The organism is Variovorax sp. RCC_210 (genome assembly GCF_041355175.1).
Classification (GTDB): Bacteria; Pseudomonadota; Gammaproteobacteria; order Burkholderiales; family Burkholderiaceae_C; genus Variovorax.
On the sequence record NZ_JBFUPJ010000005.1, the window covers coordinates 281,922 to 338,580 of the forward strand.

Annotated in this window: 47 protein-coding genes and 1 tRNA gene (2 of these 48 only partly in view); 30 read left to right on the forward strand and 18 right to left on the reverse strand. The window is 69.7% G+C overall.

The genetic code is table 11. The annotated features are described in order from the left end of the window. The 4 genes from AB6807_RS17875 to AB6807_RS17890 form a co-directional block, all read left to right on the forward strand. Positions 1–435, forward strand: the 3' portion of a protein-coding gene (locus AB6807_RS17875) for a cytochrome c1 (protein WP_371085580.1). Its footprint begins 339 nt before the window's first position; 435 of the gene's 774 nt are visible here — the last part of the coding sequence; its start codon lies off the left edge, out of view; the stop codon is at positions 433–435. A 99-nt stretch (positions 436–534) separates the two neighbouring features. Next, complete coding sequence (locus AB6807_RS17880) at positions 535–1,146, forward strand: glutathione S-transferase N-terminal domain-containing protein (RefSeq protein WP_116908513.1); 612 nt, start codon at positions 535–537, stop codon at positions 1,144–1,146. 42 nt (positions 1,147–1,188) lie between these two features. Further along, positions 1,189–1,767 carry a ClpXP protease specificity-enhancing factor gene (locus AB6807_RS17885; protein ID WP_116908512.1) on the forward strand — a complete coding sequence of 193 codons (579 nt, stop codon included), beginning with the start codon at positions 1,189–1,191 and terminating at the stop codon, positions 1,765–1,767. 62 nt (positions 1,768–1,829) lie between these two features. Next, positions 1,830–1,905: transfer RNA gene (locus tag AB6807_RS17890), tRNA-Thr, on the forward strand. Between the two features lie 40 nt (positions 1,906–1,945). Here AB6807_RS17890 and AB6807_RS17895 read toward each other — a convergent pair. The 7 genes from AB6807_RS17895 to AB6807_RS17925 all read right to left on the reverse strand — a co-directional run bounded on the left by AB6807_RS17895 (position 1,946) and on the right by AB6807_RS17925 (position 16,078). Further along, positions 1,946–4,252 (reverse strand): SWIM zinc finger family protein, encoded by a 2,307-nt coding sequence (locus AB6807_RS17895; RefSeq protein ID WP_371085581.1) that lies wholly within the window; start codon positions 4,250–4,252, stop codon positions 1,946–1,948. Next, complete coding sequence (locus tag AB6807_RS17900) at positions 4,249–5,373, reverse strand: VWA domain-containing protein (RefSeq protein WP_371085582.1); 1,125 nt, start codon at positions 5,371–5,373, stop codon at positions 4,249–4,251. The genes AB6807_RS17895 and AB6807_RS17900 overlap by 4 nt, the downstream gene beginning before the upstream one ends. Continuing rightward, positions 5,370–7,874: a DUF5682 family protein gene (locus AB6807_RS17905; protein WP_371085583.1), complete on the reverse strand. Its 2,505-nt coding sequence runs from the start codon at positions 7,872–7,874 to the stop codon at positions 5,370–5,372. The genes AB6807_RS17900 and AB6807_RS17905 overlap by 4 nt, the downstream gene beginning before the upstream one ends. 8 nt (positions 7,875–7,882) lie before the next feature. Further along, the gene (locus AB6807_RS17910; RefSeq protein WP_371085584.1) at positions 7,883–9,034 is read right to left on the reverse strand and encodes an AAA family ATPase; all 1,152 of its coding nucleotides are present in this window, start codon (positions 9,032–9,034) and stop codon (positions 7,883–7,885) included. A 120-nt stretch (positions 9,035–9,154) separates the two neighbouring features. Next, the gene (locus tag AB6807_RS17915) at positions 9,155–13,375 is read right to left on the reverse strand and encodes a DUF4132 domain-containing protein (RefSeq protein ID WP_371085585.1); all 4,221 of its coding nucleotides are present in this window, start codon (positions 13,373–13,375) and stop codon (positions 9,155–9,157) included. A 345-nt stretch (positions 13,376–13,720) separates the two neighbouring features. After that, complete coding sequence (locus tag AB6807_RS17920; protein WP_371085586.1) at positions 13,721–14,887, reverse strand: diguanylate cyclase domain-containing protein; 1,167 nt, start codon at positions 14,885–14,887, stop codon at positions 13,721–13,723. A gap of 183 nt (positions 14,888–15,070) precedes the next feature. Then, on the reverse strand, positions 15,071–16,078 hold the full coding sequence (locus AB6807_RS17925) for an SDR family oxidoreductase (protein WP_371085587.1): 1,008 nt from the start codon (positions 16,076–16,078) through the stop codon (positions 15,071–15,073). A gap of 233 nt (positions 16,079–16,311) precedes the next feature. Here AB6807_RS17925 and AB6807_RS17930 point away from each other — a divergent pair, with 233 nt between their 5' ends. Beyond that, positions 16,312–16,845, forward strand: coding sequence for a DUF1003 domain-containing protein (locus AB6807_RS17930; RefSeq protein WP_371085588.1), 534 nt, complete (start codon positions 16,312–16,314; stop codon positions 16,843–16,845). Positions 16,846–16,887: 42 nt separating this feature from the next. Here the strand turns inward: AB6807_RS17930 and recJ are convergent, their stop codons facing one another. Next, a complete protein-coding gene (recJ, locus tag AB6807_RS17935; protein WP_371085589.1) occupies positions 16,888–18,627 on the reverse strand; it encodes a single-stranded-DNA-specific exonuclease RecJ in 1,740 nt (579 codons plus the stop codon). After that, positions 18,624–19,589, reverse strand: coding sequence for a hypothetical protein (locus AB6807_RS17940; protein ID WP_371085590.1), 966 nt, complete (start codon positions 19,587–19,589; stop codon positions 18,624–18,626). The genes recJ and AB6807_RS17940 overlap by 4 nt, the downstream gene beginning before the upstream one ends. A 143-nt stretch (positions 19,590–19,732) precedes the next feature. Between AB6807_RS17940 and AB6807_RS17945 the strand changes: the two genes are divergently transcribed. Then, positions 19,733–20,989, forward strand: a complete 1,257-nt coding sequence (locus AB6807_RS17945) for a lipoprotein-releasing ABC transporter permease subunit (RefSeq protein ID WP_116908496.1) — start codon at positions 19,733–19,735, stop codon at positions 20,987–20,989. After that, positions 20,982–21,743, forward strand: a complete 762-nt coding sequence (gene lolD, locus AB6807_RS17950) for a lipoprotein-releasing ABC transporter ATP-binding protein LolD (protein ID WP_371085591.1) — start codon at positions 20,982–20,984, stop codon at positions 21,741–21,743. The genes AB6807_RS17945 and lolD overlap by 8 nt, the downstream gene beginning before the upstream one ends. 131 nt (positions 21,744–21,874) lie before the next feature. On the opposite strand, the gene AB6807_RS17955 is transcribed toward lolD, so the two are convergent. After that, a complete protein-coding gene (locus AB6807_RS17955) occupies positions 21,875–22,654 on the reverse strand; it encodes a sigma-70 family RNA polymerase sigma factor (protein ID WP_371085592.1) in 780 nt (259 codons plus the stop codon). 110 nt (positions 22,655–22,764) lie between these two features. Here AB6807_RS17955 and AB6807_RS17960 point away from each other — a divergent pair, with 110 nt between their 5' ends. Beyond that, the gene (locus AB6807_RS17960; protein ID WP_116908584.1) at positions 22,765–23,361 is read left to right on the forward strand and encodes an ATP-dependent Clp protease proteolytic subunit; all 597 of its coding nucleotides are present in this window, start codon (positions 22,765–22,767) and stop codon (positions 23,359–23,361) included. Positions 23,362–23,388: 27 nt separating this feature from the next. Here AB6807_RS17960 and AB6807_RS17965 read toward each other — a convergent pair whose 3' ends face one another. Beyond that, positions 23,389–23,778 carry a RidA family protein gene (locus tag AB6807_RS17965; protein WP_116908494.1) on the reverse strand — a complete coding sequence of 130 codons (390 nt, stop codon included), beginning with the start codon at positions 23,776–23,778 and terminating at the stop codon, positions 23,389–23,391. 213 nt (positions 23,779–23,991) lie between these two features. Between AB6807_RS17965 and AB6807_RS17970 the strand changes: the two genes are divergently transcribed. The 12 genes from AB6807_RS17970 to AB6807_RS18025 all read left to right on the forward strand — a co-directional run bounded on the left by AB6807_RS17970 (position 23,992) and on the right by AB6807_RS18025 (position 37,997). Further along, the gene (locus tag AB6807_RS17970; protein ID WP_371085593.1) at positions 23,992–25,572 is read left to right on the forward strand and encodes an ABC transporter substrate-binding protein; all 1,581 of its coding nucleotides are present in this window, start codon (positions 23,992–23,994) and stop codon (positions 25,570–25,572) included. 19 nt (positions 25,573–25,591) lie between these two features. Further along, a complete protein-coding gene (locus tag AB6807_RS17975) occupies positions 25,592–26,860 on the forward strand; it encodes a lactonase family protein (RefSeq protein ID WP_371085594.1) in 1,269 nt (422 codons plus the stop codon). 11 nt (positions 26,861–26,871) lie between these two features. Next, positions 26,872–27,813 carry an ABC transporter permease gene (locus AB6807_RS17980; protein WP_371085654.1) on the forward strand — a complete coding sequence of 314 codons (942 nt, stop codon included), beginning with the start codon at positions 26,872–26,874 and terminating at the stop codon, positions 27,811–27,813. Between the two features lie 3 nt (positions 27,814–27,816). Then, complete coding sequence (locus AB6807_RS17985; RefSeq protein WP_116908492.1) at positions 27,817–28,656, forward strand: ABC transporter permease; 840 nt, start codon at positions 27,817–27,819, stop codon at positions 28,654–28,656. Continuing rightward, the gene (locus AB6807_RS17990) at positions 28,656–29,693 is read left to right on the forward strand and encodes an ABC transporter ATP-binding protein (RefSeq protein WP_116908491.1); all 1,038 of its coding nucleotides are present in this window, start codon (positions 28,656–28,658) and stop codon (positions 29,691–29,693) included. Before AB6807_RS17985 ends, AB6807_RS17990 begins: the two co-directional genes overlap by 1 nt. A 79-nt stretch (positions 29,694–29,772) precedes the next feature. Continuing rightward, positions 29,773–30,750 (forward strand): ABC transporter ATP-binding protein, encoded by a 978-nt coding sequence (locus tag AB6807_RS17995; RefSeq protein ID WP_371085595.1) that lies wholly within the window; start codon positions 29,773–29,775, stop codon positions 30,748–30,750. Positions 30,751–30,752: 2 nt separating this feature from the next. Further along, positions 30,753–32,090: an amino acid deaminase gene (locus AB6807_RS18000; protein WP_371085596.1), complete on the forward strand. Its 1,338-nt coding sequence runs from the start codon at positions 30,753–30,755 to the stop codon at positions 32,088–32,090. Positions 32,091–32,100: 10 nt separating this feature from the next. Continuing rightward, the gene (locus AB6807_RS18005) at positions 32,101–33,039 is read left to right on the forward strand and encodes a MurR/RpiR family transcriptional regulator (protein ID WP_116908489.1); all 939 of its coding nucleotides are present in this window, start codon (positions 32,101–32,103) and stop codon (positions 33,037–33,039) included. Continuing rightward, positions 33,036–34,511: an amidohydrolase family protein gene (locus AB6807_RS18010; RefSeq protein WP_371085597.1), complete on the forward strand. Its 1,476-nt coding sequence runs from the start codon at positions 33,036–33,038 to the stop codon at positions 34,509–34,511. Before AB6807_RS18005 ends, AB6807_RS18010 begins: the two co-directional genes overlap by 4 nt. Positions 34,512–34,666: 155 nt before the next feature. Continuing rightward, positions 34,667–34,849, forward strand: coding sequence for a hypothetical protein (locus AB6807_RS18015; RefSeq protein WP_116908487.1), 183 nt, complete (start codon positions 34,667–34,669; stop codon positions 34,847–34,849). A gap of 96 nt (positions 34,850–34,945) precedes the next feature. Continuing rightward, positions 34,946–35,563 carry a LexA family transcriptional regulator gene (locus AB6807_RS18020; protein ID WP_286513114.1) on the forward strand — a complete coding sequence of 206 codons (618 nt, stop codon included), beginning with the start codon at positions 34,946–34,948 and terminating at the stop codon, positions 35,561–35,563. Positions 35,564–35,777: 214 nt separating this feature from the next. Then, positions 35,778–37,997 carry a ParB/Srx family N-terminal domain-containing protein gene (locus AB6807_RS18025; protein WP_371085598.1) on the forward strand — a complete coding sequence of 740 codons (2,220 nt, stop codon included), beginning with the start codon at positions 35,778–35,780 and terminating at the stop codon, positions 37,995–37,997. A 57-nt stretch (positions 37,998–38,054) separates the two neighbouring features. Here AB6807_RS18025 and AB6807_RS18030 read toward each other — a convergent pair whose 3' ends face one another. Continuing rightward, a complete protein-coding gene (locus tag AB6807_RS18030; protein ID WP_371085599.1) occupies positions 38,055–39,050 on the reverse strand; it encodes a LysR family transcriptional regulator in 996 nt (331 codons plus the stop codon). Positions 39,051–39,257: 207 nt separating this feature from the next. Between AB6807_RS18030 and AB6807_RS18035 the strand changes: the two genes are divergently transcribed. The 6 genes from AB6807_RS18035 to AB6807_RS18060 all read left to right on the forward strand — a co-directional run bounded on the left by AB6807_RS18035 (position 39,258) and on the right by AB6807_RS18060 (position 46,226). Next, positions 39,258–40,160, forward strand: coding sequence for a transporter substrate-binding domain-containing protein (locus AB6807_RS18035; protein ID WP_371085600.1), 903 nt, complete (start codon positions 39,258–39,260; stop codon positions 40,158–40,160). 3 nt (positions 40,161–40,163) lie between these two features. After that, positions 40,164–41,471 (forward strand): aminotransferase class V-fold PLP-dependent enzyme, encoded by a 1,308-nt coding sequence (locus AB6807_RS18040; RefSeq protein ID WP_371085601.1) that lies wholly within the window; start codon positions 40,164–40,166, stop codon positions 41,469–41,471. Positions 41,472–41,553: 82 nt separating this feature from the next. Continuing rightward, positions 41,554–42,678, forward strand: coding sequence for a hypothetical protein (locus AB6807_RS18045; protein ID WP_371085602.1), 1,125 nt, complete (start codon positions 41,554–41,556; stop codon positions 42,676–42,678). A gap of 19 nt (positions 42,679–42,697) precedes the next feature. Next, a complete protein-coding gene (locus AB6807_RS18050; RefSeq protein WP_371085603.1) occupies positions 42,698–43,951 on the forward strand; it encodes a toxic anion resistance protein in 1,254 nt (417 codons plus the stop codon). A 152-nt stretch (positions 43,952–44,103) separates the two neighbouring features. Then, positions 44,104–45,597: a substrate-binding domain-containing protein gene (locus tag AB6807_RS18055; RefSeq protein ID WP_371085604.1), complete on the forward strand. Its 1,494-nt coding sequence runs from the start codon at positions 44,104–44,106 to the stop codon at positions 45,595–45,597. Beyond that, the gene (locus tag AB6807_RS18060; protein WP_371085605.1) at positions 45,597–46,226 is read left to right on the forward strand and encodes a hypothetical protein; all 630 of its coding nucleotides are present in this window, start codon (positions 45,597–45,599) and stop codon (positions 46,224–46,226) included. The genes AB6807_RS18055 and AB6807_RS18060 overlap by 1 nt, the downstream gene beginning before the upstream one ends. Positions 46,227–46,272: 46 nt before the next feature. Here the strand turns inward: AB6807_RS18060 and AB6807_RS18065 are convergent, their stop codons facing one another. Continuing rightward, positions 46,273–47,949, reverse strand: coding sequence for a SulP family inorganic anion transporter (locus AB6807_RS18065; protein WP_371085606.1), 1,677 nt, complete (start codon positions 47,947–47,949; stop codon positions 46,273–46,275). A 354-nt stretch (positions 47,950–48,303) separates the two neighbouring features. Here AB6807_RS18065 and AB6807_RS18070 point away from each other — a divergent pair, with 354 nt between their 5' ends. From AB6807_RS18070 to AB6807_RS18085, 4 genes are all read left to right on the forward strand, one after another. After that, entirely contained in the window at positions 48,304–49,029 is a 726-nt protein-coding gene (locus AB6807_RS18070; RefSeq protein ID WP_371085607.1) for a hypothetical protein, read from the forward strand. A 55-nt stretch (positions 49,030–49,084) separates the two neighbouring features. Beyond that, positions 49,085–49,558: a hypothetical protein gene (locus tag AB6807_RS18075; RefSeq protein WP_371085608.1), complete on the forward strand. Its 474-nt coding sequence runs from the start codon at positions 49,085–49,087 to the stop codon at positions 49,556–49,558. A 153-nt stretch (positions 49,559–49,711) separates the two neighbouring features. Further along, positions 49,712–51,271 (forward strand): transporter associated domain-containing protein, encoded by a 1,560-nt coding sequence (locus tag AB6807_RS18080; RefSeq protein ID WP_371085655.1) that lies wholly within the window; start codon positions 49,712–49,714, stop codon positions 51,269–51,271. A 16-nt stretch (positions 51,272–51,287) separates the two neighbouring features. Beyond that, positions 51,288–51,896: a flavin reductase family protein gene (locus AB6807_RS18085; RefSeq protein ID WP_371085609.1), complete on the forward strand. Its 609-nt coding sequence runs from the start codon at positions 51,288–51,290 to the stop codon at positions 51,894–51,896. A gap of 31 nt (positions 51,897–51,927) precedes the next feature. Here the strand turns inward: AB6807_RS18085 and AB6807_RS18090 are convergent, their stop codons facing one another. The 5 genes in view from AB6807_RS18090 to AB6807_RS18110 are tightly spaced (at most 42 nt apart) and all read right to left on the reverse strand, a layout consistent with a single transcriptional unit that may run on beyond the window. After that, on the reverse strand, positions 51,928–52,728 hold the full coding sequence (locus AB6807_RS18090) for a CPBP family intramembrane glutamic endopeptidase (protein ID WP_286513099.1): 801 nt from the start codon (positions 52,726–52,728) through the stop codon (positions 51,928–51,930). 42 nt (positions 52,729–52,770) lie between these two features. Beyond that, positions 52,771–53,691, reverse strand: coding sequence for a ChbG/HpnK family deacetylase (locus tag AB6807_RS18095; protein ID WP_371085611.1), 921 nt, complete (start codon positions 53,689–53,691; stop codon positions 52,771–52,773). Between the two features lie 10 nt (positions 53,692–53,701). Beyond that, entirely contained in the window at positions 53,702–55,330 is a 1,629-nt protein-coding gene (locus AB6807_RS18100; protein WP_371085612.1) for an ArnT family glycosyltransferase, read from the reverse strand. Then, entirely contained in the window at positions 55,327–56,439 is a 1,113-nt protein-coding gene (locus AB6807_RS18105; RefSeq protein ID WP_371085613.1) for a glycosyltransferase family 2 protein, read from the reverse strand. The genes AB6807_RS18100 and AB6807_RS18105 overlap by 4 nt, the downstream gene beginning before the upstream one ends. Then, positions 56,436–56,659 carry the 3' portion of a phosphatase PAP2 family protein gene (locus AB6807_RS18110; RefSeq protein WP_371085614.1) on the reverse strand. Its footprint extends 415 nt past the window's final position, so 224 of the gene's 639 nt are visible here — the last part of the coding sequence; the start codon falls outside the window, past its right edge — the gene reads right to left on this strand; its stop codon occupies positions 56,436–56,438. Before AB6807_RS18110 ends, AB6807_RS18105 begins: the two co-directional genes overlap by 4 nt.

The following is a 56,659-nucleotide window of genomic DNA, read 5'->3' on the forward strand; positions in this document are numbered from 1 at the left end:
CCCGACCTCACGCTGGTGGCGCGTTCGCGCGCCGGCCACGGCGGCACGGGTGCCGACTACCTGTACACCTACCTGCGCACGTACTATCGCGACGACACCAAAGCCACCGGCTGGAACAATCTCGTGTTCCCGAGCGTCGCCATGCCGAACCCCCTGTGGGAACTGCAAGGCGACCGCCGTCCGGTCTACACCAAGGTCGAACAGCACGGCCACGAAACCGAAGTGTTCAAGGGTTGGGAGCAAGTCACTCTCGGCACCCTGACATCCGTGCAATACGACAATGCCGTCGGCGACCTGGTGAGCTACCTGCAATGGATGGCCGAACCGGCACAGAACACCCGTATTCGCATCGGCGTCTGGGTGCTGCTGTTCCTGGCCATGTCGGTGGTTTTTGTGTGGCGACTGAACGCCTCGTACTGGAAAGACGTCAAGTAGTTCCGTCCACGCCGACCGGGCGCCCGCTGGGGGCAACCGGTCCCACAGAGTGGGTTGCCAACGCAACCCACTCTTTTTGATTTTTAGGAGTCTCTCGCCATGATGGTCTTGTATTCAGGAACGACCTGCCCCTTTTCCCACCGTTGCCGTTTCGTGTTGTTCGAAAAGGGCATGGACTTCGAGATTCGCGACGTCGATCTCTACAACAAGCCCGAAGACATCAGCGTGATGAATCCGTACGGCCAGGTGCCGATCCTGGTCGAGCGCGACCTGATCCTGTACGAGTCGAACATCATCAACGAGTACATCGACGAGCGCTTCCCGCATCCGCAGCTGATGCCCGGCGACCCGGTCGACCGCGCCCGCGTGCGCCTGTTCCTGCTCAACTTCGAAAAGGAACTGTTCGTGCACGTGGCCACGCTCGAGAACCGCACCACCAAGGGCAACGAGAAGGCCATTGAAAAGGCCCGCTCGCACATCCGCGACCGCCTCACGCAGCTGGCACCCGTGTTCCTCAAGAACAAGTACATGCTGGGCGACAACTTCTCGATGCTCGACGTGGCCATCGCGCCGCTGCTGTGGCGCCTGGACTACTACGGCATCGACCTGAGCAAGAACGCGGCACCGCTGCTGAAGTACGCAGAGCGCATCTTCTCGCGCCCGGCCTACATCGAAGCACTGACCCCGTCCGAAAAGGTCATGCGAAAGTAAGTAAGCTGCAATGCTTGCTTCCATCGTTTCTCGCAGTTTTTCATGATCAACGCGCTCGAGTCGTCCTCCACCCGCCCGTACCTCATTCGGGCGCTGTATGAATGGTGCACCGACAACGGGTTCACGCCCTATGTCGCGGTGCAGGTCGACGACACCGTCCAGGTGCCGCGCGAGTACGTGAAGAACGGCGAGATCGTGCTCAACATCAGCTTCGACGCGACCAGCTCGCTCAAGCTGGGCAACGATTTCATCGAGTTCAAGGCCCGTTTCGCGGGCACGGCGCGTGAAATCAGCGTGCCCGTGGGGCGCGTGATTGCGATCTATGCGCGCGAGAACGGGCAGGGCATGGCGTTTCCGGCGCCGGCCCCTTCCGTTCCCGCCGATCAACAGGGCGGCGACGCCCCGGCTGCCGCGCCGTCGCCCCAAGGCCCGGCGCGCATGCCCTTGCGTGACGCCTCGCGCGGCACCGAAGGCGATGCCGGCAAGATCGTGCACCTGGTGACGGGCGAAGACGGCGACGAAAGCGTCGTCGACGCCGGCGCGGGCAGCGACCCGGTCGACGAGCCGCCGCGCCCGCCGGTCGGCGGCGGCGCACGGCCTTCGCTCAAGCGGGTCAAGTAAGCGCGCGCAGGCACGGCCGGGCACCCCGGCCGACGCCACTAGAATCACGCCTTGGAATTTCCGCCGCTTTAGCTCAATTGGTAGAGCACCCGCCTTGTAAGCGGAAGGTCGTCAGTTCGATTCCGACAAGCGGCACCAAGCAAAGAGCCCCCAGGTCAGCAATGGCCTGGGGGTTTTTTCATGCCTGCGCGGGGTCCGGAGCGTGCGCTGAAGCCGCCTGCGCCACCCCCTGCATCAGCAACCCCAGCAACGCCAACTGCGCCACCAGCGCGGGCCGCTGCGCCGAGCGCAGGTTCTCCAGCACGGCACCCAGCAGCGCGGCGCCCCGCGCCAAGCCGGCCTGCTTCAACCGCAGCACCTGCGCCTCGGCCCGCGACAGCGCGCCCCCGCCCTGGTGCCGCAGCCCTTGGCGCAGCCATAGCGCCAGCAGCTCCAGCGTGTCACCGGCCAGCGCGTTCAGCGCGGGCACCTCGTCGACGTCGCTCTCCAGCCCCAGCGGTTGCGGCGCCACCGCTTCCACCTGCAGCACGACCGCGCGCTGTGCCGTGAGCAGGCTCAGCGGCTGCATGATCGCCACGCCGCCTTGCAGGTGCACCGTGCCCGCCACCGCGCGCAGCGGGCCGTGGTCGCCGGCCAGCGTGCGGGCCAGCGCATCGACCGCGCCCGGCGCCACCGCGCGGTGCGGCAGCGCCAGCCGCAGCCGTTCCGCGGGCGGCGGCGCCACGGTCTCGCCTGTGTCGTCCGCATCCGCCGCACCCACTGCATCCCCCGGCGCCTGCCCCAACTCCGCATGCAGCACCTGCGCTGCCGCGTCCCAGTGGCACGACATCACCTCCATGCGGTCGAACGCCACCACATGCAGCTGCCCCGACGTGCCCGCCGACGCGCCGCTCGCCGCCTGCCTGGGCCGAACGAAATCAGGCGGTGCCTCGCGCAGGTGAGCCACCAACGCGGCCACGCTGTCCTGTCGCAGCGGCGCGACGAGGTCGTTCCACGACGTGGGCGACAGCGGCAGCACACCTGTCTGCCGCGCGCCGGCCGTGATGTCGACCAGGCCGTTGGCGCGCCGCGTCGCGGTCTTGGTGATGACCTGGCCGCTCGCGAGCTGGCGCAGCGGAAAGCCCGCCACGCGCCGGTTCATCAGCGCCTGCGCCGCGCCGCCGGCCGCCGCATCGGCCGCGCGCGACCACTGGCGCTGCAGCACCGTCACGTTCTGCGTGTCGGGGTCGGCGAAGAGGATGCTCGCGCCTTCCGATCCACCCTCCGATCCACCGTCCACGCTGCCGTCCGCGGACAGGTCGGACCAGAGCTCCGCCCCCAGCGACACCAGCCGCAGGTGGTCGAGCGCCACTTCGCCCTTCACCCCCACGCCCAGGATCTGGCTCGCCAGCAGCGCGGGCCTCTGCGTTCGCGGCTGTTCCGCGTGCGCCGCGGCCTGCAGCCGCGCCCACAGCTCGGCCAGCACGCGCACCAGCCGCAGCGGCTCGAAGCGGCTGCTGCGCGCCTGTTGCGCCTGCAGCAGCTGCCAGAGCTCGTCGAGCGCGTCGTCGATCCAGTTCCAGCCCAGCGCGCGGGCCTGTTCGCGCACGGCCTCGAAGCGCGCCGCCAGCGCCATCAGCGGCTGGCTCGAACCGTCGAGCCAGAGCAACAGCAGCAGGGCGTCGACGTGCGCGCGCAGCGTGCGCGCCGCGTCGCCCTGCATCAGCGGCTGCCGCGCGCCGGCATCGTCCACCGCGCCTGCCTCCGGGCCTGAATGGGCGGCGGTGGGCGAGCGCACCTCGACCATCGCTTCCGCCGAGCCCGGCGCCAGCTCGCCGGCCTGGCGGAACGCCCACACCGCGATCACCACGTGCGCGCAGCCGCTGCCCTGCTTGCAGTCGCAGCGTGCATGCACGAGCGAGCTGCGCGAGAAGAAGCGCACGCTGCACATCGGCAGCCGCGCCACCGGCGGCGCGCTGGCGCTGCGCCACGCCTGCACGCCGACCACCGGCCGCGCCGCGGCGAGCTTGTTCGCCTGCTCGAGCACCGAGGGCGCGACGCTCGCGGCCAGCGCGGCGTCGTCGAACTGCGCGGGGCTCCAGGCGCCGTCGGCCTCACTCGGCTTCTCGCCCGGCTTCCCGGACGCTTCTCGCGCGGAAGCGGAAGCAGGCGCCTCCGCCTTCGACGACGCAGCCAGCGCCTGGTACGCCAGCACCAGCATCACCCGGTGCCTGCACATGCCGCTCGCGGGACAGCTGCACTGCGCGTCGCGCAGCGTGCGCCCCGGCGGCAGGCTGGTGCGCACGCCGTCGTCGAAGTGCGCCACCACCACGCCATCTGCGCCATCCACGTTATCTGCGCCACCCGCACCGTTTTCGAGCCTGGGCAGCAGGCCGGCCGCCACGTCCTTCTGCGCGCGCTTCACGAAGCCGGCGTTCGCAAGCGCCGTGAGCGCCTCGGGCGTCAGCTCCAGCAGGTCGGCGCGCCATGCGGTGCCGGTGCTCATGCCTGCACCTTCTCGGCCAGCCAGCCGGCGAGCTGCCCCGGCGTCATCGCGCCGATCTGCGCGCCCTCGCGCACCAGCCGTGCGGCCATCTCGCGGTCGTAGTTGGGTTCGGCGGTCGAGTCGAGCGCGGCCAGGCCCAGCACCTTGGCGCCCGACTCCACCAGCGCCTTCACGCGCCGCACCAGCTCGTGCGGGCTGCCGCCTTCGTAGAAGTCGCTCACCAGCACCACGATGCTCCGGGCCGGATTGGCGATGAGCGACTGCGCATAGCCCACCGCCTTGGCAATGTCGGTGCCGCCGCCCAGCTGCACCTTCATCAGCAGCTCGACGGGGTCGGACACATCGTCCGTCAGGTCGACCACCGCGGTGTCGAAGGCCACCAGCCGCGTTCGCATGCCGGGCAGCTGCCACAGGCAGGCGGCCATCACCGCGCTGTGGATCACCGAGTCGACCATCGAGCCGCTCTGGTCGATCAGCAGCACGATGTCCCACGGCTCGGCATGCCGCCGCGTGCGGCTGACGAACACCGGCCGCTCCACGTAGAGCTTGCGGCGCTCGGGGTCGTAGCGGTGCAGGTTGGCCGCCAGCGTCTGCTTGAAATCGAAGTTGCGCGCCACCTTCATGCGCGAGCGGCGGCGCCGGTCGCGGCTGCCGCTGAAGGCCTGGCGCACCTCGGTCGAGAGCTTTTCCATGATGCGGCGCACCACCTCGGCCACCAGCTTGCGCGCGGCCGCGAGCACCTCGGGGTTCATCAGGTGCTTGGTGTGCAGCACGGCGCGCAGCAGCGACTCCGAAGGCTCGATGCGCTCCAGCACCTCCAGGTTGGTCACCACCTCGTCGATGCCGTAGCGCTCGACCGCGTCCTGCTCCAGCCGCTCGATCACTTCCTTGGGAAAGAGCGTGTGGATGGTGTTGATCCAGTCGGGCGTGCTCAGCGCGGAAGGGCCCAGGCCCGCGCTGCGTTCGCCGCGGCTCGCGCGGTCGCTGTCGCGGCCGTAGAGCCAGTCGAGCGCGGCGTCGGCGGCCTTCGCCTCGGCGCTGAGGCTGCCGCAGGCCTTCTCGGCCGGATCGCCCAGCAGCAGGCGCCAGCGTTGCAGCGGATCGGGAATGTCGAGGCTCATGACGGGGCGGCTTCCTCTGTGTCTTGTCCCGGCAGCGTCAAGCCCCAGGCGGCGAGGCGTGCGAGCACCTCGTCTTCCACGCGGCGCGCCTCGGCCAGCTGCTCGGGCGCGGCATCGCCGGCCAGGGGCGCGGTGAGCGTACGGCGCGACAGGTGCGTGGCGTCGTGCAGCGCCAGCACCTGGTCGGCCAGCAGGCCGCGCTCCTGCGGCGGCAGCCAGGCGAAGGCAGCGCGCAGGCTGGGCATGGCGCGCACGAAGTCGGCGTTGTCCAGCGCCTGCACGGTGCGGTCCATGCCGGCGATGAAGGCGGGTTCGGCGGCCAGCGTTTCGCGCGCCAGCGCGAGCAGGCCGGTGAGCGCGTCGCCGAGCACGGGCGCGGGCAGCGAGTGCAGCAGCTGCATCGCCTCGCTCACGCCGTCGGCATGCGATGTCACCTGGGAGTGCACTTGTGACTGCACTTGCGTGCCGACCGCGCGACCGGCCAGGCTCAGCGTCGCGCCCAACGCAGCGCCCCGGCTCACGGGCGCTGCGGCCGTATCTGCGGCCTTGCGTTGCCACACGGCGAGCGCGCGTGCGGGCTCGATGTCGAGCAGCGATGCTGCGTTCGCGCTGTTCGCGTCATGCGCACGGTCCTGCGCATCGGCCAGCACGTCAGCGACGATCCGGCGCAGCGCGAGGTGGCCTTCCAGGTGCGGCTGCATGTCCGCCGGCGACACCTCGGCCGGCGGCTCCAGCAGCCACAGCGCGCGGTCGAAGCCCGCGGCGATCACCACGCGCAGCACCGGCGCGTCGGCCATGCCCAGCATCTGGCCGTGGCGCAGCAGCGTGTGCAGCACCGACAGGGCAGGTCCCAGCGCCTCGAAGCGCGCTTCGTTGGCGATGGCGCCCTGCAGCTCGCGCAGCAGCGAATCGCTGAGCGCCGACAGCCCCGCCCATGCGGCCTGGTTGAGGCCCTCGGCCAGCGGGCCGATCCGGCCTCGTGCCTGTCGCAGGTCGTCTTCGAGCCGGGCCCGCGCCGCGTCGTGCAGGCTCGCGCCCCAGGCGCCGGCCTCGATCAGCGCGGCCTGCTGTTCCAGCGGTTCGCCCAGCGACCAGAGCTCGGTGCGCTCGCCCGACATCGCCAGCTTCGGCCCCTGGGTGCGGCGCACGCCGGGCAGCCGAAGAATCGCCAGCCGGTGCAGCACGCGGCTCTTGGCGCGGTCGGCCTCGCCCAGCAGGTCGAGCTTGAGCTGACCGCGCAGCACGATGCCGTGCGCCGCCAGCTCGGCCTGCACCGCGGCCACCAGCGGCGGCTGCGGCGTGCCGGGCGCGAGGCGGCCGACGGTGTCGCCGGCCAGCACGTCCATCGCCTGCACCAGCACGGGGTCGGTGCCGGGGCGCATGGCGCCGCGGTAGGTCCAGGGCAGGGGGGCGTCGAGCGCGTCTTTCACCAGCGCGCCGGCCAGCGCGTCGAGCCAGTCGGAGCGCAGCGGCTTCTCGTGCCCGCGCAGCCGCGCGAGGCCCTGGGCGCGCAGGTGCATGGCCATCAGGTCGGCGGTGGAGGCGGGCAGCTTCTTCTCGCGCAGGCGCTGCATCACCTGCTGCAGCGCGCGGTGCGCGGCACCCTCGGGGCCCAGCTCCCACACCCACTGGTAGTAGGCCGGGGAGGGCATGCCCGAGGCATAGCCCGCGAAGGCGTCGAGGCGCTTGAACGTGTAGGGCACGAGGTAGGAGCCGAAGCGCAGCAGGGCGCCCGCAGGCGCCGCGGCCGTCGTTCGGGCCGCCATCTCAGGTGTGCTTTCGGCGGACGGTTCGACTGACGGCTGCGGCGTGACGGGCAGGTCCGCCGGCATGCCCTGCCACAGCCGCGCGAGCGCGGGTGCGTGGTAGCCGCCGCACACCACCAGCGCCTGCGCGTGGCCGGCTTGCACCGGCTGCGCCATGGCCCAGGCGATCCAGCGCGCCATCATGTCTTCGCGGGCCTGGTTGCCCTGCGAGCCGCGGTCTTCGCCGCGCAGGTGGTCGAAGTAGGTCGAAAGCCGCCGCGCCAGTTCGCCCGCGTCGCAGCCGTCTTCGAACAGGTGGTCCCACAGCGCGTCGCGGCCCTGCACCGAAAGCGTCTCGGTCAGCGCACGCTCGTAGGCCTCGGCGCGCTCCTCGTGCGCGTGGTCGGCCACGTCGGCGTAGCGGTTCTCCATGTGCGAGAAGGCCTTGTGCCACGCGGGCAGGTCGATGAAGCGCACCGCCGCGCCCACCTCGCGCGCCACCATCAGCGCCTGCCATTCCGGGGAATGCTCCGCGAAGGGCGACCACGAGCCGTGGTGCCGCTCGTCGCCCGACAGGTAGCTGTAGATCGCCACCGGCAGCCGGTGCGGCAGGTACAGCTCGTCGAGCCGCTCGTTGAAATCGGCGGGGCCTTCGATCAGCACGAACGCCGGGCGCAGCGTGCGGATTCGCTCGGCCACCAGCCGCGCGCAGGCGGGGCTGTGGTGGCGCACGCCGACGATGTGGGGTTGCGTCATCGGCAGAGTCAAGGCAGCCGATGGCGCGCTTCGTAGTACGCGCGCCAGTGCGCGCCGTTGCGCTTGGCCGCCTTCTGCTCGAAGTAGCGGCGCAGCTTGGCGCGGTCGTCGGCGTTGTCCTTCACCACCGTGCCGGCGATGCAGTCGACCAGGTCGGCCGGCGAGCCTTCGCGCTGCTCGAGGAACCACGCGCGCACGCCCACCGCGTGCGCCACGTTCACCGCCTCGGCGGTGGACATGACGGCGGTGAGCTTGTCCATCGCGCCGTCGTTGCCACCGCTGCCATTGCCGCTGCCTTTCTCGGCCTTGCCCGGCGCGCCGCGCAGGTCGCGAAAGGTCGACACCAGCAGCTCCAGCACGGGCGCGGGCACGGTCTTCGGGATGCCGCTCTGCGCCAGCAGCCGCGCGGACGACTCCTGCACCAGCGCCAGCTCGCGGTCGAAATCGAGAATGGGGAACACCGTCTCGAAGTCGAAGCGCCGCTTCAGCGCCGCGCTCATCTCGTTCACGCCGCGGTCGCGCGTGTTGGCGGTGGCGATGATGTTGAAGCCCTCTCGCGCGTAGAGCATGCCGTGCTCGCCCGCGAGCTCGGGCACCGACATCACACGGTCCGACAGCATGCCCAGCAAGCAGTCCTGCACCTCCAGCGGCGCGCGCGTGATTTCCTCGAAGCGCACCACCTGCCCGCGCTGCATGCCCAGGTACAGCGGCGCGGGCACCATGGCGCGCGGGCTCGGGCCTTCGTTGATGAGCAGCGCGTAGTTCCAGCCGTACTTGATCTGGTCTTCGGTGATCGACGCGCCGCCCTGGATGGTGAGTGTCGAGATACCCGAGATGGCCGTGGCCAGCAGCTCCGACAGCATCGACTTCGCCGTGCCCGGCTCGCCCACCAGCATCAGCCCGCGGCCGGTGGCCAGCGTGACGAGCATGCGCTCGATGCTGGCCACGGGCGCGACGATCTTCGGCGCGATGTCCAGCGCCGCGTCGCCGAGGATGAACGAGCGCGCGGCCTTCAGGCCCAGCGCCCAGCCGGGCGGGCGCGGGTCTTTGTCTTGAGCCTGCAGGCGCGCGAGCTGCGCGGCGTACTGGATTTCCGCCGGCGGGCGCTGCAGCTGTTGCGCCGCCGTGCCGGTGTCCTGGGTCTTGCGGGTGGTTGCCATCTTTGATTCGGTCAGGTCATTGTTCGGGAAACACCGCGGCACCGGCTTTGCCGGGCCGCAAGCGTTGCCCCCGGTAAGGGGGCGTAGCGACACGAAGTGCGCGAAGCCTGGGGGCGAGCCTCATGCTGCCCGAAGGCCTTCCATGTCGCGGATCAGTTCGCTGGCGGAAATCGCGTCGAGCTGGTGCAGCGCCTCCGCATCCTGCATGTCGCCCCAGCCCGACGGCTTGCCGACCTGCACCTGGCCCAGCGTCTGCTCGGGGTACTCGTCGACCATGCCGACGATGATGCCGGGGTCCAGGCTCAGCTCGATCACGCGGGCCGTGCCCAGCGGCTTGCTGAAGTACCAGATGCAGCCGGCGTCCTGCGCCTGGCCGCGGCGCCAGCCCTTGTTGGCCAGCCCCAGCACGCGGCCGGTGGGCACCTTCACGTCTTTCCAGCGTTCGAGCTTCAGGCTCTTCTTCTCGTCGTCGGTCAGCGTGTAGATGTCGCGGCCGATCTGCGCGAAGGGCTGCAGCAGCTCGTAGTCGGCGAACACCTGGCCGAAGGCGGCCGCGTCGGCGGCGGAGAGTTCCAGCGCATGCGGCACGCCGATGCGGATGTTCGCGCCATGGCCCGCTTCGGGCAGTTCGAACGGGTCGTCTTCGGCCGTGGTGTAGCTGCCGTCCTCGGCCACGCGGAAGCACGCCTTCAGCGCGCCGCCGTAGCTCGTTTCACCCTCCACTTCGTACACGCCCCAGATCAGCCGCTGCACGATGTGGCGCACCAGCGGGTGTTCGACCAGGAACATGCGGAACACCTCGGGCGTCCAGCGCCGGCGCGCGCACATGGCCACTTCCAGGCGCAGCAGCTGCTGGCTGGCGATGGTGCGCGCGTCTTTCTTCAGCAGCTTGAAGCGCTCGACGGCTTCCTTGCTCAGCTCGGCGTCGTCGGTCTTCTTGGGCTTGGGCAGGTCGGGCAGGCGCGCGCCGTCCACGCCGTCCACGCCGTCCGTGCCACTCGTCGTTTCGCGCACATAGGGCTTGAGCGTTTCGTCGAACCCCACCTTGAAGGCGCGCGGCCCGAAGTCCAGCCGCATCGTGCCTTGCTCGTCCAGCCCGAGGTCGGGCGCGAGCCGGTCTTCGAGCTCCTCGGTGCTCAGGCCGCGGGCCTCGGCAATGGCGGCGATCTTCTCGCGCGCCTTGTCCTGCAGGCCCTTGAACTTCACCTTCTGCGCAATGCCGTTGAGCAGCATGAGCGCGACGTCGCTGCCGATGGTGGCCAGCACGTCCAGCCCGGTGACGGCGCGCGCGTGCGCGGCCTCGCCGGGCCAGGCGCGAATGAAGGGCGTGAGCTTGCGCGCGGTGTCGTCGTTGCCGAACTGGCCCAGCATGGTGAGCGCCCAGCCTTCCTTGCTGGGGCCGCCGGCATCGAGCCAGGCGGTGAACGCGTCCCACGCGAACTCGGCGAGCGAGCCGGCGTCGCAGGCCTCTTTCACCACGGCGATGCCGCCGTAGATTTCCTCGTTGGTGGGGAAGGTCAGCATCTGCCCGAGGTGCTCCAGCGCCTCATCGGGCAGGGCCTTGCCATTCTTCAGCGTGGGCCGGCGCCAGCCGCGCGGCTGCCAGAACTCGGGCAGCTTCGCGCGCTTGGTGGGAAAGCGGTCGAGCGGGCTTTCGTCGAGCACCGCGCGCAGCGCCTCGACCACTTCGGGCTTGCCGTAGCGGCCGGCCACCTCGAACAGCACCGCCTCGTGGCCGTTGGCCTGCAGCAGGCGCAACGCGGCGCCCGCGCAGTCGCGCGCCTCGCCGGCCTTGCCCAGCGCGGGCGCGATCAGGCCGCAGGCGGTGTGCTCCGGGTACTTCAGCAGCCAGGCGCGGCCTTCGGCACGCAGCGTCTTCAGCTTGGCGAAGGCGCGCGCGGCCGGCATGGCGAGCTCGGCCGCGCCGTAGTTCTGCGCGTACGAGAGGTTCTCGGTCGGCTTGCTGCGCACCATGGCCACCAGCCCCGGCAGCACGGCCAGGCCGTGGGTGGCCAGGATCACGCCGATGTCGTCGCTTTCCGATTCGCCGGCAATCGCGTTCCAGAACGGCACGCCGATCGAGGCCGGAAGCACCGCCGCCACATACGAGTCGAAGCGAAACCACCAGTAGCGGCCCGACTTGCGCTCCGCGAGCATGGCGCGCCACTGCGTGACCAGCGCATCGGTGTCGCCGGCCTTGATGGCGGCCTCCGCGGCCTTGCCGAGCGGGCCGTGCTCCTTCTTGTCCTTGCGCTCGAAGCCGAGTTGGTCGAGCAGCACGCCGATGTCCTTGCGGGCCAGGTCCTGGCGGCTCTGCTGCCAGGAGGCCAGGCGCAGCGCGCTTTCCCTCGCGCCTTCGCCCCATTGCTCGACGGGCGCGAGCGCCAGCGGCTCCAGGGCCAGCGCGCCGGCCGCCTTCTTTTGCACCTTCGCCAGCCACGGCGGCGCCACCAGCACGCCGGGCAGCTCGCCGGCCTCGGCCACTTCGGTGGGGCCGGCCAGCAGCGCCAGTTGCTGGTCGATGACGGCCTGCGCGCCGGCGTCCAGCCAGGGCCGCAGCGCGGGCAGCGCGGCGCCGTGCGCGCGCAGCAGGCGGGTGAGGCTGGGCTTGATGAGGTTGGCGTCCTTGCCGCCGGCGGCCACCAGCCGCGACAGCGCCGCCATCGCCGCCATCGGCCAGCGGTCGACCGCCAGCGCCAGGCGCGACAGCGCGCCCTTCGACGTGCTCGCCACGCGGGCCAGCGCCAGCACCGCATCGGGCGTGCCGATGCAGGCGAGGGCGTCACCCGCGTCGTCGCTCGCGGCGCCGCGCTCCAGCACGGGCACGGCCTCCGTGCCGCGCTCCTGCACCAGCGTGCTGGTCATGGGGCCGTGGCCCCAGAAGCCACTTGAATAGCTCAGCCGCACCTTCGCGGCCAGCGCGACGGCGTCGGGGTCGGTGGCCGTCAGTTGCAGCCAGTGCATGGTCTCGGTCGCGCTCTTGTCGGCGGCCAGCGCATGCACCAGCGCGTTCGAGATCTCGGGCGCGTCGGGCAGCAGCATGGCCAGCGCGGGGCGGCGGCTTTCGTGCACCCTGGGCAGGCCGGCCTCGATGCGGTCGCGGCAGTCTTGCCACACCTCTGGCGCGGCCAGGGCCAGGTGGGTGCGGAAGGCCATCTCGCCTTCGCCCAGCGGGCCGTAGTAGGCGCTGCCCATCGGCTTGGCGACCGTCGCGCCGAAGCTGTACTGGTGCTTCTTGGCGGCCCGGTCGTAGGCGGACTGCACCTCGATCTGCTGCGCGGCCAGCAGGATGTCGATGGCGCCCGGCAGGCCGTACTGCGCCGCCAGGTAAGGCACCAGCTCGGCGCCCATCGGGCTGTTGCCGTGGTTGCCGCTGCTCAGCGCGAGCGCCAGCAGCACGGTGTCGGCCTCGGCGTCGGCCGCGGGAATGGGCTGCGTGCTGCGGTCGATCATGCGTTGCGCGGCGTCGCGCAGCGAGGCGTCGGTGCCGGCCAGGTTCACGTTCAGGTCCAGCTTGCGACGCACCGGCAACCAGGCCGCGGCCACGCTCGCCGGCGCTTCGACCGGCTTGGGCGGAAAGCGGCGCGACGGGTAGGCCTCGCGCAGCATGTCGGGCGACAGCCGCACGGGCGTGCCGGCGGCGAGCCAGGGCGGCGTGTCTGCGTTGGCAGCGGGTTGCCCGGCTGGAGTGACCGATGCAGAAGCCTGCGTGGGGGATGCCGTGGAGGCGGAGGTGCCCAGTTCCTTCGCGATGGCCTGCGCGTCCTTGCTCGGCGAACAGCTGGTGCCCCAGCCTTCGATCAGGCCTGTGGACTGCAGCCGCTTGAAGGCGAGCGTGGCGCCTTGCTCGCTCACGCCGTGCTGGCGCTTGAGGACGGCGGGCGAGAGCGTGTCCTTTCCGGTGAGGGTGCCGGCCTCGATCTGCGCGCGCACGTTTTCGAAGGCGCGCTCGGCCTGGCTGTCGATGCTTTCGGTGGGCGCGTCGCTGGCGGGTGCGTTGCTTGCGGCTGCATTGCTTGCGGGCGCGGTCTTCGCCGTCGAAGGCGCGGCGGCTTTTTCTGGCGCGGCGCCTGCCGCCGGCGAGGCTTCTGCCTTCGGCTTCGCCTCGGTCTTGCCGATGGCCGCACCGGCGGCCACGCCCACTTCGCTGTAGCCCTTGCCGGCCTTTTCCGCCACCAGCTTGGTCAGCGCTGTGGCGGCCTTGGCGGCATCGGCAAACGACTTGGTCTGGCTCTGGCCCGCGGTGCCGATGCGGCCCCAGCGGATGTTGAGCTCGGTGTCCGATTGCTCCACCTCCCAGAATTTGCTGGCGGTTCCTTCGATCAGTTCAAAACGGCGCATGGAAAAAACGTCCTCCCTGTGAATCTGTGAATGAATGGCGCGACCGCGGGCAAGGCGCCGCGCGGCACTGCATGGGCTGCTGCATGAGCGATTGCATGGCGCGATGGCATGCCGTGGCCTGGCGGGCCGATCCGGTCAGCCACGCGGCGTTCTCTGCCTCGGTGGTGCTGAAAAAACAGGCAGTGAAAAAGCATGAAATCTCATGCCTGAATCATGCACTGCGACGCGTGCAATACGAGGTAAGAAGAAGGTTCGAAGGCCGGTGCGCCGAGGTGCCGGCGCCGTGTTTCAACGGCGTGTCAGCGGCATGTCACGCGCATGTCGACGTGCACGCCGGCTCGCGCCTCAGCCGTTCGCGGCGCTGCCCGATTGCTCGCCCGCGAACGCGTAGGACGGCCCCATGCGCTGCCGCTTGCAGTGGCGCAGCGCGCGCTCGGCGGACTCCATCAGCCGCGCCAGCGTGTCGCCGTCGGCCGGGTGGCACGCGATGCCCATGCTGATCTCGCCGCCCGCGAGCAGGCGGCCCTCGAAGGCCACCGGCGTGGCGCCGGCGGTCTCGATGCGGATCGCCATTTCAGCGAGCTTCTGGCGCGCCGGGTTGCCGGCCAGCAGGATCGCGAACTCGTCGTCGCCCAGCCGCGCCACCATGTCGTCGGCGCGCACCTGCTGGCGCAGGCGCTGCGCAATGGCCGCGAGCACCGCGTCGCCGCCCGCGCGGCCATGGCGTTCGTTCACGCGATGAAAGCCGTTCAGGTCGACCATCATCAGGGAGAAGGGCCGGCCGTCGCGCAGCCATTCGGCGCCGCGGCTTTCCAGGCCCGCGCGGCTGGTGGCGCCGGTGAGCGCGTCGGTGCCCATGGCGCCCATGAGCGCGTGCGTGCGTTGCTCCAGCGCCTTCTCGGCGCGCAGCACCTGGCGGATGCGCGCGGCCACGGCCACGGCCAGCGTGAGCAGCTCGGCGATCACGCCGGCCTGCGCGAGGTTGAACGATGCGGGGCCCGCGGGTGGCTCGCCCCAGACCGGCAGGTGCGCGGCCGAGATGCCGGCCAGCAGCAGCACGCCGCCGGCGCAGAAGAGCACGGCCGTCCAGGGCAGCGCGCGCCGCGCCAGCAGCGCACCGACCGCCAGCAGCACGGTGGAGGCCACCACCAGCGCCTGCAGCACGCGCAGCGTCCACGTGAGCCGGGGCTCGACCGTGGCGTACAGCGCGGTGAGCGCCAGCGCCACCAGCAGCCCGAGCAAGGCCTGGTCCAGCCGCGGCGCAAAGTGCCGCACGCGCAGCAGCAGCCGCGCGAACTGCAGCCGGCACGCGGCCCACAGCACCAGCGCCGCCGCCGCCCAGTGCGCGAGCGGGTCTCCCGGTGCGAGGTTGTCCAGCCCGGCGAACGCGGCCAGCGCGAAGCCGCAGGCCAGCACGTACCAGGCGTGGATGACGGTGCCGAACACCAGCAGCAGTACCAGGCCGCAGACCATCAGGCCGGCCAGCAGGCCATGGCTCGCGACGTCGATCATGGGCGCGTGCCCCAGGCGGCAAGACAAGGACGGCAGGGACTGAAGCGGGACGGCATCCGGGGTGGCTCGAGAAACGGTAACGGTGAGAGGCGCCGTTGGGCGCACGCTGCGCAGGTGAAAAGCGCGGTAACTGATCGTATCGCCGAAGCGCGGCCGGCCTATGCCATGCGTCTCATAAACGCGTCACGCCGCGCCCACGCTGCCCGTCACGGGCAGCACGATGCCGGTGATGTAGCTGGCGCAGCTCGGCGCGGCCAGGAACACGTAGGCCGGCGACAGCTCCTCGGGCTGCGCGGGGCGCTTCATGTCGGTGTCCTTGCCGAAGTTTTTCACCTTCTCGGGCGGCTTGTCGGCCGGGTTCAGCGGCGTCCACACCGGGCCCGGCGCCACCGCGTTCACGCGGATGCCCTTGGGCAGCAGGTTACTGGCCAGCGCCTTGGTGAAGGCGTGGATGGCGCCCTTGGTGGTCGAGTAGTCGAGCAGCTGCGCGCTGCCTTCCAGCCCGGTGACCGAGCCGGTGTTGATGATCGAGCCGCCCTTGCGCAGGTGCGGCACCGCCGCGCGCGCCATCTGGAAGTAGCCGAACACGTTGGTGCGCAGCGTCAGCTCGAAGCGCTCGTCGCTGATGTCCTCGATGCCGGCCGCATGCAGCTGGAAGGCGGCGTTGTTGACCAGGATGTCGAGCTTGCCGAAGGTCTTCACCGTCTTGCCCACCGCCTTGTCGCAGAAGGCCGGCTTGCGCACGTCGCCCTTCACGAGCAGGCAGCGCGCGCCTTCGGCCTCGACATGGCGCCGGGTTTCTTCGGCGTCGGTGTCTTCGCCCAGGTAGACGATGGCCACGTCGGCGCCTTCGCGCGCATACAGCACGGCCACCGCGCGGCCGATGCCGGAATCGCCGCCGGTGATGAGCGCCGTCATGCCCTGCAGCTTGCCGCTGCCCTTGTAGTCGGGCGCCTCGAAGCGCGGGCGCAGGGCCATGTCGGCTTCGTTGCCGGGCTTGTCGAGGTGCTGCGCGGGGAGGGTGGGCGCGGGTTGGGGGCGGGGGCCGGCCTGGACGGCGGCCTTCTTTTCCTTCTTCTGCTTCCTGGCCGCGGCGGCGGCGGTGGCGGCGGTGGCGGCAGGTTTTGCGCGGGCGTCTTTCGCGTCCTGCTTTCGCTGGGCTGAGCGGGCGGTGGCGCTGGCTGATTTCATGGGCGGGCGTCTCTTCGGTCTGTGTGCGAAGGCCTCACCGTAGAGCGCCGGGCGGGCGCCGGCGTAGGAATGCAGCGACACATCGCGACCGTCTGGCGCTGGGGGTGCCGGACCGCGGGCGCTTCTTGCAACGAATCCCGACGCCAGCCTACGCGGCGCCCGGCGGCATCCGGGCGATAAACACGCTGCCATTTGCCCATCTGAATTCCATCCAAACCTCACCCGAACAGCCTGTGCAGCCCGAACACCCCAAAGAGCATCCCTCCATCGGCGAGCTGACCCACCGCAACATCGAGGCCATTCTTTGCCTCGAGGAGGGCAACCGCCGTTCCAAGCCCGCGCTCTACAAGCTGGTGGCGCGCATGTCGCGCTTCTGCGGCACGGTGGCCTTCCTGTGGTGGAACCTGGGCTTCTTCGCGCTGTGGATCGCGGTGAACCAGTGGGTGTGGAAGATCGACCCCTACCCGTTCACCTTCCTGCTCTTCCTGGTGTCCATCGAGGCGATCGTGCTGGCCATCATGATCCTCATCAGCCAGAACATGTCCGACGAGGAAAACGAGCGCCGGCACCACCTGGACCTGCAGATCAACCTGCTCAACGAGCGCGAGATGACGGCCATGCTGCGCCTGGTGACGCGCATGGCCGAGAAGATGGAGCTGCCGCCCGAGGCCGACGACGAGGTGAAGGCGCTGACCGAGAAGACCGACCCCGGCAAGGTGCTGCACCAGATCGTCTCGGCCGAGGCCGCGCACGGCAAGGGCGGCTGAGCTGGAACGGTCTTCGGCTTGGTCTTCGGATTAGTTTTCGGCTTAGAACTCCGCGCCTTCCACCAGGAAGCGCAGGCGGCGCACGCCCTGCCACTCGTCCGCGTCGAGCCTGAACGCCAGCTTCACCTTCGGCGGCAGGGGCTCGGTGTGGCTGAACCAGATCGCGTCGATCGGCTGGCCCTGGTGCCGGAGCTTGAGCGACAGGTGCTTCTCGCCCACCAGCCGCTGCGACACCACCTCCACCTCTTCGCTGAAGGTGGGCGGCGCAAAGCCCTGGCCCCACACCTCCTTGTGCAGCGTGTCGACCAGGTCGATGCGCATGTACTCGCGTGCGATGGGCCCGTCGGTCTCGATCTGCCGGGTGAGCGCGGCCTCGGCCAGCAGCTCGCGCGCGACCTGGGCAAAGCCCTTCTCGAAAGTCTCGAAGTGCTCGCGCGCCACCGTGCAGCCGGCCGCCATTGCGTGGCCGCCGAAGCGCAGCAGCACGCCCGGGTGGCGCTTGGCCACGAGGTCGAGCGCGTCGCGCAGGTGAAAGCCCGGAATGGACCGGCCCGAGCCCTTGAGCTCGTGCTCCTTGCCCGGCGCGCCGCTGGCGGCGAAGACGAAGGTGGGGCGGTGGAAGCGGTCCTTGATGCGCGAGGCCACGATGCCGACCACGCCTTCATGAAAGCCCTGGTCGAACACGCTGATGGCAGGCGGCGGTGCCGCGATGCCGTCGCCGCCATCGCCGCCATTGCTGTTCATGGCGAACAGCGACTCGGCCAGCAGCAGCGCCTGGTCGCGCATGCCGCCCTCGATGTCGCGCCGCTCGCGGTTGATGCCGTCGAGCATGCGCGCCAGCTCTTCGGCGCGGCCCGCGTCGTCGGTCAGCAGGCATTCGATGCCCAGCGTCATGTCGGCCAGCCGCCCCGCCGCGTTGATGCGCGGGCCCAGCGCAAAGCCGAAGTCGAAGGTGGTGGCCACCGCCGCCGTGCGGCCCGCGGCCTTGAACAGCGCCGCCACGCCCGCGGGCATGGCCCCGGCGCGGATGCGGCGCAGGCCCTGCGCCACCAGGCGGCGGTTGTTGGCGTCGAGCTTGACCACGTCGGCCACGGTGCCGAGCGCGACCAGTGGCAAGAGCGCGTCGAGCTTGGGCTGCGTCGCCACGTCGAACACGCCGCGCCGGCGCAGCTCGGAGCGCAGCGCCAGCAGCACGTAGAACATCACGCCGACGCCGGCGATGCTCTTGCTCTCGAACTCGCAGCCGGGCTGGTTGGGGTTGACCAGCACGTCGGCCACCGGCAGTTCGGGGCCGGGCAGGTGGTGGTCGGTGACCAGCACCTGCAGGCCGCGCGCCTTGGCGGCGGCCACGCCCTCGACGCTGGCGATGCCGTTGTCGACGGTGATGAGCATGTCGGCGCCGCCGTCGGCCACGCGCTCGGCAATGGGCGGCGTGAGGCCGTAGCCGTCGACCACGCGGTCGGGCACCAGGTAGCTGACCTGCTTGGCGCCCAGCAGGCGCAGGCCGCGCACGCCGACCGCGCAGGCGGTGGCGCCGTCGCAATCGTAGTCGGCCACGATGCACAGGCGCTTGTCCTGCGCGATGGCGTCGGCCAGCAGCACGGCCGCGGCCTGGGTGCCGCGCAGGGTGTCGGGCAGCAGCAGGCGCGCAAGGCCGTCGTCGAGCTCGTCCTTGGCGCGCACGCCGCGCGCTGCGAACAGGCGCGCCAGCAGCGGGTGCACGCCGGCCTGTTCCAGCGCCCAGACGGTGCGCGGCGGAATGTCGCGGGCGACGATCTTCACAGCGACTCCAGCACGGCCGACGCGCGCTTGCGGTCGAACAGGCTCCTGGCCCAGCGCGCCAGGCCGCGCGGCTGCACGGTGTAGCGCTGCGCGGCGCGGTCGCCGCACAGCGTGAGCGCCACGTCGGCGCCGCGCGTGTAGTCGGACAGCAGCGAGGCGATGGGGCCGGCGTCCAGTGCCTGCCAGGCAGCGGCCCAGCCGGCGCCGTCGTCGCGCAGGGAGGCCACGCGCAAGGCGTCGCTCACTTCGGGGGCGGGGCCCGTCGCCTCGGGCGTCGTCTTGAGCGCGCCGGTGCCGCTGAGCCAGAACGAGTTGATGGGCGGTACGCCGCGCGCGGCGCGGTCGTCGTTCACGCGCTCGGTGTACAGCAGCATCTGCATCTCGTTCTGCAGCCGGCGCAACGGGCGCGCGGCATCGGCCAGCGGCGACCACTGCGAGATCGGGTAGCCCACGGCGCGGTCGATGGAGGCGGTGGCCAGCCCGTCGAAGATGCGCGCGCGCGCCAGCCAGCGGCCGGGCACGGGCGAGGGGTGCAGCGCGATGCCGTCTTCCTCGAAGAAGGGGCGGGCCACGGCCAGCAGCGCGGCCGACTCGGCCGCGTCGATCTCGATGGCGGCGGGGTCGCCCAGCGCCACGTCGTCGATGCCGACCTGCCAGTTGCACAGCGTGACCACGCCCCAGCCTTCGGTGTCGTCGGGCGTGGCGATGCCGAGCTGGCGTGCCTCCAGCGCGGCCCAGGGGATGCAGCCGTCGGCCGCGGCAATGCCCAGGGCCTGCGCCAGCGCGCGTTCGTGCGGGGGCGAGCGCGTGCTTTCGTCCTGCGTGTCGGTGTCCGCGAGGGTCAGGCGAAGCAGCAGGGTTTCGAGGTTGGGGAGCCGCAGGGTGGGCAGTGCCGCGCGGCAAGCCGGGGAACCGCGGCCGGCGAAAGGGATCAACAAGTGACGGGGGGAGGTTTCGGCCATGCCCCTATTGTCCGGGAAGCCCTTGTTTATTTCGGGATGCCACAATTCCGCCGTATGACGTACCCCCTTGCTCCTCACTTCGTGTATTCGCTGCCCCCCGAGGGCGGGCAAATTTCCCTTGAGGCGGCTCGGCAGGAAATTTGATGCGACTTCCTTATGAACTGCAGCTCGGCTGGCGCTACACGCGCGCAGGCCGGGCGACGCGGCGCAACGGCTTCATCTCCTTCATCTCCGGTGTCTCGATGCTCGGCATCGCCCTGGGCGTGGCGGCGCTGATCATTGTGCTCAGTGTGATGAACGGCTTCCAGAAAGAGGTGCGCGACCGCATGCTCGGCGTGGTGTCGCACATCGAGATCTTCTCGCGCGACGGGCAGGCGCTGCCGCAGCTCGACGAGATCATGGCCGCCGCGCGCAAGCACCCCGAGGTGATCGGCGCGGCCCCCTTCATCAACACGCAGGCGCTCATCGCGCGCGGCGAGGACATGAAGGGCACCATCGTGCGCGGCATCGACCCGAAGCTCGAGCCCGAGGTGACCGACACCGGCGGCATCGCCAGCAAGGGCACCTTCGACAAGCTGGTGCCGGGCGAGTTCGGCATCGTGCTGGGCGCCGAGCTGGCGCGCTCGCTGTTCGTGCAGCCGGGCGACCAGGTCACGCTGGTGGCCCCGGGCGGGCAGGTCACGCCGGCCGGCGTGGTGCCGCGGCTGAAGCAGTTCACCGTGGTCGGCACCTTCGACTCGGGCCACTACGAGTACGACTCGGCCCTGGCCATGGTGCACGAGCAGGACGCGGCCAAGGTGTTCCGCCTCGAGGGCCCCACGGGCATCCGCCTGAAGCTGAAGGACCTGAACGAGGCGCGCGACGTGGCCGACCAGCTGGCCGTGAGCCTGCCGGGCGAGTTCCTCATCCGCGACTGGACGCGCCAGAACAAGACTTGGTTCGCGGCCGTGCAGGTCGAGAAACGCATGATGTTCATCATCCTCACGCTCATCGTGGCGGTGGCGGCGTTCAACCTGGTGTCCACGCTGGTGATGACGGTGACCGACAAGCGCGCCGACATCGCCATCCTGCGCACGCTGGGCAGCTCGCCGCGCAGCATCATGGGCATCTTCGTGGTGCAGGGCGCGATGGTGGGCGTGATCGGCACGCTGGCCGGGCTGCTGCTGGGCCTGGGCATTGCCTACAACATCGACGTGATCGTGCCCTTCCTGGAGCAGCTGTTCCACGCGAGCTTCCTGCCGAAGGACATCTACCTGATCAGCAAGATGCCGAGCGATCCGCAGCAGAGCGACATCGTTCCGATCGCGATCATTTCCCTGGTGCTGGCTTTCGTCGCCACGCTGTACCCGAGCTGGCGTGCCAGCCGCGTGAACCCGGCCGAGGCCTTGCGCTATGAGTGAACTGTCCCCCACGCTCGGCACTGACGTGTCCTCGCTGCCCCCCGCGGGGGCCGCCATCGGCTTGGGGCGGCCCGGCGCCGACAAAGTTGTTCTGAAGGCCCGTGGACTGACCAAGCGTTTCCACGAAGGCCGCCTCGACCTGACCGTGCTGCACGGCGTCGACCTCGACGTGCACGCCGGCGAAACGCTGGCCATCGTCGGTGCCTCGGGCTCGGGCAAGAGCACGCTGCTGCACCTGATGGGTGGGCTCGACGCGCCCACGGGCGGCAAGGTCGAATTGCTGGGCAAGGACATCGCGCACGCGGACGCGGCGGAGCAGGGCCGGCTGCGCAACCAGCACCTGGGCTTCGTCTACCAGTTCCATCACTTGCTGCCCGAATTCAGCGCGCAGGACAACGTGGCGATGCCGCTGAAGATCCGGCGCGTGGAGCCTTCCGTCGCCGCGCAATCGGCGACGAAGATCCTCGAGAGCGTGGGGCTGGGGCAGCGCCTGCACCACCGGCCGGCGGAACTGTCGGGTGGCGAGCGCCAGCGCGTGGCGATCGCGCGCGCGCTGGTCACGCAGCCGGCCTGCGTGCTGGCCGACGAGCCGACGGGCAACCTCGACCGCAGCACCGCGGACAACGTGTTCGCGCTGATGCTGGACCTGGCAAGGCGGCACGGCACGGCGTTCGTGATGGTCACGCACGACCAGGACCTGGCGAAGCGGTGCGATCGGGTGCTGCAGCTGGTGGCGGGGCGCCTGGCGGGCTGAGGCTTTTGTCTTCTCTCCCTCCCCCTCTGGGGGAGGGCAGGGGTGGGGGCTCGCGGCCTTCAACGCCGCGCAGCCTCGAAGGCCGCGCGTGTCCCCATCCCAATCTTCCCCCAGAGGGGGAAGGAGCCGATTCAAAACACGGCCAGCGTGTCTTCCTCGGGCTGTCCTGCATCCAGCGGCAGCACGCACAGCACCTTGCCGCCCAGCGTCAGCACCAGCCCGAGCCGTCCGCCGATCTGCATCACCTGGCACACCACGCGGGGCGAACCTGAACCTGAACCCGGCGCAGTCGCAACAGACACCCCGATCGCACGCGCAGGCGGCTGCCGCAGCATCGCGAACAAGGTCCGCGCATCGCAGTCGCTCAACGCCTGCCGGTACACATGGAAGACGGCTTCCGAACCGCCGTCGTCCCCTTCCTTGCCCTCCCGCAGCCGCAGCAACGCCCGATGCAACTGCTGCCTGCAGGCGGCCTCGGTCTTTCCGCTGGCCAGCGCGATCTCCTTGAAGCTGGCTTCGAACACCTCGCGCAGCAGCACCGCGGCACCGTCCGAGGGCGACAGCCTGCAAGCGACCAGCCGCAGCGCCTGCGCGATGGATTCGGCCTGCGCCGCTTCGGCTTCCGCGGAAGGCGCCGACAGCGCATGCAGCGAATTCACGGCGGCCTCTTTCAGCCATCGCTGCATCCAGCCTTCCCGCCGCAGCCTGTCCACCGCCAGGTTCTGCATCACCGTGGTGAGCCAGGCCTGCGCCGAATCGGGTGGCGGCGTGTCGCCGGCTTCCAGCGCGCGCAGGTAGGTGTCCTGCACCACGTCTTCCGCTTCGGCCTGGCCGCCCAGCAGGCGCGCCGCCGCGCGAACCAGCCGGTTTCGCAAGGCCGGGAATTGCGAGAGATAGCGTTCGTCAAGCATCGCGCCAGCTTGCCACATCCGACATTCAGCTGGCAATGTCACGAAACTGTGGGCTTGTTCGTCAAGACAGTCCAACCACAGGAGCCTTCCTCATGCACCCCATGTTCTCCATGGAATCCGACGACGACACCAAGCCCGCGGCCACCGCCGAGCCGCGCAACTCCTACCTGGAAGAAAAGGCGTTCAAGTCGCGCACGCTGCTCATCTTCGGCAGCATCACCGACGCGGTGGCCGCCGACGTCACGCGCCGGCTCATCGCGCTGGACGCCGACAGCGCCGACAAGCCCATCGACATCCTCGTGAGCTCGCCGGGCGGCCACCTGGAGTCGGGCGACGCCATCCACGACATCGTGCGCTTCATCAGCGCGCCGGTGAACATGATCGGCACCGGCTGGGTCGGCAGCGCGGCCACGCACCTGTTCCTGGCCGCGCCGCGCGAGCGCCGCGTGTGCCTGCCCAACACCCGCTTCCTCATTCACCAGCCCAGCGGCGGCGCGGGCGGGCAGGCGACCGACATCGCGATCCAGGCGCAGGAAATCATCAAGGCCCGCCTGCGCATCGCGCACGAGATCGCGCGCGAAACCGGCAAGCCGCTGGACGTGGTGCTGGCCGACATCGAGCGCGACCGCTGGCTGTCGGCCGAAGAGGCGGTCGAATACGGGCTGGTCTCGCGCATCATCCAGCGCAAGACCGAACTGGCCGGCTGAAGCCCACGGCCAGGCCCGGGCTTGGGCTCAGGCCTTCGGCTTGTAGGCGACCACGTCGATCTCGACCTTCGCGTCGACCATCAGGCGCGCCTCGGTGGTCGAGCGCGCGGGCTTGTTCTCGCCGAAGTAGCTCATGTAGATGCGGTTGAAGGCACCAAAGTCGCGCGCGTCCTGCAACCAGACGGTGCTCTTGCACACGTCGTCGAGCGTGGCGCCGGCCAGCGCGAGCACGGTCTTCAGGTTTTCCATGACCTGGCGCGTCTGCGCCTCGATGCCGCCCACCACGATCTCGCCTTCCTTGTTCACGGGCACCTGGCCCGACACGTAGACGAAGTCGCCGGCGCGCACGGCCGGGGAGAAGGGGCGCACCTGGCGGTCGGAGGCGAGGGGCGGGGCACCGAGGTATTCGAGAGGCATGGGGGGACTCCTTGGAATGAAAAAGAGGGCAGGGGAAAGTCGAAGAAAACGCGCCGCGAGTATCTCTCCAATCTGAAAATATATTTCAGAATAACCCCTGATCGAGGGTTAACACGGATGATTTGACATGGATAGTGCTTCAAAGTGCAGGCCGGAAAGAAAATTTCTTTCACTTTCGCCAACCTGAGCGCCCGCCCCAAGAAGGAGTCCCCCATGCCCCACGTCGGTCCAGTCCAGCGCATCGCCCTGCCTCTGCTGTCCAAGCGCACCTTGCTGGGCGCTTCCTTGCTCGCGATGCTGTGCGCCGCGTTGCCGCACCAGCAAGCGCATGCCCAGGGCCCGCGCAATTTCGCCACGCTGGCGATGGTGGCCGAGCCGCAGACGCTCGACCCGATGGCCTCCACCGCCGACCTGGTCGGAACCATCATGCAGCACGTGTACGAGACGCTCTACACCTTCGACGCCAAGTGGAACGTGGTGCCGATGCTGGCCGAAGGCATGCCGAAGATCTCGGCCGACGGCAAGACCTACGCCATCACCCTGCGCAAGGGCGTGATGCTGCACAACGGCCGCGAGCTCACGGCCGACGACGTGGTCGCCAGCCTGCAGCGCTGGATGGAACAGTCGCCGCGCGGCAAAGCCGTGGGCAAGGAAATCGACAGCCTCAAGGCCAAGGGCCTGCTGGGCGTCGACATCGTGCTGAAGGAGCCGTATGCGCCGCTGCTCTCGCAACTGGCGCTGCCCAGCGGCATGGCCGCCATCATGGCCAAGGACTCGATCGCCTCGCCGCTGAAGGACTTCGTCGGCACCGGCCCCTACAAGTTCAAGGAACGCCGCCCCGACCAGTTCGTGCTGCTCACGCGCTTCGACAAGTACGCCGCGCGCAAGGAGCCCGCGAGCGGCTACGGCGGCAAGCGCGAGGCCGCCATCGAAGAGCTGCGCTTCGTGCCCGTGCCCAACGCCAGCACCCGCGTCGAGGGCGCGCTGGCCGGCCAGTACGACTTTGCCGACCTGCTGCCGGTGGAAGCGCTGCCGCGCCTGGAGAAGTCGGGCGGCAAGACGGTGCCGATCATGACGCCCTCGTTCGGCTTCCCGTACCTGGTGCTCAACACCAAGGAAGGCGTGGCCGCCAGCCAGCCGGTGCGCCAGGCGATCCAGGCCGCGCTGGGCGAGGGCGAGATGCTCGCGGCCGGCTTCGGCGACACGCGCTTCTTCGTGGCCGAGGCCAACCACTTCCCCAAGGGCTCGCCGTTCTACTCCACCGCCGGCGCCGACCAGTACAACCAGCGCAACGCCGCCAAGGCCAAGGAAGCCGCGGCCAAGGCCGGCTACAAGGGCGAGCCCATTCGCGTGCTCACCAGCCGCCAGTACGACTTTCACTACAACATGGCCCTGCTGATGGCCGAGCAGCTGAAGCGCGCGGGCTTCAAGGTCGACCTGAACGTGGTCGACTGGGCCACGCTGGTGCAGCGGCGCAACGACTCCAAGCTGTGGGACATCTACGTGACCCATTCGGGCCAGTTCCCCGAGCCCATGCTCTCGCCGCCGCAGCTCGGCGACGGCGCGCCCGGCTGGTGGGAAACGCCCACCAAGAAGGCCGCGCTGCAGGCCTTCAACGTCGAGAGCGACCCGGCCAAGCGCGGCGCGCTGTGGGGCAAGGTGCAGCAGGTGGTGTACGACGAGGTGCCCTACATCAACGTCGGCAAGTTCAACGGCCTCTCGGCCAAGAGCCCGGCGCTGGACAACTACACGCCCGCGACCTGGCCGTTCTTCTGGAACGCGAAGATCAAGTAAGCGCGCAAGGACCCTCGCCATGCCATCGCGTCGCCAACTCCTGCAAGCCAGCGCACTGGCCTCCGGCCTCGGGGCCCTGGGCCTCGACCCGTCCATCGCCTCCGCGGCGCCGGCCGCAAGGCCCGGCCCGGTGTACGCCTACGTCGGCACCTACAGCGACGGCGGCAAGCCGTGGCGCGGCGGGCGCGGGCTGGGCGTGCACCAGTTCGTGCTCGACGGCGAAACCGGCGCGCTCAAGCCCATCGCCGGCGCGCCGCCGGCGGTGGCCAGCACGGGCGAGGGCGCGAAGCTGCGCAACCCCGCGTCGCTGGCACGCCACCCGAAGCTGCCGATGCTGTACGCGGCCAACGAGTTCGAGGCCGGCTCGGTGTCGGCCTTTCGCATCGGCGCCGACGGCGCGCTGTCGTTCGTGTCCGAGACGCCCTGCGGCGGCAAGGACCCGGCCTACATCAGCGTGCACCCCGAGGGCCGTTTCCTGTTCACCGCCAACTACGCGAGCGGTGACGTCAGCGTGATCGCGCTGCGCGCCGACGGCACGCCCGACGCGGGCACCGCCGCCGTGGTCTACAAGGACGTGGACGCCTGCGGCGCCGGCACGCCCTGCAAGCCCGGCGCCGACGTGGTGCCGGCCGCCGCCCGCGCGCACGAGGGCTTCGCCACCAGCGACCACGACGGCCCGCACGCGCACATGGTGCATGCCGACCCGAAGGGCAACTTCGTGCTGGTGGCCGACCTGGGGCTGGACCGCGTCATCTCTTATCGCTTCGACCGCATCACCGGCGTGCTGAGCCAGCCGAGCACGGTGGCCGTGTCCGAGAGCTCGGGCGCGCGGCACTTCGTGTTCCACCCGAACGGCAAGTGGCTGTACCTGGTGAACGAGGAGGCCTCGACCATCGCCTTCATGCGCTACGACAGCGCCACCGGCGTGCTGGTCCTGGTGAGCGAAACCTCGGCGCTGCCGCGGGGCTTCAAGGGCACCAGCTACGCCTCGGGCATTCGCATGCTGCCCGACGGCCAGCACTTCGTGTCGCTCAACCGGCTGCACGATGCCATCTCGCTGTTCAAGGTCGACGCGCGCACCGGCGCGCCCACGCTGGTGCGCGAGGAGTGGACGCGCGGCAACTACCCGCGCAGCTGCACGCTCGACCCGAGCGGGCGCTTTCTCTACGTGTGCCACAACAAGCAGGGCGACAACGTCACCGTGTTCCGCGTGCACAAGGGCGACATCCGTTTCACCGGCCAGTACGTGGCCGTGGGCAGCGCCGCCGCCATCGAGTTTTCCGCGTGATGAAGAAATCCATGTTCCGCTACATCGCCTCGCGCGCCTTCGGCATGCTGGTGGTGCTCGCCATCGTGGCGGTGCTCGTGTTCGTGCTCACGCGCGCGGCCTCGGGCGACCCGGTGTCGGTGCTGCTGGGCGACCAGGCCACCGCGGCCGACATCGCCCGCGTGCAGAAGGAGTACGGGCTGGACAAGCCGCTGCCCGTGCAGTTCGGCTACTGGCTGCGCGAGGTGCTGCAGGGCAACCTCGGCACGTCCATCTTTCTGCAGCGCCCGGTGACGCAGGCGCTGTGGGAGCGCTCCGAACCCACCACGCTGCTCGCGCTGATGGCGGTGGCCATCGCGGCGCTCATCGGCGTGCCCTGCGGCATCGTGTCGGCGGTGTTCCGCGGGCGCGTGGTCGACCAGCTGTTCACCGGCATCGCAATGCTGGGCGCGAGCATTCCGAGCTTCTGGCTCGGCATCGTGCTGATCCAGATCTTCGCGGTGTCCTTCGGCTGGTTCCCGGTGTCGGGCTACGGCGCGCCCGACGCGGCGCTGGGCGAGCGCCTGCACGCGCTGGTGCTGCCCGCGGCCGTGCTGGGCCTGCTGAACTCGGCGCTCATCATCCGCTTCACGCGCGCCTCCATGCTCGACGTGCTGGGCGAAGACTACGTGCGCACCGCGCGCTCCAAGGGCCTGAGCGAGAGCACGGTGGTGCTCAAGCACGCGCTGCGCAACGCGCTGGTCCCCATCGTCACGGTGATCGGCCTGACGGTGGCGCTGATGATCGGCGGCGCTGTCATCACCGAGACCGTGTTCGGCCTGCCCGGCGTGGGCAACCTGGTGGTGAGCGCCGTGCTGCGGCGCGACTACCCGGTCATTCAAGGGGCGCTGCTCGTGATTGCCGCGATCTACGTGCTGATCAATTTCTCCATCGACCTGCTGTACGCCGTTGTCGATCCGCGCGTGAAGGTCTGAAGAATGCAAATGCCAAGAATGCTCCGCCAGCTGATGCACCGCCGCATCGTGATGGTTTCCGCCCTGGTGCTGCTGGTGATCGCCATCCTGGCGATCGGCGCGCCGATCTTCGCCTCCGCCGACCCCAACGACACGGCCGTGCTCGAGCGCCTGAAGGCCCCCAGCGCCGAGCACCTGCTGGGCACCGACGAGCTGGGGCGCGACATGTACTCGCGCATCGTGCACGGCGCGCGCTACTCGCTGGCCATCGCGGCGCTCACGGCGCTCGGCGCCGTCGTCGCCGGCACGGTGCTGGGCCTGATGGCGGGCTTTTTCCGCCGGCTCGACACGCCGCTGATGCGCGTGGTCGACGCGATGATGTCCTTCCCCGACATCCTGCTGGCCATCGCGCTGGTGGCCATCCTCGGGCCTTCGCTGCTGAACACGGTGCTGGCGCTGGTGCTGGTGTACACGCCGCGCGTGGCGCGGGTGGTGCGGGCGTCGACGCTGGTGGTGCGCGAGCTGCTGTTCGTCGAAGCCGTGCGCGCGCTGGGCGTGCGCACCTCGCGCATCCTGTGGCGGCACATCTTGCCGAACCTGATGTCGCCGATCCTGGTGCAGGTGTCGTTCATCTTCGCGTACGCCATCCTGGCCGAGGCGGGGCTGTCGTTTCTCGGGGTCGGCGTGCCGCCCGAGATCCCGACCTGGGGCACCATGGTCGCGGGCAGCCAGCAGTACGCGCACCAGGCCTTCTGGGTGGTGCTGTTCCCGGGGCTGGCGATCATCTTCACGGCGCTGTCGCTGCAACTGCTGGGCGACGGCGTGCGAGACCTGCTCGACCCCAAGCTCAAGAAGACATCGTGATGACGAACAGCACCTCCACCCCGCGCCTGGCCGTCAGCAACCTGAGCACCAGCTTTCCGACCGAGGACGGCCTCGTGCGCTCGGTGGCCGACGTGAGCTTCTCGATCCAGCCCGGCAAGACGACCGCGCTGGTGGGCGAGTCGGGCTCGGGCAAGTCGGTGACCAGCCTCACGCTGATGCGCCTGCTGCCCAAGACCGCGAACGCGCAGGTCAGCGGCACCGCGTCGTTCGTCACGCGCGAGGGCAAGACGCTCGACCTGCTGCAGATCGGCGAGCGCGAGATGCGCTCGCTGCGCGGCAACCAGCTGTCGATGATCTTCCAGGAACCCATGACCAGCCTGAACCCGGTGTTCACCATCGGCGAGCAGATCGCCGAGAGCGTGCGCCTGCACAAGGGGCTGGACCGCAAGGCCGCCATGGCGCATGCGCTGCGCATGCTGGAGCTGGTGGAGATTCCGGCGGCGGCGCAGCGCATTCACGAGTACCCGCACCAGCTCTCGGGCGGCATGCGCCAGCGCGTGATGATCGCGCTGGCCATGGCCTGCGACCCGACGCTGCTGATCGCCGACGAGCCCACCACCGCGCTGGACGTGACCATCCAGGCGCAGATCCTGGAGCTGATGCGCCGGCTGCAGGCCGAGACGGGCATGAGCATCCTGTTCATCACGCACAACCTGGGCGTGGTCGCGCACCATGCGGACGACGTGGTGGTGCTGTACGCGGGCCGCGTGGTCGAGAGCGCGCCGGTGCGGCCGCTGTTCGCGCAGCCGGAGCATCCGTACACGCAGGGGCTGCTGGCCTGCCTGCCGGGCAAGGCGCGCGTGCCGGGGCAGCCCAAGCCGAAGCGGCTCTTCGCGATTCGCGGGCAGGTGTCGAGCCCGCTGGCGCCGCCGCCCGGCTGCGCCTTCGAGCCACGCTGCGACCTGGCGCTGCCGGAATGCAGCGCGGCGATGCCGCCGTTGATCGAAACGCACCATGGCCGCGAGGCGCGGTGTGTGCGCGTGCAGCCGGGGCAGGCGCTGCCGAGAGCCGCATGACCCGCGCCGTGTTCCGGTCTTGCCCCCTCCCCCTCTGGGGGAGGGGGCCAATACCAATAGCCAATAGCCAACACCCACGATGACCACCGCAGCGCCCCTCATCGAAGTCCGCGGACTCAAGAAATACTTCGGCAGCAGCGACCGCCCCGTGCGCGCGGTCGACGACGTGTCCTTCGCCATCCAGCCCGGCGAAACCCTGGGCCTGGTCGGCGAATCGGGTTCGGGCAAGAGCACCATCGGGCGCACTGTGCTGCGCCTGCTCGAACGCACCAGTGGCCAGGTGCTGTACCGCGGCGACGACATCGGCGCGCTCTCCGGCGAGCGCATGCGCAAGCTGCGCAGCAAGCTGCAGATCATCTTCCAGGACCCCTACGCCAGCCTGAACCCGAAGATGCGCATCAGCGCCATCCTCGGCGAGGCGCTGTCCACCCACGGCCTGCACAAGGGCGCCGCCGCGCGCGACAAGCGCATCGCCGAGCTGCTAGAGACCGTGGGCCTGCGCGCCGAGCACGCCAGCCGCTTTCCGCACGAGTTCTCGGGCGGGCAGCGCCAGCGCATCGGCGTGGCGCGCGCGCTGGCGGTGGAGCCCGAGTTCATCGTGGCGGACGAGCCGCTGTCGGCGCTCGATGTGTCCATCCAGTCGCAGGTCATCAACCTGCTGGCCGACCTGCGCGAGCGGCTCGGGCTGACGATGCTCTTCATCTCGCACGACCTCGACGTGGTCGAGTATTTGTGCGACCGCGTGGTGGTGCTGTACCTGGGCAAGGTGATGGAGGTGGCCACCACCGACGAGCTGTTCGCGCGCCCCTCGCACCCCTACACCCAGGCCCTGCTGGCCGCCAGCCCCAAGCCCGACCCCGAGCTGGCGACCGAGCGCATCGCGCTGAAGGGCGACATTCCCAGCCCCATCTCGCCGCCCTCGGGCTGCGTGTTTCGCACGCGCTGCCCGCACGCCATCGAGGCCTGCGCGCAGACCGTGCCGCCGCTCGACGAAATTTCCACCGGACACTACAGCGCCTGCATCCGCAAGGAACTGCTCTCCAACATCGCCGCATGACCATGACCGACCAAGCCGCCACCGCACCCGCACCCGCATCCGCCAAAGCTCCCGCCAACGACTTCAACGACCCGCTGCTCAGCGACCGCTTCAAGGGCTACCCGCGCACGCAGGCGCCGCGCCGCCGCAGCGAAGTGGGCGCCGCCGGGTGGAACGTGCTCGCCGGCGACCTGCCGCTGCCGCTGGCCGTGCTCAAGCGCGAGGCGCTGGAGCACAACCTGGCGTGGATGCAGGCGCGCGTGCGCGAGTGGGGCATCGACCTGGCGCCGCACGGCAAGACGACCATGTCGCCGCAGCTGTTCCAGCGCCAGCTCGACGCGGGCGCCTGGGGCCTGACCTTCGCGACCGTCACGCAACTGGCCGTGGGCGTGGCCGCCGGCGCGCGCCGCACGCTCATCGCCAACCAGGTGGTGAGCGACGAAGACCTGGGCGGCATCCAGATGCTGCTGAAGGCCAACGCGGGCCTGCGCATCGTGTTCCTGGTCGATTCGCTGGCGCAGCTCGCGCTGATCGAAGACTGGACGAAACGCCACCCCGGCGGCGTGCCCTTCGAGGTGATGCTGGAGATCGGCGTCGAAGGCGCGCGCACCGGCTGCCGCACGCACGAAGAGGCGGTCGCGCTGGCCACGCGGCTGCGCGCCAGCGACGCGGTGAAGCTGGTGGGCATCGAGACCTACGAAGGGCAGGGCGCCACCGGCGCCAGCGAGCCCGACACGGCCTACGCGAAGACGTTGATGGACCGCGTCGAGGCCGTGGCCCGCCACTGCGACACGCAGCAGCTCTTCGAGACCGACGAGGTGCTGGTCTCGGCCGGCGGCTCGGCCATCTTCGACCTGGTGGCGGGGCGGCTGAAGCCCGCGCTGGGTTCGCCCGTGCGCGGCCTGCTGCGCTCGGGCTGCTACGTCACGCACGACCACGGCTTCTACAAGCGCATGGTGAACGCGGTGGACGAGCGCCTGGGCTGCGGCTGCGGCGAAAGCCTGGTGCCTGCGATGGAGGTGTGGGCCACGGTGCAGTCGCGCCCCGAGCTGGGCCTGGCGATCCTGGCGGTGGGCAAGCGCGACATCTCCTTCGACCTGTCGCTGCCCGTGCCCATCGCGCGCGCGGCGCGTGGCGTGCTCACGCCGCAGGACGTGCCCGCGGGCTGGAAGATCACCGCGCTGAACGACCAGCACGCCTACCTGCGCTGGGACGCTAGCGAGGAGGGCGAGGCGCCCAAGGTCGGCGACCGCGTCGGCTTGGGCATTTCGCACCCCTGCACCACCTTCGACAAATGGCACTGGATGCCGGTGGTCGAACAGGACTACCGCGTCAGCGACGCGGTGGCCATGCACTTCTGAACGCGCGCCGATGACCCCCTCCCTGCTCCAGAAAATCGCGCAGATCCGCAGCGACGCCCCGGCGACGCGGCGCGCGATTCTCGACCTGATCCTCGAAGACCCCGACCGCGTGCTCGAAGAGAGCTTCGAGCAGCTGGCCGAGCGCTCGCGCAGCTCGGTGCCCACCATCATGCGGACCTGCCGCGACCTGGGCTTTGCGGGGCTGCGCGAGTTCAAGCTCGCGCTCGCGCAGGAGCTGGCGCTGGGCGGCTCGCCGCTGCACCGCCGCGTGAACATCGAGGACGCGGCCGACGAGGTGGTCGGCAAGATCGCGCGCAGCGCGGCGGCCTCGGTCTCGGGCGTGCGCGGACAGCTGGACATGCAGGTGCTCGACGGCGCCGTGGCCGCCATTGCGGCGGCGCCGCACGTCGACCTGTACGGGGCGGGCGCCACCTCGTGGTTCATGGCCAACGACCTGCAGGCGCGGCTCTTTCGACTGGGCCTGTCGGCCAACGCCTGGGCCGACTACCACCTGCAGCAGGTGGCGGGTGCCGCACAACGCCCGGGCGGCGTGGTCATCGCCATTTCGCACGTGGGCGGCATGCCGTCGCTGCTCGACGCGGTGGACATCGCGCGCGGGCAGGGTGCCAAGGTGATCGCGCTCACGCGGCCCGGCACGGCGCTGGCGGCCAAGGCCGACTTCCTGCTCGGGCTCTCGGTGCCCGACGACGCGGTGATGCACGTGGGCATCGACGCCTACCTGACGCACCTGACCGCCATCGAGATACTGACCGTGCTGGTGGCCCAGCGCCGCGGCGAGCCCGCGGTGCAGCGCCTGCAGCGTGCGCGCGAGGCGTTCCAGCGCCACGGCATCGACGCCACCACCCACCCGCTGCAGAGCTGGGACGGGGGCGGCATCAACAACACCGCCAGCGACAACAACAACATCCGCAAGAAAGGCGCATCGTGAGTGCGAACTCAAGCAAAGCCATCCTGCTCGAAGCGGGCCTCGTGGTCGACGGCTCGGGCGGCCCTTCGTGGCCCGGCGACGTGCTGCTGCAGGGCGACCGCATCGTCGCGCTCGGCGAGGACCTGCGCGAGCGGTTGCCCGAAGGCCTGGCGCTGGCCGACATCGACGTGGTCGACTGCCGCGCCAAGGTCATCGCGCCCGGCTTCATCGACGCGCACACGCACGACGACGCCATCGTGCTGCGCGACCCGCTGTGCCTGCCCAAGGTGTCGCAGGGCATCACCACGGTGGTGACGGGCAACTGCGGCATTTCGCTCGCGCCGTACCGCACGCCGCAGTCGAAGCCGCCGCTCACGCTGCTGGGGGCCGAGTCGTTCCAGCACGCCACCATGGCGGCGTACCGCGCCGCGGTCGATGCCACGCAGCCCGCGCTCAACGTGGCCGCGCTCATCGGCCACACCACGCTGCGCTTCGCGACCATGCAGGCGCTCGACCGCCCGGCCAGCGCCGACGAGCTCGCGCGCATGGAGGCACTGCTCGACAGCTGCATGGCCGACGGTGCGCACGGCATGTCTTCGGGCCTGTTCTACGAAGAGGCCTTTGCCGCGCCCGCCGAAGAGGTGACGGCGCTGGCGCGCGTGGTGGCCCGCCACGGCGGCGTGTACGCCACGCACCTGCGCAGCGAGATGCAGCAGATCATCGAGGCGCTGCACGAGGCCGGCGACTCGGCCTTCGCCGCGGGCGTGCCGCTGGTCATTTCGCACCACAAGTGCGCCGGCCCCGCCAACTGGGGCCGCACGAAGGAAACATTGCCGCTGATCGAGGCGATGGCGCAGCGCCAGAAGATCGCGATGGACGTGTACCCCTACGTGGCTGGCTCCACCGTGCTGCGCGAAGACCTGGTCGACGGCGTGATCGACGTGCTGCTCACCTGGTCCGACCCGCACCCGGAGATGACGGGGCGGCTCCTTTCCGACATCGCGCGCGAGTGGGGCACCACCGAGCAGGAGGCCTGCCTGCGGCTGAAGCCCGGCGGCGCCTGCTACTTCCAGATGCAGGAGGAAGACGTGGAGCGCGTCATTGCGCACCCGCTCACCATGATCGGCAGCGACGGCCTGCCGCACGACCGGCATCCGCATCCGCGGCTGTGGGGGGCGTTTCCGCGCGTGTTCGCGCGTTACTGGCGCCAGCGCCGGCTTTTCACGCTGGAGCAGGCGGTGCACAAGATGACCGGTATGACCGCGCGCAACCTGCGCATCGCCGACCGCGGGCTGCTGCGCGCGGGCGCCATGGCCGACGTGGTGGTGTTCGACCCCGAGACCATCGCCGACACCGCCACCTACGACCAGCCGCACGGCGTGAGCCTGGGCGTGGAGCGGGTGTTCGTCAACGGCGTGCTGGCCTACCGCGGCGGCGAGCCGCAGGCGCGGGTGCTCGCGCGGGCGGGCCGGATGCTGACGCGCGGGGCCTGAAGAACCTAGCGCTGAAGCCCATCACCACGAATGGGTTGTTCCTCATTTCAGTGGGAGCCTCGGATTAAGCTTCCAAAAGTTCTAACACTGGGACAGAAAAAACGTCACACTCGAGCCATTGACGGATTGGACGGGTGTCAAGACAGGAGCAACCCATGGACAAGGACGCCGACAACCTGGGCGCCGACTTCGCGTTGTGGAAGCAGCTCACCGACGACTACGAGCAGGCGCTGGACGCCATGTCGCGCGGTGAACCGGGCGCGCGCGACCTTGCGATCCAGCTGTCCCAGGCATTGCGTCAGCTCCACCCCGTGTCGGGTGTCGGCGTCGCCGATTGACGCCTTTTCTCATCGCATTCCCCGGCTTCCCTTCGCTGCCAGAATCGCTATCATCGATTAGTTTTCTATCTCGACGAAGGCATAGCCTCCCCGGCTGTGAGCATTCATCAACTTATTCGCGAAGGTCGCAAGCGTCTCGGCATGAGCGAGCAGCAGTTTGCTGACGCCGTCGGGGTGAGTCGTGGTGCCGTACAACAATGGGAAAAACCGGGCGGTACTGCTCCCAAGCGAACCAACCAGCCGCGCGTGGCCGAGCTGCTCGGCGTGTCGGTGGCGGAGCTGGTTTCCGGCGGCACCAACGTCAGCCCGGGTTTCGACATGCGCGCTGAGGTGCCCCTGGTGTCCGAGGTCGAGGCGGGCAACTACACCGTCATCGACAACTTCAAGCCCAAGGGAAAGTTCGACACCGTGCCCGTCACGGTGCCCGTCAAGCAGCACACCTATGCGCTGCGGGTGCACGGCGACAGCATGGTCGGCGAAACGGGCGACTCGTTTCCCGATGGCTCGCTGATCATCGTCGAGCCCGAGATGGCGGCCGTGCCTGGCGACTACGTCATCGCCCTGAACGATTCGAATGAAACCACGTTCAAGCAGCTCATTCGCGACGGCGGCGACCTGTACCTGAAGCCGCTGAACACGCGCTACCCGATCAAGCTGCTCGGCGCCGCGACCGTGATCGGCGTGGTCCGCGAGTTCACCAAGCGCTTTCGCTGAGGCCTTCACGGGCGACTCGCGGGAAACTCACGGGTTGCCAGCGGCTTTTTGCAGATAGATTTACCTTCGATAGATGTTTTTGCTATCGGCCTTCCAGCCGTTCCAGACACACATCGTCACGTGTCTGTCACCTTAAGTTCACAGAATCGGGCCGCTTTCGGCCATGGCAGCTTTGCCTGCGCCGGCGTGCTCCAGCCCTCTCCTGTGGACCCTCATGAACAAGAATTTTCAATGGACCCGCGCGCGCGCCGCGGGCTTGGCCGGCCTTGCGGCCCTGTCGCTGGCGGCCTGTGGCGGTGGCGGTGGGGGCGGCAGCAGCTTCGTGCCCTTCAGCGGCCCCGCGGCCGCCAACCCCGGCAACAACAACACTGACACGCCCGCCGTCGCGCTGCAGCCGCTGGCCGGCGGCGCGCAGTACTCGGGCACGGCCAGCTTCGGCGACACGGTGTCCATCACCCTCGACCAGCCCGCGGCGGGCAAGCTCACGCTGCGCTTCGTCGACTCACGCTTCGGCCTGGCCGGCGCCCTGACCGCCAGCTACGCCACCCAGCCCGACGGCTCGCTGCTGGCCGGCAACTTCGCGGTGCTCGCCGGCAGCGGCGTGCCCGACGCGCTCGCCGCCGCGCTGCCCAAGCTGGCGCTGCGCTTCCAGCTCGACGGCAGCCTGCTCAGCGGTTCGCTCGCGCAGGTGCCCAACCTCAAGGCGGCCGACGGCTCGGTGCTGCAGGGCGAGATCGCCGCGTCGAACCAGGGCGTGGCCGATGTCGCCACGCTGGCCGGCGTGTACAGCTTCATCAAGCTCACGGCCGGCTACAACGCCAAGGGCGTGCAGCAAGGCGCGCCCGCGTCCGCGTTCGGCCAGCTGAACCTGAAGGCCGACGGCACCGTGCGCGCCTGCCTGGGCGGCGCCTACGCCGACAACTGCGCCGACGCCCACACCGGCAAGCTCGCCGCCGAAGCCGACCAGAAGACCTACCCCGGCGCACTCGCCCTGACGCTGGACGGCCAGCGCATCGGCCGCGTCATGGTCAACGCGCAATCGGGCGCGGCCACGCTGCTGGCCGACGAGTTCAGCACCGCCGCCGACGGCAGCTTCCGCACCGGCACCTGGGTGCTGCAGAACGCGGCGCTGGCGCTGCCCGCCACCGCGCTCGACGGCGAATGGCTGTGCAGCCAGCCCGAGCTCGGCGCCACCACCGGCACGGCCACCGGCCGCACGCAACGCAACTTCGTCTCGGTGGGCGCCAGCCTGCTGCAGACCGACACCATCGACACCGACGTGGCGCTCAGCGCCAACGCGGCCATCGGCGGCGCCGCCACCTCGGCCACCGCCGGCGTGAACGGCCTGGTCGCCGGCCAGTGGGCCGACACCCGGAAGGCCGCGCGCCTGCTGCTGCCCGTGGGCAAGCAGACCGCGTACTTCATCGGCACCGGCGCCAGCACGGGCGCCGCCGCGGCCAGCAACATCTCGGGCGTGTGCCGTGCGCTGCCGGTGCAGCCGGTGCTCACCACCTATGCCGCCGCGCCCGCCAAGGACACGGCCGTCATGACCATCCGCATCGGCGACGCGCACCCCACGCAGCCTGCCATCGGCTACGACCAGGTCTATTACAAGCAGGCGCGCTACCGCAACACCGCCAACGGCTCGACCGAGTGGAAGAAGGAGTTCGGCGACTACTGCGAAGCCGCGGGCCTGACCGATTCCAAGAACGGCAGCGTCATCGCCGGCACCTCGAAGCTCACCGACCCGAGCACCTTCACCTGCTCGGGCAAGACCGTCGACGCGACGGTGCTCAAGTCGGCCGTGGTCGGCCCGCGCGGCGTGCTGTACCTCACGGACGGCCACCACACGCTCACCAGCTTCTGGGACGCGCCGGACGGCGGCGGTGCCGAGGTCAAGGTGCCGGTGGTCATGAAGGGCAACTTCATGGACCAGAACAACGCCACCTTCTGGCGCGGCATGCGCGCGCGCAAGACCACCTGGCTCAAGCTGCCCGACGGCCGCGCCATCACGCCGGCCGACCTGCCGCAGCAGCTGGGCCTGAACAACGGCCTGCAGGACGACCCCTACCGTGCGCTGCTGTACTTCACGCGCGACCTCGGCTACGCGCAGCCTGCCAACAGCACCGAGTTCCTGGAGTTCTACTGGTCCGAGTGGCTGAAGGCCGCACCGCAGAACGTCGACCTGTCGGCCTACACGCTGACCGACGCGGCCAGCTACCTGCAGGCCATCGGCACGGCTTCCGGCCTGATGAACCGTGCGGACCCGAACACCATCATCGGTTCGTCGGGCCTGACCGCCACGCTCATGGGCCAGCTCACCAAGGCCTACGACCCCGTTGCGCTGGCCGCGCTGAACACGGGCGTGGACCAGCCCAAGCCCGGCAAGCTGGCGTACGCGCTGAGTTACCGCGCGTCGCTGGCGAAGAAGTAGGGCGACAGGCCAGGCGCCCGCCGCTCGCGGCGTGGCGCCCGTGGCCGCGCGAGCAGGTCAATCGCGCGCGGCCCTTTCGCCTGCCTGCCCGGGCGGCCCATCCAGCTCGGCCAGCTCTCCCGGCTCCCCCAGCTCCCCCAGCTCCCCCTGCGCCTGAAACATCCGCGTGAAGTCGCAGCACGCCTGCGCCAGCATCACGATCGAAGAAGTCAGCGCGCTGCGGTGCTCCCCCTTGTGCATCGCCACGTACCGCACCACCGGCAGCGCGGGCGTCACATCGATCACCGCGAGCATGCCCGCGGCCACCAGCGGTTCCAGGCACTGGCGCGGCAGGTAGCTCACGCCCAGGCCCGACACGGTGAGCCCGGTCAGCGCCACCAGGTTGCTCACCACGATCACGTTGGCGGGCTGCACGCCTTGCTCCTTCATCCATGCGTCGTACGCGCGGCCGGTCCCCGAGTTGTTGCCCTGCACCAGCATGCGGTGGCGCGCCAGCTCGTGCAGCCGCACCGTGCCGCCCGACGCCGCCACGCTCACCACGCCGGGCTTGCACATCCACGCGCTGCGCACCTGGCCGATGAGCTTGTGCGGCAGGCGCGAGTCGGCGAAGGTGTCGGGCACGATGACCAGGTCGAGCTCGTCGGCCATCAGCTTGTCGCGCAGCTGCAGGCTGTCGTCCACGTCGGGCTCTAGGATCACCTTGGGGTAGTGCTGCTGGATGAGCCCGACCAGCCGCGGCAGCCAGGTCATGGCGGTGAGCTCGGTCACGCCGATGCGAATGCGCCGCTCCACCACGCCGGGCTTGCCGAACTGCTCGACCGCGGCGTCGCGCTGCGCCAGCAGCTTCTGCGCGAGCACGAACATCTCCTCGCCCTTCTCGGTGAGCCGCGCGGTGCGCTGGCTGCGGTCGAACAGCTCGGTGTCGAACAGCAGCTCCAGCTCGTGCACCCGCTTGGAAATGGCCGACTGCGAGGCGTTGAGCTGGCTGGCGGCCTGCGCGAAGCCGCCGAGCCGGCCGATCCAGTACAGGGCTTCGAGTTGCTTGAAGGTCATCACGGTGCGTGGCTCCTGCTGAAAGGCACGAAAGGGCGAGAAGCGGGCTGAAAGAACGCTTTTATTCATGCGATTCGATCACAAAAAATCGCTTTTAGAAATTCGTCGGCAGGCAGAAGATGCGCCCCAGGCCACGCCCCGAGGCCCTCCCTTCTCCCTTTCTTCTCGACCTTTCTCGACCTTTCTCGACTTTTCAAGGAACCTCCAATGAACTTCAAGAAACTGCCCCTCGCGCTCGGCATCGGCTTCATGCTCGCTATCGCCGGCGGCGCCGCCAGCGCCCAGGACGGCGGCACGCTGCAGAAGATCAAGGAGAGCGGCACGATCCAGATCGGCGCGCGCGACAGCCAGATCCCGTTCTCGTACAAGCTCAGCGCCGACAGCGCGCCCATCGGCTTCACCAACGACATCTGCCTGAAGATCGTCGACGCGGTGAAGGCCAAGCTCGGCCTCGCCAAGATCGATGTGCGCTACACCATGCTGAACTCGACCAACCGCATTCCGCTGCTGCAGAACGGCACCGTCGATCTCGACTGCGCCACCACCACCAACACCACGCAGCGCCAGGCGCAGGTCGACTTCGCGCCCAGCCACTTCGTGACCAACATCACCGCCGCGGTGAAGAAGGCCTCGGGCATCAACTCGCTGGGCGACCTGAACGGCAAGAACGTGGCCACGGTGTCGGGCAGCACCTCGATCCAGCTGCTGCGCGGCGCGCGCAAGAGCGGCGCCATCGAAGTGAACGAAATCGCCGGCAAGGACACCTCCGACGGCTTCCTGCTGCTGTCCACCGGCCGCGCCGACGCCTATGTGCTCGACGACGTGCAGCTCGCCGGCATGGTCGCCAGCGCCACCAACCCCGGCGACTACAAGCTGCTGAAGGAGTCGCTGCGCCAGGAGCCCTACGGGATCATGCTGCGCAAGGACGACCCGCAGTTCAAGGCGCTGGTGGACGAGACCGTCACCGGCCTCATGAAGTCGGGCGCCATCGAGCAGCTGTACACCAAGTGGTTCCTCTCGCCGATTCCGCCGAAGAACGCGAACCTGAACTTCCCGATGTCGGACGCGGTGCGCGAGATCTACAAGAACCCGAACAACAAGGGCGTCTGAGCGATGGCTTCCGAACACCCCCAGCATCCCCACGGACTCGCTTTCTCCGACGCGCTCATGCGCGAGGTGCAGCAGCGCTTTCTCAACGTGGGGCACGACCACCACGGCAAGGAGCGCCTGTACTTCGACAACGCCGGCGGCTCGTTCCGCCTGAAGGCCGCGGTCGAGCGCTTCGCGCAGGTCGATGCCATTCCCGACAACGCCGAGCGCATCCACGCGACGGCCGTGGAGCTGCAGGACATCCAGGCGCGCGGCTGCGACGACCTGCGCACCATCCTGAACGCCAGGGGCGGCAGCGTGTACGCCTCGCTCACGGCCTCGGGCGCGATGTTCGACATGGTGCGCGCCATTGCCGAGAACGTGCCGGGCACGAACATGGTCACCACCGTGCTGGAGCATCCCTCGGCCTTCGACGCCATGAGCCTCTACGCCCAGCGCCTGGGCCGCGAGCTGCGCGTGGCGCCGAGCAACCCGGTCACCGGCGGCATCGACGTGGAAGAGATCGTGCGGCTGGTCGACAAGGACACCTGCCTGCTCAACGTGATCTACGCGTCGAACATCTCGGGCGCCAAGCTCGACATGGAAGCCATCGTGCGCCGCGCGCGCGAGATCAAGCCCGACCTGTACATCGTGGTGGACGCCGTGCAGCACGCGCCGCACGGCCTCATCGACCTGCAGAAGACGCCGGTGGACGGCATCAACCTCGCGCCCTACAAGTTCTTCGGCTGCCGGGGCTCGGGGCTGTCGTGGGTGTCCGAGCGCGCGGCCGTGCTGCCGCACCACAAGCTGGCGGCCAAGAAGCCCGACTACTGGGACCTGGGCAGCTCGGCGCCGTGGCAGTTCGCGGTGCTGAGCGAAATCGTCGACTACGTGTGCTGGCTGGGCGGCAAGTTCACGCAGGCCACCGACCGCCGCGCGCTGTTCGTCGCGGGCATCACGCACATCGAGCTGCACGAGCGCGCGCTGCTCGCCGTGCTGCTCGACGGCAACCAGAACGCGACGGGCATGCGCGAGATGCGCGGCGTCGAGGTGTTCCTCGACCACGAAGACCTGACCAAGCGCGACCTGATCCTGGGCATCGGCTTCGAGCACATCGACTGCACGCAGGCGGTGGTCGAGTACGGCAAGCGCGGCGTCACGGTGTACGAGCGCGTGGCGACCAGCCTGTATTCGAAGCGCATGCTCGAATCGTTCGGCCTCGCGGGCACGGTGCGGGTGTCGCCGCTGCATTGCAACTCGGTGGCGGACATGGAGAAGTTCCTGCGCATCACGCAGGACATCGCACGCGAAAGTGCCCTCGCGGGCCGCTGACACGGGCCTGTCACGAACCGTCATATTCGGTCGGTAGGATGTTTCTCGACCCCCTGCGCACAGGGGGCGAGGAGCATGAGATTTGGAAATTCGCAAGCTGATCGCGCCGGTTCTGGCGGTGGTCCTGCTGGCCGCGGTGGGGGGCGGTGTCTGGTACTCGAACACCCGCCTGCACGATGACTCGGCCACCGCCGCGGCGGCACGCGTCGAGCAGCAGAAGCAGGTCACGCTGCGCGGGCTGATCGGCTCCGAGAAAGAAACCTTCTTCGCCGACCCGCGCGTGCAGCAGGCGCTGGCCGCGCAGGGCATCACCGTCACGGTCGAGAAGGCCGGCTCGCGCGCCATTGCCGGGCGCTACGACGCGAGCAAGTTCGACTTCGGTTTTCCCTCGGGCGCGCCCGCCGCGGCGCAGCTCAAGTCGCTGGCCAAGGCGCCCAGCGTCTTCAACCCGTTCTACACGCCGATCGTGCTGGCCAGCTGGCGGCCCATCGCCGAGATCCTGGTGGCCAACGGCATCGCCGCGAAGCAGGGCGACTTCTACTACGTGGTCGACCTGCCGGGCCTGATGGTCATGATCGAGAAGGGCACGCGCTGGAAGGAGCTCAAGGCCAGCGGCGCGTTTTCCACCAGCAAGTCGCTGCTCATCAACTCGACCGACGTGCGCACCTCCAACTCGGCCGCCATGTACCTGGCGCTGGCGAGCTACCTCGCCAACAGCCAGCAGATCGTGCAGAGCCAGGAGGACGTGGACCGCGTCATGCCCGTGGTGGCGCCGCTGTTCCTGCGCCAGGGCTTCCAGGAGCAGTCGTCGGCCGGCCCGTTCGAGGACTACCTCGCGCTCGGCATGGGCAAGGCGCCGCTGCTGGTGGCCTACGAGTCGCAGATGGTGGAGTTCTGGCTGAAGAACCCCGAGCGCCTGAAGAGCGACATGGTGCTGCTCTACCCCAAGCCCACCGTGTACTCGAAGCACGTGCTGGTGCCCTACACGCCCGGCGGCGCGCGGCTCGGCGCCGCGCTGGAAAACGACCCCGCCCTGCGCGAGCTCGCGCACGAGTACGGCTACCGCACCGGCGGCGACACCAAGGGCCCCGAGACCTGGGCCGCGCGCGGCGTGAAGGTGCCCGAGGTGCTGGTCGACGTGATCGACCCGCCGAGCTTCGAGTGGCTCGAACGAATGACCGCGGGCATCGAGGCCCGCTTCAAGTGAACAACCAAGGAACCTCCGAATGAACGCGCCTGTCACCGCAACGACTGCTACCGCAACGCCCGCCGCGCCCATCGACCTTCAGCCGCCGCAGGCCTTCACGCTGGAGCCGCCCGCGCCCGTCGCGGCCGTGCCCGTGGAGTCGGCCAGCGGCAAGGTGCGCCTGAAGCCCGAGGACGTGGCCGAGCTCGACGCGCAGGTGGCGCGCTTCATCGACGACATCACCGCGCACGACAGCCAGCACCCGCAGTTCAAGGAGGCGGTGGAGCGCATCCACTCGATGGGCACCAAGGACATCGAGGCCTCGGCGTCGGTTTCCAACCGCATGCTGGAGCGCCCGGTGGGCTCGCTGCGCAACGGCCTGTTCGACAAGGGCGCGCAGATCGGCCAGTCGCTGGTCGACCTGCGCCACCAGGTGGAAGCGCTCGACCCCTCGCGCCAAGGCGACCTGTTTTCCGCGCGCAAGCTGCTGGGCCTCATTCCGCTGGGCAACAAGCTGGCGGCCTACTTCGATCGCTACCAGTCGTCGCAGTCGCACCTGAACGCGATCATCGAGGCGCTCAAGCGCGGCAAGGACGAACTGCTGCGCGACAACACCGCCATCGAGCAGGAGAAGGTCAACCTCTGGACGCTGATGGAGCGGCTCGAGAAGTACGTGCACATCGGCAAGGCGCTGGACGGCCAGCTCGACGCCAGGGCGCGCGCGCTGGAAGCCACCGACCCCGAGAAGGCCCGCGTGATCCGCGAAGAGATGCTGTTCTATTCGCGCCAGAAGGTCACCGACCTGCTCACGCAGCTGGCGGTGAACATCCAGGGCTACCTGGCGCTGGACATGATCCGCAAGAACAACCTGGAGCTCATGAAGGGCGTGGACCGCGCCACCACCACCACCGTGGCCGCGCTGCGCACCGCGGTGATCGTGGCGCAGGCGCTCGCCAACCAGAAGCTGGTGCTCGACCAGATCAGCGCGCTCAACGCCACCACCGGCAACCTCATCGCCAGCACCAGCGAGATGCTGCGCGAACAGAGCGGCGCCATCCATCAGCAGGCGGCCTCCAGCACCATCGAGATCGCCAAGCTGCAGCAGGCCTTCGCCAACATCTACCAGACGATGGACACCATCGCCGACTTCAAGACGAAGGCGCTCGATTCGATGCAGACCACCGTCGACACGCTGAGCGGCGAGGTGGCGAAGAGCCGCACCTACCTGGACCGCGTGCGCCGCCAGGAAACGACCGAGGCGCTGCAGCAGCCGCGCGGCGAGGTCGCGCTGTGAGCCTGCTGCCGGGCTGGTGGGTGCGATGGCTTGTGCAACGGCTTGTGCGATGGCCTGTGCGATGGGTGGCGCTGGGTGCGTTGTCCTTGGCGTCGCTGGGCCTCGCCGCCTGCGGGCAGCAAGAAGCACCGCAGGCCACGAACGCCGCGCCCGTGGCCTCAGACGCCAGCTTCACCATCCTCGCGGGCTCGGAGCTGAAAGACATCGAAGGCCCCATCGTCGATGCCGCGAAGGCGGCCGGCGTGGACGTGAAGTTCTCGTATGCCGGCACGCTCGACATCGTGGAGCGCATCAACGCGGGCGAGCGCTTCGACGCCATCCTGCCGCCCAACGGCGCCTACCCCGCGCTGGCGCTGCAGGCCAAGCCGGTGGCGCGCGACAAGCTCTTCTATTCGCGCATCGCGCTCGGCGTGAAGCGCGCCAAGGCCGAGCAGCTGGGCTGGACGAAGCGCCCGCCCGGCTGGGCCGAGATCGCCAAGGCCGCGGGTGACGGTCAACTGCGCTACGGCATGACCAACGCCACCAGCTCCAACACCGGCATGAGCGCGCTGTTCGCGGTGGCCTCCGCGCTGGCCGGCAAGACCGAAGACCTGGCGGTGCAGGACGTGGACGAGAAGACGCTCAAGGCCTTTCTCTCGGGCCAGAAGCTCACCGCCGGCAGCTCGGGCTGGCTGGCCGACGCCTACGTGAAAGACCCGTCGGCCATCGACGCGATGGTCAACTACGAGGCCGTGATCCTGCGTGCCAACGACAAGCTCGCCAAGACCGACCAGCTCATGCTGGTGTACCCCCGCGACGGCATGATCTCGGCCGACTACCCGCTGATGCTGCTCAACGCCGGCAAGCGCGATGCCTACACCCAGCTCGTCACCACGCTGAAGGCCGCGCCGTTCCAGCGCGACGCGCTCGCCGCCGCCTTCCTGCGGCCCGCCAACCCCGAGGTGGCCGCCGCCAGCGCGCTGCCGACCACGGCCGCGGTGGAGCTGGGCTTTCCCAACCGGCTGGAGGTGATCGACGCGGTGCTGGGCACCTACCAGTCGCAATGGCGCAAGCCCGCCACCTCGATCTTCGTGCTCGACCTCAGCGGCTCCATGTCGGGCCAGCGGCTAGCCTCGATGCGCGAGGCGCTCAAGCTGCTGTCGGGCGCGGACACCGGCACCGCCACCACCGGCACCACCGCCAGCACGCGCTACAGCGCCTTTCAAAGCCGCGAGCGCGTGGTGCTCATCACCTTTGCCACGCAGGTGCAGGCGCCGGTGTGGGTGCGCTTCGACGCCGACCAGCTCGACACCGCGCGCGCCGAGCTGCGCCGCCAGGCCGACGCGATGAAGGCCGACGGCGGCACCGCCATCTACTCCGCGCTGGCCGCGGCCGAAGACCTTGCGCGCAAGGAGCAGCAGCTCGACCCGGGCCGCCTGGTGAGCATCGTGCTGCTGACCGATGGCGAGAACAACTCGGGCCTGAAGCCGCGCGAGTTCAGCGAGCGCTTCGCGGGCGGGCTGCCCGCGCGCATCTTCCCCATCTTGTTCGGCGAGGCCAACGTGGCCGAGATGCAGCAGATCGCGCAGGCCTCGGGCGGGCGCGAGTTCGACGGGCGCAAGCTGCAGCTGGGCCAGGTGTTCAAGGAAATCCGGGGCTACCAGTGATGCCGGAGCGTTCGCTGAAGCTGCGCGCGCTGCTGTTCCTCTATGGCAACGGCAACATCCTCGGCTGCGCGCTTGCGCTGCTGGGGCCCGCGCTGCTGTTCGCGAACGTGATCGACCGCGGCTGGCTGCTGATCACCGCGGCGCTGTACGTCGCGGGTTGGCTGCTGGGGCGCAAGGCGCCCGAGCTGGAGCGCCGCATCGAGGACAGCCTGAGCGTGGAGCAGACGCTGGAGCGCCTGGACCGCGTGGTGGCGCAGGCGCAGCCGCACCTCACCGAAGACATGCGCAAGAGCCTGGACAACGTGCGCGGCTCCGTCGGCGAGGTGCTGCCGCGGCTGGTGGGCGCGCGCGCGGGCGGCGACGACCTGTTCACCGTGCGCGAGACCGTGCTGCGCTACCTGCCCGAGACGCTGGCCAACTACGTCGCGCTGCCGCCGGCCTTTCGGCTCACGCACACGGTGAAAGACGGCAAGACCGCGCGGCAGCTGCTGGGCGAACAGCTCGGCCTGCTCGACGACAAGCTGCGCGAGATCGTCGCGAACGTGGCCTCCAGCGACGCCGCCGCGCTGGTGGCCAACGGGCAGTTCCTGGAGAAGAAGTTTCGGCAGCCCGACTTTCTCGCGGGCTGAGCCATCGTGCACACGACGGCACGATTGCGCGGCAGCCCGAGCGAGTTCAGGCGGCAGGCGGTGGTGCCGCGCTGAGCGTCTTCGCGGGCTGCGGCTGCACCGCATCGTCCACGCTCCACGGCGCGTACACCTCCGCGTGCAGGTCGGGCGAGTTCACCTTGGCCAGCAGGTCGCGCACGTCGTCCTTCACGCGCGCCAGCGACAGCCGCGCGCCGCGCACGCGCACATAGGCCGCGAAGTCGCACAGCGCCTCGATGCTGGTGGCGTCGAGGTCGGGCGACTCTTCCAGGCTCAGCACCATGCGCTGCAGGCCCGGCGTCGCGTCGATGCGCGTGCGGATCGATGCGAACACCGCGTCGGCATTGCCGAAGAACAGCGGCACCTCGGGCCGCGCGATCAGCGTGCGGGGCGGCACCACGGCCTCGGGGTGGCGCGCGGTGTCGACGTAGTCGTGGCTCTGGCCCAGCCGCCCGAGCCAGCTCACGGTGGTGCGCGAGAAGCCGCGCAGCAGCAACAGCAGGCTCACGCCGATGGCCGCGAGCAAACCGTTGAGCACGCCCAGCAGCAGCACCGCGGCCACCGCCACCAGCGCCACCAGCCGGTCGCGCCGCCACTGGAAGTAGGGCCGCAGCGCGGCCGGGTTCAGCGTGTGGCTCACCGCGTGGATCACGATGGCGGCCAGCAGCGGCTGCGGCGTGTGCGCGATCCACGGCAGCAGCGTGAGCACTGCCACCAGCACCACCAGCCCCGCGACGATGCCCGCCGCGCGGCTCTGCGCGCCGGCCGACTCGTTGGCCGAGGTGGCCGAGTAGCCCGCGCCCACCGGCATGCCCTGGAACAGCGCCGACAGCAGGTTCGCGCCGCCCAGCGCCAGCAGGTCGCGGTTGGCCGACACGTTGTCGCCGTGGCGCAGCGCGAAGGTGCGGATCGAGCCGTACGACTCCGCATACAGGATGAGCGCCATCGCGAACGCCAGCCCACCCAGGTTCTGCCACTGCGTGCGGTCGAGCGAGGGCACGCCCGGGTGCGAGAAGTCCAGCGAAATGGGCCCCACCGCCGCCACGCCCCACGCATGGCACAGGCCGCTCACGTCGAGCACGATGCCCGCCACGATCACCAGCAGCGCGGCCGGCACCGCGCGCCAGCGCGCAAAGCCGCGCAGCAGCGCCAGCGCCACCAGCGCCATGGCGCCGCCGGCCAGGTTCCAGTGCCGCCAGTCGGCGGCGAGCCCGGCCACGAGCCTGAAGAAATCGCTGTGCGCGGGCTGCACCGCGAGCACCGTGGGCAGTTGCTTGACCACGATGGTCAGCGCCAGCCCGAGCGCGAAGCCGCGCAGCACCGGCTTGGCGATCAGGCTGGACACCGCGCCGAGCTTGGCCACGCCCGCGATCACGAAGAACACGCCCGCCAGCAGCACGATGCCCGCGCCCATCGCAAGCCGCGTGGCCGCGTCCACGCCGGTGACCGACATGGTGGCCGCGAACAGCACCGCGGCCGAGGACGACGTGGCCGAGACGATCGCGAAGCGGCTGCTGCCGAACACGCCGTAGACCAGCAGGCCCGCGAACAGCGCGATGACGCCGGCCTGCGGCGGCAGGCCCGCGATGCTGGAGTACGCCACGGCCTCGGGCAGCAGCAGGCCCGCGATGGACACGCCGGCGACGAGGTCGGCGAAGCCTGGGCGGCGAGGGGCTGTGCGAATGTTCGGCGGGGTGGATGCCATGGTGCTTGTGCGTCGGGTCTGCCGCACGCTAGCAGCTTTCGACGGACCACAGGCTGACGAGGTGTCGCAGGCTCCACCGTTCGGTTGCGATCGCTGCGCGCGATGACCGCTGCGTGCGATGACCACGCCATGCCACCGACGACCTCGTGCGATGCCCGATTAATGCTTTAGAACAGGTCGTCCCGCAGCCCGCGAAGAACTTAAATCTTCCAGGCTAAGCCCTTCGTACGAAGCCCCTTTTTCACTCGAAAAAAGAGGCCTTCGCTGACACGCACGGCCTCATGAAAGTCGCATCGCGCTGGTATGGTGCGCGGATAGTTTTTCTCGCCCGTGTCGCTGCATTGGGCTCGCCACATGCCCATTCGCCACGACAAGATTTTTCCGCGCTACTCGTTCTATTGCGTCCTCGGCGGGCTCGCCGCCATCTATGTGTTCTGCGCCATGATGCTGGTGCCGATCAAGGTCTACATCCTTCCGTACCTGATCACGCCGGACTTCATTCGCCACCGCGGCGCGATCATCGTGCTGTTCCTGGCCATCCCCTCCGCGATCTACCTGATCTGCTGGAAGGGCAGCGACTTCTTCGCTTGGCTTCGCGCTCCTGGCCAGCTCACCGTGGGCGAGCGCGGACTGCAACTCGGCGAACGCACGCTGGCCTTCGCGGACATCACGCGCTTTCGCCATCGCCACAACCGCAACCATGTGCTGCTCTCAACGCGCGACGGCAAGACGCTGCGCCTGCGGCTCGACCTGTGGGACGAACCCGATGCGCTGCTCGCCGAAGTGGAAGAGGCGGTGGGCGATGTCATGACGCACGACGTCGAGCGCCGCGTGCATGCGGGCGAGACGGTGAAGTTCGGCGTGCTCGGCCTGCAGGCCGAAGGGCTGGTGCACAAGGGCCAGCTCATCGCGTGGTCGAGCATCGACACCATCCGCACGCAGGCCGACGAAGAAGGCATGGACGTGGACGAGCACCTCGTCATCGTCGCCGACGGCAAGGCCCGGAAGATCGACCGCTCGAAGATCGACAACGAGCCCGTGCTGCTGGCCTGCCTGATGCAGCGCCTGCCCGCGGCCTGAAGTTTTCCCGTTCCTTTCCCAACCACTCCAACGCGCTTTCAGCGACACAGAAAAAATGGAAATCTACAGCTCCGCCGCACAGCAAGAAAAGACCCGCCAGGACCGCCCCGTGTTCTATTCCCGCTCGCGCCTGGTCGCCGGCACCGTGCTCTGGGCGGTGGTGACGGTGGTGCTGGCGGTGCTGTGCATCCGCGCGCAGGACAAGAACGTCGGCATCCTCATCGCGGCCTGCTTCGCGCTGCTCACGGCATGGCTGACCTTCAAGTGCTTCAACACGCTGCGCAACATCGGCACGCCGGCGTTCGTGGTGGGCCACCAGGGCCTGACCTTCGAGAACGGCATGCTGCTGCCGTGGCGCAACATCCTGGAGAACACCTGGGTGAACCAGAGCTACATGGGCATCCCGATCAGCAAGCAGATCCAGATCAGAACCGACCTGCCCAAGCCGCAGGCGCGCGTGCTGCGCCGCGCCACGGCGCTCGAGATCTCGGGGGACGAGTACCTCGCGCTCTGCGACGCGTACCGCTGATCGCATTGCGAAGAGTCCCCAGGCCCTCTGGCAATTTGAGGGCCTTGGGTAGACTGCCTGGGTGAAATCTTCTTCCGAGCCCCCCAGTAGGCCCCGCGCCTTTTCCAGTTCCCTTCCGCGCCGCCGCGCTGCGAACACAGCTGTCGCAGCATGATCGAACTGCTCTCCGACCCCGCCGCCTGGATCGGTCTTCTCACGCTCGTCGTGCTGGAGATCGTGCTGGGCATCGACAACCTCATCTTCATCGCGATCCTGGCGGAAAAGCTGCCGCCGAGCCAGCGCGACCGCGCGCGCGTCATCGGCCTGAGCCTGGCGCTGTTCATGCGGCTGGCGCTGCTGTCGATCGTGTCCTGGCTGGTCACGCTGACCACGCCGCTGTTCTCGCTGTTCGGGCAAGGCTTTTCGGGGCGCGACCTGATCCTGCTGCTGGGCGGTTTCTTCCTGCTGTTCAAGGCCACGTCGGAGCTGCACGAGCGGCTCGAGGGCGTGACGCACACGGCCACCGGCTCCGCGGCGTATGCGAGCTTCACGCTGGTGGTCACGCAGATCGTGGTGCTCGACGCCGTGTTCTCGCTCGACGCGGTGATCACCGCCGTGGGCATGGTCGACCACCTGCCGGTGATGATGGCCGCGGTGGTGATCTCCATCGGCATCATGCTGTGGGCGTCCAAGCCGCTCACGCGCTTCGTCAACGCGCACCCCACGGTGGTGGTGCTGTGCCTGAGCTTCCTGCTGATGATCGGCCTGAGCCTGGTGGCCGAGGGCCTGGGCTTTCACATTCCCAAGGGCTACCTGTACGGCGCCATCGGCTTCTCCGTGATGATCGAGACACTGAACCAGTGGGCCAAGCGCAACGCGCTGAAGCACGAGGCCCGCCGGCCGCTGCGCGACCGCACGGCCGAGTCGATCATTCGCCTGCTCGGCGGCCGCGCGCCCGGCGAGCCGGCGCTGGCCGGTGCCATGCCCGATGCCGCCATGGCCGCGCAGCCCGCCTTCGCGGTGGAAGAGCGCAACATGGTCAGCGGCGTGCTGTCGCTGGCCGAGCGCACGGTGCGCTCGGTGATGACGCCGCGCACCGACATCTCGTGGGTGGACCTGAACGACGACCCCGAGGCCGTGCGCGAGCAGCTGCTGGACACGCCGCACGGCATCTTCCCCGTGTGCCGCGGCTCGCTCGACGAGGTGGTGGGCGTGGCGCGCGCCAAGGACCTGCTGGGCCACCTGCTGCGCCACGGCAGGATCGACGAGGGCCACGGCCTGCGCGCGCCCATCTACGTGCCCGAGTCGACCACGGTGATCCGGCTCATCGACACGCTGCGCGGCGCGCGCGGCCAGCTCGCGCTGGTGAGCGACGAGCACGGCACGCTCACCGGCGTGGTGACGCCCATCGACGTGCTGGAGGCCATCGCGGGCGAGTTCCCCGACGAGGACGAGACGCTCGACGTGCTGCAGACCGCGCCCGACGCCTGGACCGTGTCGGGCGGTGCCGACCTGCACCTGCTGGAGCAGGCGCTGCAGACGCACGGCCTGGTGAGCGACGACGACAGCTACACCTCGGTGGCGGGCTTTCTGCTGGCGCGCTTCGGCGGCTTGCCCTCACGCGCCGCGCACTGGGTGCACGACGGGTACGATTTCGTGGTGACTGAGGTCGATGCCCAGCGCATCCGCACGGTCGCCGTGCGCCGGCTTCCGGTGGACGACCCCGAAACCTGAAGCGCAATCGCCCCCGATGAACAACGCATCGCACCGCCAGAGCGTTCCGCTCGACAAGGCCTACCGCCTCATGAACCACGGCCCGACCGTGCTGGTGAGCGCCGCGCACGGCGGCCAGCGCAACATCATGGCCGCGGCCTGGGCCATGCCGCTGGACTTCGCGCCGCCCAAGGTGGCGGTGGTGCTCGACAAGAGCACCTGGACGCGCGTGCTGCTCGAAGGCGCCGGCAGCTTCGCGCTGCAGGTGCCCACGCGCGCGCAGCTCGACCTGACCGAGGCGCTGGGCAACAGCTCGGGCCGCGAGATCGTCGATGCCACGGGCCACGACAAGTTCGCCGCCTACGGGCTGGAGACTTTCGAAGGCACGGCCACGGGCGCGCCGCTGCTCGAAGGCTGCGCGGCCTGGCTCGAATGCCGGCTGCTGCCGGAGGCGCACATCCAGGACCGCTACGACCTGTTCCTGGGCGAGGTGATCGCGGCGCAGGCCGATGCGCGCGTGTTCGCCAACGGGCGCTGGAACTTCGACGGCCACGACGAACTGCGCACGCTGCACCACGTGGCGGGCGGGCACTTCATCGTCGATGGCGAGGCGGTCGATGCGCGGCCGCTGGCGCGCAGGGCGTAGCCGGTCCCTGGCAAGCCTGGTTCAGGCCGGTTCAAGCCGAGTTGCGCGCCCCGCGCGGCACCAGCATCGCGCGCAGCACCACCACGCCGCACACCGCCGCCGCCAGCGCCAGCAGCACGGCCCACAGCAGGCGCGAGGGCGACGCGGCCTCCAGCCAGTCGGCCAGCAGCAAGGTGGTGGTGTTGTAGGTGGCGTGCAGCGCAATGCAGGGAATGAGCGAGCGCGTGCGCTCGTACAGCCACGCGAGCACGGTGCCCATCACGAAGCCGACCACGAACTGGTAGATGTTCATGTGCGCCGCGCCGAACAGCAGCGCCGACAGCAAGATGGCCTGCCAGCGCGGATAGCGCCGCAGGAAGCCGCGCAGCACGATGCCGCGGAACAGCATTTCTTCCAGCAGCGGCGCCATCACGCACACCGCCAGCACCGCGGCCACGCTGCCGTCGGCCATGCGGCTGAAAAACGATTCTTCCCAGCGCGACAGCGGCACCAGCGCCGTGAGCAGCTGCAGCGCCGACGTGATGGCCAGCAGCAGCGCCGGCACCAGCAGCAGAACCGGCGGCACCACCAGCATCAACATGGCGCCGGGCGACGACGGCGAGTGGTGGAACAGCTCGCGGTAGGTGAGCTTCTGGAAGTGCATGACCACCGCGAACACGCAGCCGTTGCCCAGCACGGCCGAGAGCACGCCGATCTGCATGGTGTTGAGCCCCAGCCAGCCGTTGGCGTCGCGCAGTGCCGCGCCCATGACGAACTCGCACAGGAACAGCGCCACGAACAGGAGTGCGGCTTGCGCCAGCGACGGGAAGGCCGCGCTTTTCGGGGAGGGCATGGAGCGGGGCGCCGGAGGCGCTGACGGAAGGTGGCGCGGATGTTACGCGACCGGCCGCGTGGCGCCTGCCGCTGCCGGGCTGCGCTGGCGCAGCAGCTGGGACAGCGGCTGCAGCCAGATGCCGCCGGACGGGGCCTGTGGGCCTGGTTGGCCTGATGGCCCTGACCGGTCCGCTTGCCCCGGCACGGGCAGCACCAGCTCGCGCAGCACCGCGTACTCGCGCAGCCGCGCCGCGCCGTGCGGGTCGCTCGGCAGGATGCCCGCGGCCGGGTGGCACATGAGCACGTCGCCGTCGCCACTGGCCGCAAGCCATTCGCCCAACCGCTTCGCATAGGCGCTGGCATCGCCCTCGAAGTCGTACACGCCCAGCAGGTGCCGGCTCGTCGGAATGCCGTGCCGCGCCGCCAGCGCGTTCAGTCGCGCGCCGCCCAGCGCATGGATCACGCGCGCCTTCCAGCGCTCGCTTCCCTGCAGCCAGCCCGGCGCTGTGCTGCGCAGCCAGGGCGGCGAGGCCGTGTAGCGCCGCGCGATTTCTTCCACCAGCAGCTGGCGCACCACCGGGAACTGGTGCACATGGCGGTGGCCGTCGATGAAGGCGGGCGCGCGGCCCATGGCGTCCTCGAAGCGGGTCATCTGGTCGCGGATGTCGGCCTTCAGCCCCGCTGCGAACACGGTGCGCGAGTAGGTCTGCGCGAGCAGGCCGGCCAGGCCGGGCTCGGGCCCATCGACGCGCGCGGGGCGGGTCAGGTCGAGGTGCAGCCCGACGTCGAGCCGTGCGGGCGCGAAGCGGCGCAGCGCCTGCGCGCCGGCCAGCCAGGCGCTGCGCCGCACCATGCCGCCGGTGGCGGAAATCTTGCCGCGCTCGGCCAGGTCGACCACGGCCGCGTTAACGCCGGTGCTCAGGCCGAAGTCGTCCGCGCAGATGCAGATGCGGCGTGATGCGGTGGGGGGCTTGTCTTGCATGGAGGTCGGGTCAGTCGTTGCCGCCGGTCCCGTGGACCGGTGGTGCTGGTGTTGCTGGTGTTGCTGGTGTTGCTGGTGTGGAAGAGGCCGCCGGTGCGCCGTCCAGGCAGTGCGCGTCGCCGGTCGCGCTGCCCGCGAAGCGCCATGCGGCCAGGCCGTGGTTCACCGCCGCAAGCTGCGCGCGGCCGAGCCAGGGGTCGGCCGCTGGCTCGCTGGCCGGCGCCACGATCCAGGTGGCGCGCGGCACGCACAGCGTGGACGCGAGCCGCTCGCGCTGCACCAGCGTGGCGGCGGCGCGCGCGGGCTCGAAGCGGCCGGCGTCGTAGAGCTCCTTGCGCCAGTTGTCACGCGGGTCGTGCGCCACCGCCTGCCAGTCGTCGGACACCAGCACCGGCTCGCGCAGGTTCCAGTAGAAGGGAATCTCGTAGCTGTAGCTGTCGAGCATCAGCACCTGTTCGCCCGGCGCCACCTGCTGGCCGGCGGGCAAGCGCAGCCGTGTGTCCGGCGGCACGGCGTACAGCGTTACCGCCACCACGCAACCCACGCACAGCGCGGCAGAGGCCAGCGTGGTGGCGCGCACCTTGGGCAGCAGCCGTTGCGGCGCGCGCCCCGCGAGCACGCGCTGCGCGATCAGGCAGGCCAGCGGCGGCAGCGCCGGCAGCACATAGCCCACCAGCTTGGAGCGCGGCAGCGAGAAGAACACCACGATCACCGCGAGCCAGATCCACATGAGCACGTCGACGTCGGAGCGCTTCGCGCTCGCTCGCTCGTCCGCGCCGCGCGGCACCAGCACCCAGGCGAACCACGGCAGCGTGAGCCCGGCCAGCACCGGCAGGTAGAACCAGAAGCCGTGCTCGTTGTTGAAGCCTGACGATGCGAAGCGGCGAAAGTGCTGCGTGATGACGAAGTAGTCGAAGAACTCCGGGTACTTCATCTGCATCGCGACGAACCACGGGCCGGCCGCCGCCAGCAGCACGGCCCAGCCGGGCAGCCACAGCGCGAGCTTCAGCGCCGCGAGCCGGCGTGTTGCCGCGCACCACAGCGCGATCACCATCGCCGGCAGCACCAGCCCGATGAGCCCCTTGGCCAGCAGCCCGGCCGCGGCGAACAGGTAGGCGCCGGCCAGCAGGCCGCGCCACGGTTCGTCGCGCTCCCTGGCCATGAAGGCGCCGGCCGCCAGCAGCACGGTGCAGGCGATGCAGCCGGCCACCAGCATGTCGAGGTTGGCGAACTGCGCCCCCAGGAAGAAGAAGGGCGTGGTCACCAGCACCACGGTGGACAGCAGCGCCACGCGCACGGTCGACCAGCGGCGCAGGAACAGGAAGAGCGCCGACGCCGCCGCGCCAGCGCCCAGCACCGAAGGCAGGCGCGCGGCCCATTCGACCGGGCCGGTCAGCGCCATCGCGGCCGCGCCGATCCAGTAGAACAGCGGCGGCTTGTGGAAGAAGGGCAGCCCGTCGAGCCGCGGCACCAGCCAGTCGCCGGAGTGCAGCATGGCCAGCGCGACGCTCGCGTAGCGGCCTTCGTCGGGCGCCATCAGCGGGCGCACCCAGGCCGTGGCCAGCAGCCAGGCGAAAAGACCCGCAATGAGCCAGACGGGCTGCGGAGCGGTCCACCAGGCGGTGGCCTGGCGCCTCATGGCTGGCCGGTCTCCGCCCCCGCGGCCAGGCCCTTGCCTTCCTGGCGGCGCACCACGTACAGCGGCCGGCCTTTCACCTCTTCGTAGATGCGCGCGATGTACTCGCCCACGATGCCGGTGGAGATCATCTGCACGCCGATGAAGAACATCAGGCTCACCACGATGGTGGTCCAGCCCGAGACCTCGTTGCCGAACAGCAGGTGGTCGACCGTCACGAAGATGCCGTAGGCAAAGGCCGGCAGCGCGAACAGCAGCCCGACCACGCTCACCATGCGCAGCGGCCAGGTGGTGAAGGCGGTGAGCCCGTCGATGGCCAGGCGCACCAGCCGCCGCGCGTTGAAGCTGCTGACGCCTTCGGCGCGCGGCGCGGGCGTGTAAGGCATGGCCACCGCGCGAAACCCCACCCACGCGTACAGCCCCTTCATGAAGCGGCTGCGCTCGGGCAGGCTCATGAGCGCGTCCACCACCTTGCGGTCCATGAGCCTGAAGTCGCCCGCGTCCTTGGGCACCACGAAGCGGTCCGACGTGTCGAGCAGGCGGTAGAAAAGCTTGCTGCCCCACTGCTTGAAGCGGCTTTCGTCGTTGCGCTGCTCGCGCACGGCGTACACCACTTCGGCGCCGGCCAGCCACTGCGCGATCATCTTGTGAATGAGGTCGGGCGAGTGCTGCAGGTCGCCGTCGAGCAGCACCACGGCGTCTCCGGTGGCCGCGGCCAGCCCCGCGGTGAGCGCGGCCTCCTTGCCGAAATTGCGCGACAGCGAGATGCAGCGAAAGCCCGGCAGCTCGCACCAGGCCTGCGCGACGGCGGCGGTGTCGTCGGTGCTGCCGTCGTCCACCACGATGATTTCCCAGCGCAGCTGCGTGGCCCAGAGGATGTCCTCGAGCCGGGGCAGCAGGTGGCGCAGGTTGGCGCCTTCGTTGAAGCAGGGCACCACGCAGGAGATGCTGCGTGCGTTCGCCGTGGGCGTGCCGGGCAGGTCGGTGCGCGGTGCGGTCACAGGTGATGCCGGCGACGCTGTAGCCGTGGACGTGGTCGCGGTCTTGTGATCGGCCAGCGCATCGGCGCCCAGGCCGGCGCGTGCGTGCAGGGTGGTCTTCGAAGAGATCATGGTTGCCTCCGCGGAGGAATGGGTGTGGAAGTGGGTGTCGACGTGCGTGTCGTGACTGCCGTGGCCGCGTTCCCTGTGTCGCGCGAGCGGCCGGCTTGCGACGTCGGAAAAGAGAGGAAGCGGTGCGCGAGCCACTGCGCGCTGCGCAGCGCGCCCGCCACCAGCCCGCCGAGCAGCAGGCCGGCGACGATGTCGAGCGGAAAATGCACGCCCACGTACA

What these genes read in the sequence shown, in the direction of transcription:
- AB6807_RS17915 (WP_371085585.1), bottom strand. Translation starts at nt 13,375, where the DNA reads ATGCGCCGTTTTGAACTGATCGAAGGAACCGCCAGCAAATTCTGGGAG.
- AB6807_RS18100 (WP_371085612.1), bottom strand. Translation starts at nt 55,330, where the DNA reads ATGAGGCGCCAGGCCACCGCCTGGTGGACCGCTCCGCAGCCCGTCTGG.
- lolD (WP_371085591.1), top strand. Translation starts at nt 20,982, where the DNA reads ATGAGTGAACTGTCCCCCACGCTCGGCACTGACGTGTCCTCGCTGCCC.
- AB6807_RS17925 (WP_371085587.1), bottom strand. Translation starts at nt 16,078, where the DNA reads ATGAAATCAGCCAGCGCCACCGCCCGCTCAGCCCAGCGAAAGCAGGAC.
- AB6807_RS17990 (WP_116908491.1), top strand. Translation starts at nt 28,656, where the DNA reads ATGACGAACAGCACCTCCACCCCGCGCCTGGCCGTCAGCAACCTGAGC.
- AB6807_RS17995 (WP_371085595.1), top strand. Translation starts at nt 29,773, where the DNA reads ATGACCACCGCAGCGCCCCTCATCGAAGTCCGCGGACTCAAGAAATAC.
- AB6807_RS17965 (WP_116908494.1), bottom strand. Translation starts at nt 23,778, where the DNA reads ATGCCTCTCGAATACCTCGGTGCCCCGCCCCTCGCCTCCGACCGCCAG.
- AB6807_RS18005 (WP_116908489.1), top strand. Translation starts at nt 32,101, where the DNA reads ATGACCCCCTCCCTGCTCCAGAAAATCGCGCAGATCCGCAGCGACGCC.
- AB6807_RS17940 (WP_371085590.1), bottom strand. Translation starts at nt 19,589, where the DNA reads ATGGCCGAAACCTCCCCCCGTCACTTGTTGATCCCTTTCGCCGGCCGC.
- AB6807_RS18090 (WP_286513099.1), bottom strand. Translation starts at nt 52,728, where the DNA reads ATGCCCTCCCCGAAAAGCGCGGCCTTCCCGTCGCTGGCGCAAGCCGCA.
- AB6807_RS17905 (WP_371085583.1), bottom strand. Translation starts at nt 7,874, where the DNA reads ATGACGCAACCCCACATCGTCGGCGTGCGCCACCACAGCCCCGCCTGC.
- AB6807_RS18075 (WP_371085608.1), top strand. Translation starts at nt 49,085, where the DNA reads ATGGAAATCTACAGCTCCGCCGCACAGCAAGAAAAGACCCGCCAGGAC.
- AB6807_RS17975 (WP_371085594.1), top strand. Translation starts at nt 25,592, where the DNA reads ATGCCATCGCGTCGCCAACTCCTGCAAGCCAGCGCACTGGCCTCCGGC.
- AB6807_RS18085 (WP_371085609.1), top strand. Translation starts at nt 51,288, where the DNA reads ATGAACAACGCATCGCACCGCCAGAGCGTTCCGCTCGACAAGGCCTAC.
- AB6807_RS17960 (WP_116908584.1), top strand. Translation starts at nt 22,765, where the DNA reads ATGGAATCCGACGACGACACCAAGCCCGCGGCCACCGCCGAGCCGCGC.
- AB6807_RS18065 (WP_371085606.1), bottom strand. Translation starts at nt 47,949, where the DNA reads ATGGCATCCACCCCGCCGAACATTCGCACAGCCCCTCGCCGCCCAGGC.
- AB6807_RS18070 (WP_371085607.1), top strand. Translation starts at nt 48,304, where the DNA reads ATGCCCATTCGCCACGACAAGATTTTTCCGCGCTACTCGTTCTATTGC.
- AB6807_RS18040 (WP_371085601.1), top strand. Translation starts at nt 40,164, where the DNA reads ATGGCTTCCGAACACCCCCAGCATCCCCACGGACTCGCTTTCTCCGAC.
- AB6807_RS18050 (WP_371085603.1), top strand. Translation starts at nt 42,698, where the DNA reads ATGAACGCGCCTGTCACCGCAACGACTGCTACCGCAACGCCCGCCGCG.
- AB6807_RS18015 (WP_116908487.1), top strand. Translation starts at nt 34,667, where the DNA reads ATGGACAAGGACGCCGACAACCTGGGCGCCGACTTCGCGTTGTGGAAG.
- AB6807_RS17980 (WP_371085654.1), top strand. Translation starts at nt 26,872, where the DNA reads ATGTTCCGCTACATCGCCTCGCGCGCCTTCGGCATGCTGGTGGTGCTC.
- AB6807_RS17955 (WP_371085592.1), bottom strand. Translation starts at nt 22,654, where the DNA reads ATGCTTGACGAACGCTATCTCTCGCAATTCCCGGCCTTGCGAAACCGG.
- AB6807_RS17985 (WP_116908492.1), top strand. Translation starts at nt 27,817, where the DNA reads ATGCAAATGCCAAGAATGCTCCGCCAGCTGATGCACCGCCGCATCGTG.
- AB6807_RS18095 (WP_371085611.1), bottom strand. Translation starts at nt 53,691, where the DNA reads ATGCAAGACAAGCCCCCCACCGCATCACGCCGCATCTGCATCTGCGCG.
- AB6807_RS17970 (WP_371085593.1), top strand. Translation starts at nt 23,992, where the DNA reads ATGCCCCACGTCGGTCCAGTCCAGCGCATCGCCCTGCCTCTGCTGTCC.
- AB6807_RS17920 (WP_371085586.1), bottom strand. Translation starts at nt 14,887, where the DNA reads ATGATCGACGTCGCGAGCCATGGCCTGCTGGCCGGCCTGATGGTCTGC.
- AB6807_RS18060 (WP_371085605.1), top strand. Translation starts at nt 45,597, where the DNA reads ATGCCGGAGCGTTCGCTGAAGCTGCGCGCGCTGCTGTTCCTCTATGGC.
- AB6807_RS18000 (WP_371085596.1), top strand. Translation starts at nt 30,753, where the DNA reads ATGACCGACCAAGCCGCCACCGCACCCGCACCCGCATCCGCCAAAGCT.
- AB6807_RS18035 (WP_371085600.1), top strand. Translation starts at nt 39,258, where the DNA reads ATGAACTTCAAGAAACTGCCCCTCGCGCTCGGCATCGGCTTCATGCTC.
- AB6807_RS18105 (WP_371085613.1), bottom strand. Translation starts at nt 56,439, where the DNA reads ATGATCTCTTCGAAGACCACCCTGCACGCACGCGCCGGCCTGGGCGCC.
- AB6807_RS17880 (WP_116908513.1), top strand. Translation starts at nt 535, where the DNA reads ATGATGGTCTTGTATTCAGGAACGACCTGCCCCTTTTCCCACCGTTGC.
- AB6807_RS18030 (WP_371085599.1), bottom strand. Translation starts at nt 39,050, where the DNA reads ATGACCTTCAAGCAACTCGAAGCCCTGTACTGGATCGGCCGGCTCGGC.
- AB6807_RS17945 (WP_116908496.1), top strand. Translation starts at nt 19,733, where the DNA reads ATGCGACTTCCTTATGAACTGCAGCTCGGCTGGCGCTACACGCGCGCA.
- AB6807_RS17900 (WP_371085582.1), bottom strand. Translation starts at nt 5,373, where the DNA reads ATGAGCCTCGACATTCCCGATCCGCTGCAACGCTGGCGCCTGCTGCTG.
- AB6807_RS17885 (WP_116908512.1), top strand. Translation starts at nt 1,189, where the DNA reads ATGATCAACGCGCTCGAGTCGTCCTCCACCCGCCCGTACCTCATTCGG.
- AB6807_RS17895 (WP_371085581.1), bottom strand. Translation starts at nt 4,252, where the DNA reads ATGAGCACCGGCACCGCATGGCGCGCCGACCTGCTGGAGCTGACGCCC.
- AB6807_RS17910 (WP_371085584.1), bottom strand. Translation starts at nt 9,034, where the DNA reads ATGGCAACCACCCGCAAGACCCAGGACACCGGCACGGCGGCGCAACAG.
- AB6807_RS18025 (WP_371085598.1), top strand. Translation starts at nt 35,778, where the DNA reads ATGAACAAGAATTTTCAATGGACCCGCGCGCGCGCCGCGGGCTTGGCC.